Here is a 46,953-nt window from a genome sequence, read left to right on the forward strand (position 1 = left end):
GGGCTGGGCGGGGGCGTTGAGCGCCATGGATGGCGCGAAACGAGGCCCGCAGGATGCGGCTTCTGCCGTCCCCCGGCCAGTCCCACCGCCCGGCGCCAGCCTCCAGCAGGCAATCCAAGCCGCCAGCAAGCGCACACCCTTGCATGACCTGTGGGCCAGCCCCTGCCGGGAAGGGGCTGCTACCCTTGGCCGGTTTTCTCCTTCACGGTGCGTCCCGTCCATGTCCCGAGTGCTGCCGCTGTCCCTGTTGTTGTCCGCCCTGCTGGCCGCTCCGGCCGTTCAGGCCGCGCCGACCCCGATCACCATCGAACAGGCCATGGCCGACCCCGACTGGATCGGGCCGCCGGTGGAACGGGCCTGGTGGTCCTGGAACAGCCAGCAGGTCGAATACCAGCTCAAGCGCAAGGGCAGCCCGGTCCGCGATACCTTCCGCCAGCCGCTCAACGGCGGCGTCGCCGCCCAGGTGGCCGACGACCAGCGCGGCAGCCTGGACGTGGCCGATCCGGTCTATGACAGCAGCCGCAGCCGCATGGCCTTCGCCCGCAACGGCGATGTGTTCGTGCGCGACCTGCGCAGCGGCGCGCTGACCCAGCTTACCCGTGGCAATGAACGCTCGAGCGGCATCAATTTCGCCACCGACGGCGGGGTGATCTGGCGCAACGGACAGAACTGGTTCCACTGGACCGCAGCGAACGGCGTGGCCCAGGTGGCCAGCCTGAAGGCAGAGAAGAATCCGTCCGATGCGCCCAAGGCCGATACCCTGCGCGAGCAGCAGCTGCGCACGCTGGAAACCCTGCGCCGCGACCGCGAACAGCGCGAGGCACTGAAGCAACAGGACCAGCGCTGGCGCGAGACCGACCCGACCCGCGCGCCGGGTCCGGTGTTCCTCGGCGCCGATGTGGAGATCGTCGACAGCGTGCTGTCGCCGGATCGGGTGCACCTGGTGGTGGTGACCAAGCCGAAGGGCTTCGAAGAAGGCCGCACCAGCAAGATGCCGCTGTACGTGACCGAATCCGGTTACGAGGAAACCGAAGACACCCGCACCCGCGTCGGCCGCAATGACCCGGAACCGCACACCTTCTGGCTGGTCGATGCACGCACCGGCAAGGCCGACAAGATCTCGCTGGACACGCTGCCGGGCATCGGCACCGATCCGCTGGCCAGCCTGCGCAAGCAGGCCGGCAAGGACGCGCTGAAGGGCAACCGCCCGCTGGAACTGATGAGCGACTTCATGGGCGGCGGCATCCGCTGGAGCGCCGACGGCCAGCAGGCCGCGATCATGTTGCGCGCCAACGACAACAAGGACCGCTGGATCGTCAGCGTGGGCGCGGCCGATGGCCGCCTGCAGAGCCGCCACCGCCTCACCGATGCGGCCTGGATCAACTGGGGCTTCAACGATTACGGCTGGATGGCCGACGGCCGCACGCTGTGGCTGCTGTCCGAAGAATCCGGTTTCTCGCACCTGTACACGCAGGCCGGCACCGGCAAGCCGCAGGCGCTGACCAGCGGCAAATGGGAGACCTCCGCACCGGCACTGTCGGCCGATGGCAAGGGCTTCTACTTCCTGTGCAACCAGCAGGCCCCGCACGACTATGAAGTGTGCAGCGTCGACGTGGCCAGCCGCCAGGTGCGGGAGCTGACCACCCTGAACGGCGTGGAGGACTTCACCGTCTCCCCGGATGGCCAGCAGCTGCTGGTGCGCTACTCCGGTGCCTACCTGCCGACGCAGCTGGCCGTGGTGCCGACGGCAGGCGGGCAGGCGCGCGTGCTGACCGATACCCGCAGCGCCGAGTTCAAGGCGCGCGAGTGGATCCAGCCGAAGCTGGTGGCGGTGCCGTCCAAGCATGGTGCCGGCGTGGTCTGGGCCAAGTACTACGAACCGGATAACAAGGAACCCGGGAAGAAGTATCCGATCGTGATGTTCGTGCACGGCGCCGGCTACCTGCAGAACGTCCACCAGCGTTATCCGGCCTATTTCCGCGAACAGATGTTCCACAACCTGCTGGTGCAGCAGGGCTACATCGTGCTGGACATGGACTACCGCGGCAGCGAGGGCTACGGCCGCGACTGGCGTACCGCGATCTACCGCAACATGGGCCACCCGGAGCTGGAAGACTACAAGGACGGCCTGGACTGGCTGGCCGAAACCCAGCAGGGCGACCGCGACCGCGCCGGCATCTACGGCGGCTCCTACGGCGGCTTCATGACCTTCATGGCGCTGTTCCGTTCGCCGGGCACGTTCAAGGCCGGCGCCGCGCTGCGCCCGGTGGTGGACTGGCACAACTACAACCACGCCTACACCGCCAACATCCTCAACACCCCGGACATCGACCCGGAGGCCTACCGCGTTTCCTCGCCCATCGAGTACGCGCAGAACCTGCAGGACCACCTGATGATCGGCCACGGCATGATGGACGACAATGTGTTCTTCCAGGATTCGGTCAACCTGACCCAGCGCCTGATCGAACTGCACAAGGACAACTGGACCATCGCGCCGTACCCGCTGGAACGCCATGGCTACACCCGTGCCGATTCCTGGCTGGACCAGTACAAGCGCATCCTCAAGCTGTTCAACGAAAACGTGAAGTAAGCGACCCGGATCGTGCCGGTTCGCCCGGCACGATCCGGCTGGCGTTGCCTCCCCCTGCAAGGACACCGGATGTCACAGCTGCCTCCCGCCCTGGCCCCCACCGGCCAGGCAACGCCACCGCGCACCGACTTCGTGCGTCCGATCGCCTTGACCACCCTGCTGGTCTGCGCGGCGATGATCCTCTGGTTCCTGCTGCAGGCGCTGGTCGCCTGGCCGGTGGGGACCAGCCGGCCGTGGCAGATGCTCGTCGCCTTCGCAGGTGACAACGCATGGCCGGCCAGCCTGCGGTGGATGCTGGCCCACCCGGTGGCGACCAGCCTGCTGCTGGCTGCGGCCTGCGTGCCGTCGCTGGTGTCCAGCTGGGGCCTCTACAAGGGCACGCGCTGGGGCCTGCTGAGCTTCGTCTGGCTGCTGGTGATCACCGGCATCGCCAACATCGGCGTGGCCTGGTGGATGGACCGCGTGGCCGCGGCGCTGATCGGCAAGGTCGGCGAGGCCGACGTGGTGGAAGCGCTGGATACGCAACGCCTCCTGTTCACCGCCACCGTGCTCGGCAGCTGCGTGCTGTTCGCGGTACTGCAGGGCTGGCTGGCCTGGCGGCTGATGCGCCCGGACATCCGCTCGCGTTACTGATTCCCCCTCCCCCGTCCTTCTTTTTCCCCCGGAGTTCCCCATGTCAGTGATGACCCTGCCGCTGCGCGCGATCACGGCGCTTGTCCTGCTGTCCGCCGCCGCCGTGGCCAGCGCGCAGGACTGCGCCACCTACGACGAAGCCACCTGTGGCAACCAGCTGTACACCGCGGACGCGGCACGGCTGCAGCAGTGGTGCGAACAGGGCACCGGCGTGGCCTGCAGCGGGCTGCTGCGCGAGTGGGCCAGCGAGGCGCGCCAGGCCGACACGCGTCCACCCAACGACGACCCGGAACTGCAGGAGCCTGCGGTCTGCAAGGAAGCCGACCCCGCTTACGACGAGAAGGCCTGCGAAGCGGCCGCCAAGGCCGCGCTGTCCAAGGCGATGGGCATGGCCCTGATCGGCGTGCTCGACCAGCGCGAGATCGTGCTGCCCGCCGCCCGTCTGAAGACGCTGCAGGCGCTGTGCGTGGCCCATCCGGACGGCGATTTCTGCCGCGAAGTGGCCGAAGAACAATGGAAGGCCCGCGACTTCCCCCAGGCCATGGCGGCGCTGCAGCTCAGCTGCCGTCGCGGCGATGAGCGCGCCTGCGAACTGCATGCCCCCCTGCAGGCGCTCGGCGCCGCGCCGCTGCCGCAGCCTGCCACGGCGGTGCCCTGCGGGGAGTACCGCAGCGAGGGCGGCCTGCTGGACGCGCTGGCGTTCGGTGACGGCGGCCTGGTCGGGATGGGGATGGGCGCGCAGGCGCACGCGCGGCTGGAAGACGGGGCGATCCGGCTGCGCCACGACAAGGGCGGCGATTTCGTGTTCCAGTCCCTGCCCGGCGACCGGCTGGTCGGCATGGACGAGTGGACCCGGATGCGCGTGTTCCAGCGTGTCGGCGGTCCGGCGCAGTGTGCCGGGGCCGTGGTCTTCAACGTGGTGCCGCTGCCCGGGGACTGCCCGCAGGCCGGCACTGCGGACGGCGCCGCGGCCTGCTGCAAGGCAGGCCGCCTGCAGGGCTGCAACGCGCTGGGCCATCGTCAGGCGCTGTCCGGCGACTGGGTACAGGCTGCCGGCAGCTACCTGGCGGTATGCCGCGCCGGTGTGCGCGAGGGCTGCGAGAACCTGGCCAGTGCGCAGGAGAACAGCGCCGCCGTGGATGCCCGTGCGCAGCTGCAGCAGCTGTGCGAGGCCGACCGCAGCGGCCGGCACGTGGCCTGCGACGTGCTCGCCACGCGCAACTGGACCCTGCTGGAGCTGGGCCGGGCTTTCCAGGACGCAGCGGGCGGAACCACCGCACCGGAGGCGCCCGCCCGCACCCGCAACCACAAGCAGTAATGCCACCGGCTAAACTGGCGGCATGAATGAATTCGACCGCGTCCGCGCCTACCTCACCGACCTGCAGGACCGCATCTGCACCGCCATTGAAGGCGTTGACGGCCAGGCCCGCTTCCAGGAAGACCTGTGGCAGCGCGCCGAAGGTGGCGGCGGGCGCACCCGGATCCTGCGCGATGGTGCCGTGTTCGAGCAGGCCGGCATCGGTTTTTCAGACGTGGCCGGCAGCCGCCTGCCGCCCTCGGCGTCGGCCAACCGGCCGGAACTGGCCGGCGCCTCCTGGCGCGCGACCGGCGTGTCGCTGGTGTTCCACCCACTGAATCCGCTGGTACCCACCACCCACGCCAACGTGCGCTTCTTCCAGGCCGAGCGGGATGGGCAGGTGGTGGCCAGCTGGTTCGGGGGCGGCTTCGACCTGACCCCGTTCTATCCGTTCGATGAAGACGTACGGCACTGGCACCAGACCGCGCATGACCTGTGCGCGCCGTTCGGCGCCGAGCGCTATCCCGCCCACAAGCGCTGGTGCGACGAATACTTCTTCCTGCGCCACCGCAACGAGACGCGCGGCATCGGCGGGCTGTTCTTCGATGACCTGCACGGCGACTTCGAGCGCGACTTCGACTACCTGCGCGCGGTCGGCGACGGTTTCCTGGACGCCTACCTGCCGATCGTGGCGCGGCGCAAGGCAGCCCCGCACGGCGAGCGCGAGCGCGAATTCCAGCTGTACCGTCGTGGCCGCTACGTGGAGTTCAACCTGGTCTACGACCGCGGCACCCTGTTCGGCCTGCAGAGCGGCGGCCGCAGCGAAAGCATCCTGATGAGCCTGCCGCCGCGCGTGCGCTGGGAGTACGGTTTCCAGCCCGAGGCGGGCAGTGCCGAAGCACGGCTGGCCGATTATCTGGTACCCCGCGACTGGCTGTGACCGGGCGGCGGCCACCTTCCGGTGGTGGGCAGGCCGGATAATAAAAAAGCCCCGCTGACCAGGGGGAGGTCAACGGGGCCGGGGAACGGGTGCTTGGGGAGGAGCCCCCGTTCCGAGATCTTCTCCAGGGGATGGGAGAGATCCACAACAGGCGTTGCGCCTGTTGGAGCCTATGGAAGCACTTCGAACATTGATGAATCGTGAAGGTGGCCCATTTAGCCAACCACCCTCACCAGAATATTCATCATTTAGTCAGCTAAATCGCTCGGGTCAACCCGTTCAGCGTCATAGGGCGCTGGATGGGACTCAATGGGCCTCGTCCCAGTTGTGACCGTGACCGGTATCGACCACCAGCGGCACCTTCAACTGTGCCGCTTGCGACATGTGGAGAACCACCGCCGTACGCAGCTCGTCGATGAACCCGGCCTCGCACTCGAACACCAGTTCATCGTGCACCTGCAGGATCATCCTGGCCGGCGCAGCGGATGCCTGCAGCCAGCGATCCACGTCCACCATCGCCCGCTTGATGATGTCGGCCGCGGTGCCCTGCATCGGTGCATTGATGGCCGCCCGCTCGGCACCGGCACGCAGGCCCTGGTTGCGGGCGTTGATGTCGTTCAGGTACAGGCGTCGGCCGAACAGGGTTTCGACGTAGCCCTGCTCGCGCGCCTGCTGGCGCATGCGCTCCATGAAGTCGCGCACGCCCGGATAGCGGCTGAAATACAGCGCAACGTAATCCTGCGCCTGGCCGCGGTCGATGCCCAGGTTGCGTGCCAGCCCGAACGCGCTCATGCCGTACATCAGGCCGAAGTTGATTGCCTTGGCCGCACGGCGTTCGTTGCTGGTCACCTCGTCCAGGCTGCGCCCGAACACTTCGGCGGCGGTGGCGCGGTGCACGTCCGCGCCCTGTTCGAAGGCGCGTACCAGGCCCGGGTCTTCGGACAGGTGGGCCATGATCCGCAGTTCGATCTGCGAGTAATCGGCGGCCAGCAGCAGCTTGCCCTCCGGTGCCACGAAGGCACGGCGGATGCGGCGGCCATCGTCGGTGCGGATCGGGATGTTCTGCAGGTTCGGATCGGACGAGGACAGCCGCCCGGTGGCCGCACCGGACTGGTGGTAGCTGGTGTGCACCCGGCCGGTAGCGGCGTTGACCATCTCCGGCAGCTTGTCGGTGTAGGTGCTGCGCAGCTTGGCCAGGCCGCGGTAGTCCAGGATCACCCGCGGCAGCTCGTGCTGTTCGGCGATCGCTTCGAGCGCTTCTTCGTTGGTGCTCGGCTGGCCCTTCGGCGTCTTCACCAGGGCGGGCAGCTTGAGTTCGTCGAACAACACCGCCTGCAGCTGCTTGGGCGAGTCCAGGTTGAAGCTGCGCCCGGCCAGTTCGGTGGCCTTCTGCTGCGCAGCCAGCATGCGGGTGGACAGGTCCTGGCTCTGGCGGCGCAGTTCGGCCACGTCCACCTGCACGCCATTGGCTTCGATGCTGGCCAGCACCGGTACCAGCGGCATTTCGATTTCCCGGTACACCTGGTCCAGCGACGGCAGCGCCAGCAACTGCGGCGCCAGCGCGCGATGCAGCCGCAGGGTCACATCGGCATCCTCGGCAGCGTAGCGGCTGGCCTCGTCGATGCCCACCTGGGAGAAGGAGATCTGCTTGGCGCCCTTGCCGGCCACGTCCTCGAACTTGATCGTGGTGTAGCCGAGGTAGCGCTGCGCCAGCGAATCCATGTCATGCCGGGTTGCCGTGGAGTTCAGCACGAAGCTTTCCAGCATGGTGTCGTCGTGGTAGCCGCGCACCTCGATACCGTGCCGGCGCAGCACGTGCAGGTCGTACTTGCCGTGCTGGCCAAGCTTCTTCTTCGCCGGGTCTTCCAGCACCGGGCGCAGCGCATCCAGCACCTGCTGCATCGGCAGCTGGGCCGGCGCGCCGGGGTAATCATGGTTGAGTGGAATGTAGGCCGCCTTGCCCGGCTCCACCGCCAGGCTGATGCCCACCAGCCGCGCCCGCATGGCATCCAGCGCATCGGTTTCGGTATCGAAACTGACCAGGTCGGCCTGCTGCAGCCGCTCGATCCAAGCCTGCAGCTGGGCCGGCTCCAGCACGGTCTCGTATTCGCCCGGCAACGACAGGGACGGATCCAGGGTGGCCACCGGCGCCTCTTCGCCACCGCCACGGGCAAAGCCAGCCGCCGTCCCGCGCAGGCTCGGAACCGCCTCGCTGGCCAGGTTCGGGGCCAGCCCCGCGCTGCCTTCCAGTTCCTTCAGCGCCTGGGTGAAGCCGTACCGTGCATACAGTTCACGCAGTTCCTCGACGTTGCGCTCGCGCAGCGGCAGGTCCTGCGGCTCGGACTCCAGCGCCACGTCGGTACGGATGGTCACCAGCTCGCGGTTCAGCGGCAGCCGCCCCAGCGCCGCGCGCAGGTTCTCGCCGATCTTGCCCTTCATGGCCGGCGCGGCGGCGATCACGCCGTCCAGATGCTGGTACTCGCCCAGCCACTTGGCGGCGGTCTTGGGGCCGCATTTTTCGACGCCGGGCACGTTGTCCACGGCGTCGCCCATCAGGGCCAGCAGGTCCACGATCTGGTCGGCGCGCACCCCGAACTTCTCCATCACCGCAGCGTCTGAATCCATCCGGCTGCCGGTCATGGTGTTGACCAGTTCGATGCCCGGCCGCACCAGCTGGGCGAAGTCCTTGTCGCCGGTGGAGATGGTCACGCTGAGGTCCCGCGCCACGCCCTGCAGGGCCAGCGTACCGATCACATCGTCGGCTTCCACGCCGGAAACGCGCAGGATGCTGATGCCGAGCGCGTCGACGATGCGGCACATCGGTTCGACCTGGCTGCGCAGCTCGTCAGGCATCGGCGGGCGGTTGGCCTTGTACTGGTCGTACAGGTCGTCCCGGAACGTCCTGCCCGGTGCGTCGACCACGAATGCCACGTAGGCCGGGCGCTCTTTCAGCGTTGCGCGCAGCATGTTGACCACGCCGAACAATGCGCCGGTCGGTTCGCCCTGCGGATTGGACAGCGGCGGCAATGCGTGGAACGCGCGATACAGGTAACTGGACCCGTCGATAAGGACTAATCTGCTCATGCGACGATTCTACGCGCCCCGCGCCTGCACGTCGGTCACGCCGGCTGGGGCATAATCCCTTACACACCCGGCCAAGGACTCCTGCCCATGAAACCCATGATGCTCGCCGCGCCGTTGCTGCTGGCCCTGCTGCTGGCTGGCTGCGCGACCTCCGGTGGCGCCGGTGCACCGCCGGTCGACGTGGCCGGTGCCGACATCGCCAAGCGCACGCTGGACAATGGTGACGTGCTGGAGGAATACCGGGTCGCGGGCCAGTTGCGCATGGTCAAGGTGACCCCGCTGCGCGGCGCGCCCTATTTCATCTACGACCAGAACGGCGATGGCCGCATGGATAATTCTAGGGACGGCGTGTCGCCGGTGTACTGGAAGCTCTACAGCTGGTGATGCACGTTCTTTCGAAATGAGCAATGTAGAACGCCGCAACCTGCCGATCGACCAGGCCGCCCTTCGCCAGGGGCTGACTGCCGAGCAGCTGTCCGCCGTGCAGACCCTGGAGCATTTCGGCTGGCAGCTGCGCTTCGTGCGGCGGCCGCTGTTCCGCGAGCCGATCCCGGTGCTGTTCGACCGCAGTGGCGAGCGCTACGTGGTGCTGCAGGCCGATGGCAGCCTGGACGAGTCGCAGACCCTGAAACTGCGCGACTGAGCGTGGCGCGGCTGGCGTTGCGCAACAGCGTGACGACCAACGGTCGTCACCCACCACGACCAACGGTCGTCACCCAGCACGACCAGCGGTTGTCACCCTTCAGGGCGCCGGGCGTCACCCAGCAGGCAGGAGAACGGCGCCGGCCGCTTCCTGCGACCGACGCCGGGTCCCCTCCCCAGGGAACGCTGTGCCCGCTGGCGCCGAGGTCCGTCGGACGGCGTCAGCGGATGACCAGCACCGGGATGCTGCTGCGTGCCAGTACTTCGGCGGTCTGGCTGCCGAGCAGCACGCGGGTCACCCCGCGCCGGCCATGCGAGGTCATCACGATGAGGTCCGAGCTGCGCTCGCCGGCCACGTCGATCACCCCGTCGGCCGCATAGCGGTCCAGCACGTGCACGCCGTTGGCCCGCACGCCCTGCGCCTGTGCGGTGGCCAGCGCCGGCTGCAGGATCTTCTGCGCGGTCTCTTCGCGGTCGGCCTTGTATTCCGGGCTGTTCATGTAGCCGACGCTCCAGCCCATGGCGTCATACATGCCGACGGCCCAGGGTTCGGACACGGTGACGATGTCGACTTCCGCGTTCAGGTCCTTGGCCAGCTCCAGGCCCTTCGTCAGGCCTTTTTCCGCCAGTTCGGACCCGTCGGTGGCAATCAGGATGCGCTTGTACATGGCCGGGCTCCTTGGTGATCTGCCGTGTGGGGACATGAGCATTGCACACCCGGCGTGCAGGCCACGCCTTGAGCAGGATCAATGCAGTGCAGCATGGCCCGCCGCGCGGTGCGTGTCAGAATCCGCCGCATGCGTACCTTCCTCTGCTGCTGCATCGCCCTGTTCCTGCTGCCGTGGCCGGCCATTGCCGACGACGCGATCCTGGTCTTCACCCGGACCGCCAAATTCCGCCACGACGCCATCCCGGTGGCCGTGGACACCCTGAGGGCGCTGGCGGCAGAACAGGACCTGCGGGTGGTGCACAGCGAAGACGGGGCGGTGTTCACCGGCGAGGGATTGTCGGCGTATCGCGCCGTGGTGTTCGCCAATACCACCGGCGACGTGCTGGATGACGCGCAGCAGGCGGCATTCCAGGCCTACATCGAAGGCGGCGGCGGCTTCCTTGGCCTGCATTCGGCTGCCGATACCGAATACGATTGGCCGTTCTACGGCGAGCTGGTTGGCGCCTGGTTCCACAAGCATCCACCCGGGCTGCAATCTGCACGGGTGACGCTGCATGGCGGGGGCGATGACGGCGTGCAGTGGCCGATAACCGATGAAATCTACAACTACCGACGCAATCCGCGACCCTGGGTGCAGGTGCTGGCCACGGTGGATGAAGCAGGCTACGAAGGCGGCACGATGGGCGAGGACCATCCCATCACCTGGTGCCGGCCGATGGGCCGCGGGCGCAGTTGGTATACCGGTTTCGGCCACGATGCGGCGGTCTACGCCGATTCCCACGTGCGTGCGCTGCTGCGGCGTGGGTTGGCCTATGCCGCGGGCACGAGCCCGCACTGCTGACCGACGACCCGCGGATCATCGGGTCGTGCTGCCGGACGTCCCGCTGCGGGGGTCGACGTACTCCCGGGTGCGTTGCCGCCCGGGGCGGGAGCGAGGGGCTGTTTCTCCGCGTGGAGAGCCCTCCCTGAGCGCATCCAGACGTGCCTGAAGCGGTGCATTCAAGCGATCTTCCCTGAGCGCGGCGGCACGCTGCTCTATCTGCCGCTGTGTCTGCCGGGAGGACGAGGACGCCGCACCGGGCGGCGCCGGCGCGCGCAGAATGGCGAGGCGTGTCTCCACCTCATTTTTGAATTGGCGGCTGTGGACGATCGCATCACGCGTGGCACGCGCCGAAGCTTCCTTCGCGACCTTTTCACCTGCACGCCGCTCTGCCTCTCTACGCGCGGTGGCCTGGGCCTGCGCACTGGCCTGCTCGGAGGCGGCGAGAGCCGCAGCCCGGGTGGCTTTCCCAGCCGCGCTGGTGGATGCGCGCTGAGCGGATTCACCGGCCTTGCTGCGTGCCTGCTGTTCGGCTCTCACGCGTGCCTCTGCCTGTGCATCCGCTTGGGCCCTGGCCGCTGCACGGCCGGCCATGTCACCGGCCGTGGCAGTCGCGTGCTGCTGCGCGCGTTGGCCGATGCCCGCTGCCTCCAGGGCATCATCGCCGCTGCCGCCGGCATCGCGCACCATGTTGCTGATGTCGATTTCAATATCTGCAGCACACTCATTGAGCAGCTGACGCCTGTCCGCCAGCGATAGTCCAGGCTGGTCCAGCACCGCCTTCGTGTAGCGCAGCTCACCGGCCTGGATCCGCGCCTCGGCATCGGCCTTGCGCAGCTTCCTCATCCGAATCCGGTAGTCGTCCAGCGCGTCGTGCTGGAGCTCCTTGATCATCGTGGGCGGTGCAGGCGTATTGCGTGGAAGCCGGTGTTTTTCCAGGGCGTCCTTCCAGGCGCCTTCCACGCTGGCCTGGACAAGCGTCTTCAGCGCCTCGTCCTCGGCAGCGGTGGTCAGCTTCATGTGCAGTTTCTCACGCATGGCAGGCAGCTCCAGTTCGATCATGCGGCGGGCACCATACGCAGCTTGCACATGCTGCACCAGAGCGCGCAGCGGCAGCGCGGACAGCTGCTGCGCGTCCGCTGCGACCCTGATCGGTTCGTCACCGCGGCGCGGCTCGTAGGACGCCTTCTTGACCGCCCAGCTGCGCAACGACCTCAAGCGGATGTACTCCGCGTTGCCTGGCAACAGCTCGGCCTGTTGCAGGCGCTGGTCCCAGGCGGTCGATGCGCCTGATGCCGCCAACGCGGCGTAATAATTGGGATAGCCCTTCTCCTTCGCCGTCAGCAGGCCCGCGCGCAGCGTCGCCGGGGTGATCTCCGGCGATCTGGCCAGCAGGGTCTCCAGCAGCTCGATGAAGGCCATCCCGAGCGCGGGGTCACGATGGGCATGCGCGCCGACGTTGGGCGGATAGGCGGCTCCTTCGAACGGTTCCAACAGGCGGTGCGTGACCTGCGCGGCGGCGAGATGGCCGGATTCCACCAGGCGGTTCACCAGCAACAGCCAATCGCGGTTTGCCTCGAAGCTCGCGCGCCCCATGGCACCCGACCCTGGACCCAGGCCCAGGTCCTTCAACAGCTCCCCGAATACCGTTGGGGACAACAGTTCCTCGCCGATCGCGCGGACGTCCGCCTCCATGTTGGTGTCCAGGGCGGCGGCCAGCCGTCGATTGCAGTCATGCAGCTGCTGCAGTGTCCTGATCCGTGCCGCGGCGGCATTGGGAGCGTGCACCGTGGCGTCACCCATCACGGAGGCAATGTCGCCGTCCAGCAGCATCTGGTGCCTGGCCTGCAGGGCATCGATGTGTTCCTGCAGGGCCATGGGGTCGGCATCACCGCCGAGGGCAGCGCCGATGCCGTCCCGCATCTGCTGCCGGACCCGGGCGGCGCGCTCGGGATCGGCGCTGATCCAGTCACCGATCTGCGCCGGCGCGAACTGCGCCAGCAGGGCCTGCCGGCGCTGCACCAGGATGCCGGCCATCCGTGCGGCGTCTGGCCAGCGACCCTCCGGCGCGCCGGCGGGTAGCTGCCATCCTGCGCCGATCACCGCATGCACGGTCATTGCAGGAACCAGCGCGAGCCGATACCCCATTTCGGCCATCGCATCGGCAATGGCCGGGTCGGGCACGGCAGGCGCGCGCATGAGCTCGGCAACGCTCTCCGACTGGAAGCCGTAGGGCCAGCCCAGCGTGTCGTGCAGCCGGCCGGGATCTGCCCCCATCGCATCGAACTCCGCAGCGTTCTCAACGAAGGCATCCGGTATGGGGAACAGCGAGGCGGGCCGCTGCAGCATGGCGATATCGGCACTGGCCTGCTTGGGCAGCATCACCCGGCGCGCATCGAGCGTGGCGAATCCAAGCGGCCCGCACGAACCGAAATCGACGGTCATCGCCACCGGCTGTCCGTCGCGTTCGGCGTAGCCGAAATTCTCCATCCTGAAGTTGAGGTGGTCCCAGTTGCCGAGCCATCGCGAGGCGATGAAATGGCGGAGCTGGTCGCTGCGCACTGCGATGGGCAGCAGGCGGTTCATCGCCTCCAGCGCATCGAATCGTTGCCTGTCGGCCGCTGCGTGTTCGGCCTGCAGTCCAGCGTCCTGCACCTGCCAGAAATGCGCGACCCCGGCGCGCTGCAGCACCGCAGCGCAGGCGGAAACAGCCGCTGCATGGTCGCTGCGCAGCTGGGCGTAGCGCATCCTGGCGCCTTCGTCGCCTGCGGCGGCCAGGGCTTCGGCAGCCGGCGTGGCAAGGAAGCTGCCCAGGTCCTTGAAGCTGGGTTCGTAGCGCGAAGCAAAGCGCTGGCTGTCGCCCGGCAGCGAGGCGTCGGCTGCCACCACGCGCGCGTCCGGCGCGGCCAGGCCGGTAAGCTGGAACACACGGGACAGGCTTGCCTCCATCGCACTGAGACCGGTATCCCCGGTATCCTTCGCCCGCCAGTCTGCGCCATCGATGGTGACCAGCGCGGCGGGGCGGCTGCCGGCGCCGGTCCAGGGGCGGGCCGCTGCCGGGCTTTCCCCCTCTGGGGACGTATCGCGCTGGAACAGGTGGACGATCTGGTCGATGCCCTGCACCGCTTCTACGGAAAGCTGCCGTAGCAGCGCACCGCGCTGGACGTTGGACAACGCAGGGTCCTGCGCCAGCACGGCCTCTTCGTATTCGTGCTGGATGGTGGCCACCAACGCGTCGCCCTGCCGCCGCCGCAGGCCACCGATCTCCCGTGTGTAAGTCGCAAGGGCATCGCGCCGCTGGGATTCCGGAGAGTGCGCCCGCGAAGGCGTCGACTGGAAGAACGGGTTGTTGCGCAGTCCATCAGGACCGCCCTGCTGGAACTCCATCGCCACCATGCGTGCCACGTCTTCGGCTTCGGATGCGTTGATCAGGGCAGGCATGTTGGCGTCCACGCTTCGTCGCAGCAACGAGGACTCCAACGCAGCCAGGCGCACCGGATGCGTCGCCTCGCACGCCTGCTGGATCACACTGTCCAGCGCGCGCGGGGGCATGGGCGCCGGCCCCGCCGCGATCAGGTTGCTTCGCGCCCGTCCGCGCAGGGCGGCGAGCGCTGCGTTGCTGCTGTCGGTTTCATGCAGGGTGTCGAGCAGGGCGACGTAGGCCTGGCCAAGTGCCGGGTCGCGCAGATACCGGCTGCTGGAGGGGGCGTTGCGTCCATCCGATCCCGGTGCGAGAAAATAGTCGACCACTTCGGCGGCCGGAATCGCCTCGCTCCGTACCAGGCCGGTCACCGCCTCCAGCCAGTGGAGGTTTGCCTCGACGCCGGCCTGCTTCAGCTCAGGCGTGGCGGAAGACAGCTGCAGGTCGAGCACCAGCCGCCGCTGGACACCGCTTTGCAGCAGTGTTTTCGCAGCGTGCCGGCCCGCCCCCGCATCTCCGCTGTCCAACGCCCGCCGCACCCCGTCCATCGTGTGGAACAGGGTGCGCAACGTGGTCGTCTGCCGCATCGCGTCGGCTGATCCAGCGACAGGCGGGTAGTTCTCCGCCGACACCCGCCGCGGGCCCGATGGTGCGGATGGATGGCGCACGCGCAACGGGGCGGTGTTGCTGACCAGCAGGCTGCCGAGGGTGGACCCTGTGGCGCGTTCCTGCAGGGGGTCGGATCGATGCCGCCCGCGGATCACTGCGGGCGTTGTCTGCGACGAGGAGCCAGCAACGGGCATGCGCCTTCCTTCATTGAACAAGAAGGAAATACTGCTTCCAGCCATAGGCGCGGGCTTTCATAAATACGGCACTGGTCAGCATGACACCGTCATCCGCCAGCTGGACTGGGATGCGCTACGCCCACGCCGGCCACTCAGCGCAGGTGCGGACTGACCTTGCGCTTGAGCAGCTCGACCAGCACCGGGTCCATGTAGTCGTAGTCATCCGGGATATCCAGGCATACCACGCGCTTGCCGTTCAACCAGGGGGCGAAGCGTGCCGACAGCCGCGTGCGGTGCGCGCGCTCCATCACGAACACCAGATCGGCCCATTCCAGCAGCTCAGGCCCCAGCAGTTCGTCCGCATCGGCCAGCAACCCGGCCGACGCGGTTTCAACACCGGGCCAGTCGGCGAACACCTGCTCGGCCGTCGGGCTGCGCAGGTGGTTCTGGCTGCACACGAACAGCACGTGGCGGGTCATCGCGCGGTTGCCGATCCTACAGCGCGGTCAGGTTGGCGTACGCCATCACCAGCCACTTGCTGCCGGCATCGGCGAACTCCACCTGCACGCGTGCATGCGCGCCGCTGCCTTCGTAATCGGTGACCATGCCTTCGCCGAACTTGGGATGGGTGACCATCGTGCCCAGCTTCAGCGGCGGCGCCTCCAGCGCGGCGTGCCCGCCGCCACGGCTTGCGCCCAGCGATGCCGGCCGCGACACCTGCACCTTCGGCCGCACTTCATGCAGCAGCTCGCGCGGGATCTCGCGCAGGAAGCGGGACGGCACGCCGTAGTTGTCCTGGCCATGGATGCGCCGCGATTCGGCGTAGCACAGCACCAGCTTCTGCCGCGCGCGGGTGATGCCGACGTAGGCCAGCCGGCGCTCTTCCTCCAGCCGCCCGCTTTCTTCCAGCGAACGCGCGCTGGGGAACAGGCCGTCTTCCATGCCGGCCAGGAACACCAGCGGGAACTCCAGGCCCTTGGCCGAATGCAGGGTCATCAACTGCACGCCGTCTTCGTTGGCCTGGGCCTGCCCTTCGCCCGCTTCCAGCGCGGCATAGGCGAGGAAGGCCACCAGTTCGTCCATGTCCTCCACTTCTTCGACATCGTCGGTGCGGCGCACGAAGCGCGAGGCCACCGAGACCAGTTCGTCGAGGTTGTCGGTACGCGATTCGGAGTCCAGCGCGTTGCGGCTTTCCTTGCTCCAGTGCTCGCGCAGCAGCGAACGCGCCAGCACGTGGTCGATGCGCTCGGCCAGGGTCATGTGCAGGGTCTGCGCCTGCAGTTCGTTGACCAGCACCAGGAAGCCGGCCAGCGCATTGCGCGCGCGTGCCGCCAGCGCGTTGCCCTGGGTAACCAGCATGGTGGCTTCCCACAGCGAAATGCCCTGCGCGCGCGCCTCGCGGCGCACCTCGTCCAAGGTGCGGTCGCCGATGCCGCGGGTGGGGGTATTGACCGCACGCTCGAAGGCCGCATCGTCGTTGCGGTTGGACAGCAGCCGCAGGTAGGCCAGCGCATCCTTGATTTCGGCGCGTTCGAAGAAGCGCATGCCGCCGTACACGCGATACGGTACCTGCTCGCTCAGCAGCACTTCTTCCAGCGCGCGCGACTGCGCGTTGCTGCGGTAGAGCACCGCCACTTCGCCGTGGCTGCCGCCGTCGCGCACCCACTGGCGGGCACGTTCGACGATGTAACGCGCCTCGTCCATCTCGTTGTAGGCCGCGTACAGGTCGATCGGATCGCCGTCGCCGCTGTCGGTCCACAGCTCCTTGCCGATGCGGTCCGGATTGTGCGAAATGACCGCATTCGCCGCGCCGAGGATGTTGGCGGTGGAACGGTAGTTCTGTTCCAGGCGGATGGTCTGCGCGCCGGGGAAATCACGCAGGAAGCCCTGCACGTTCTCCACCTTCGCCCCGCGCCAGCCATAGATGGCCTGGTCATCGTCGCCGACCACGAACACATGCCCGGTGTCGCCGGCCAGCACGCGCACGAAGGCGTACTGGATGGAGTTGGTGTCCTGGAATTCGTCGACCAGGATCTCGCGGAAGCGCGCACGGTAGTGCGCCAGCAGGGCCGGGTTGTCGCGCAGCAGCTCATGCGCACGCAGCAGCAGTTCGGCGAAGTCGACCAGGCCGGCGCGGTCGCAGCGCGTCTGGTATTCGGTGTAGGCCTGGCGCATGGTGTCCAGCCAGGCGTCATTCGGCTCGGGCTGGATATGCTGCGGCCGGCGGCCCTCGTCTTTCTGTTCGTTGATCCACCAGGCGATCTGCTTGGGCGGATACTTGCCGTCGTCCAGTTCCAGGGCCTGCACCACGCGCTTGACCAGCCGCAGCTGGTCGTCCGAATCCATCACCTGGAACGAATCGGGCAGCCTGGCTTCGGCCCAGTGCAGCCGCAGCAGGCGGTTGGCCAGCCCGTGGAAGGTGCCGATCCACGCGCCACGGCTGCCATTGGGCAGCTGTGCGTCGATCCGGTGGCGCATCTCGCCGGCCGCCTTGTTGGTGAAGGTCACCGCGAAAATGCCATGGGTCGGCACGCCGAACACTTCGTGCAGCCAGGCGATGCGGTGGGTCAGTACGCGGGTCTTGCCGGAGCCCGCGCCGGCCAGCACCAGGTGGTGGCCAGGGGGGGCGGACACGGCATCGCGCTGGGCCGGGTTCAGGCCATCAAGCAGGTGGGAGACATCCATGCCCCCATTTTACGGCATCGCTGCTTCCAGCTCCCGCACCGCGTGGCGTGCCGCATCTTCTGCCTGCTGACGCAGTTCAGGCACGGCCAGGCTCTCCCACAGCGTGCCGATGCGCAGGCTGCCCAGCACGCCGATGGCGCCATGCGCGGTGCCGTCGGCATCGATCAGCCGGTCACCTGCGGCCTCGCTGTCCAGGCCGAGGCCATGCGGCCCCGGGCGCGCGATGCCTTCAGCCAGCAGCTGCCTCAGCAAGGGATTGCGCAGGCCCTCCGCACGCGTCTCCACGCCGGTGGCGTTGACCAGTGCGCCGAGGTCCCACTGCACCGCTGCGCCGTGCGACAAGGCGGTCAGGCGCAGGCCCGTGTCCGTGTCCGTGTCCGTTTCCACGACACCCTGCAGGCGCACACGATGCAACTGCAGGCGGCCATCGGCCAGCGCATCGCGCAGCTGTACATGGACCTCTTCAGCGATTCGGTGCCGGTGCACATCCCAGTGACGTACCACATGGCGCAGGAAGCGCCGCTGGTCAGCCTCATCAAGGGTCTGCCACAGTGCCTTGCCCAGCGGACGGATGCGCTCCATCACGCTCTGCCAGGGAATGCCGTGCGTAGCCGCCTCACGGGCATGCCGGCGCAGCGTGCGCAGCCGGGCGCGCAGGCCCATCGCCAGCAAGGGGTGCGGATCATACGTAGCCGGCGCCCCGTGGGCATGCGGCAACGGCATCAGCGCATGACGCGAAAACACATGCAGCACGCCGCGCTGGCCCGCCGCGAACAACGCCACCACGCTGTCCACCATGCTCAGCCCGGAGCCGATGATGCCGATCGCCTGGTCACCCGCCAGCAGCCGTACGCCGTCGTAGTCCCAGGCTTCGGCGATGCAGTCGTGTGGCAGCGCGTCGGCGCCGGCCAGCGGGATCGGGCGCACGCTGTTGCCGCAGGCCAGCACGACCTGGCGAGCATCGACGACGGTGCCGTCGGCCAGCTGCAGCCGTGCCACGTCGTCCTCCTGGCGCAGCGACAGCACCGCCTGCGCGACCACCTGCAGCTGCACCGGACTGTCCTCGCCCGCTTCGGCCAGGCGCTGGCGCAGGTACGCCGCGTAATGCCGACGCGGCACGAAGCGTCCGGCGAGCGTGGCGTCGTCATCCTGCGGGAAGGCGTCGACCTGGCGCAGGTAGCCGGTGAAATCGGCAGGCTGGTCCGGCAGCGCGCTCATCCGGCCGGCCGGCACGTTGAGCAGGTGCTGCGGTGCCGGCGTGGCATAGGCGATGCCCTCGGCCAGGGTCGAGGCCGGCTCGAACAGCTGGACCTGCAGCGGGGTCGTTGCGTGGCGCAGCAGGTGCAGGGCGGTCAGCGCACCGGCGGCGCCACCGCCGATGATGGCCAGGTCGATGCGGTGCGGAGTCGCTGTATCGTTCATGCGTTGATTGTAGGCGATGGATCGGCCAGCGCCTTTACATCAGCGCATCGGCCAGCCGCGCGATGCCTTCGCGGCTGCGCCGCCAGGTGGGCCGCCTGCGCCACTGCGAAAGCTCCAATGGCCGCGACTGGCGCAGGTAGTCTTCTTCGATATCCAGCAGCTGGCGGACGATTTTCCGGTCATAACAGAGCAGGCCGATTTCGGCATTCAGCGCGAATGACCGGATGTCCAGGTTGATCGATCCCAGCAGCGCGATGTCCTCGTCCACGCTGAGGTGCTTGGCGTGCAGGAAATGCGGCTCGTACAGCGCGATGCGCACGCCGCTGCGCAGCAGTTCATCGTAGTACGCCTCCTGCGCCCACGCGGTCAGCCGTGCATTGCTGGTGGCCGACACGATCAGCTGCACGTCCACCCCGGACAACGCGGCGATGCGCAGGGCGCTCAGCGTAGCCTCGTCGGGCACGAAGTACGGGGTGACCAGCACGATGCGCCGGCGTGCCAGGTGGATCAGCGCGTTGACCGCATCGCGCGCGTTGCTGAAGGGATAAGCCGGGCCGCTGGGCAGCAGCTGGGTGGGCACGTCTTCGCTGCACACCGGCACCTCGGCCATCACGTCCAGCCGCTGGCCGGTCTCCATGTACCAGTCACTGGCGAATACCGCTTCCAGGTGGGCGACCGCCGGGCCGCGCAGGCGCGCGACCAGCTCGCGGTTGGGACGGCCGCGCACGAACGTGGCATCGGCCAGGTTCTGCGAGCCGATGTAACCGACCTTGTTGTCGATGACCGCGATCTTGCGGTGGTTGCGCAGGTCCATGCGCCCGCTGCGGCGCCAGCGCAGGCCGCCGGGCAGCATCGCGCGCACGTCGACGTCGCGGGCCAGCAGGCGCTTGCGGTAAGCGCGCAGGCCGCGCTTGGCACCCACCGCATCGAGCAGCAGCCGGCAGTGCACGCCGCGCGCGGCGGCACGCTGCAGCGCCTCCACGATGGCATCGCCCACGGCATCGTCGAACATCAGGTAATACAACAGGTGGACGCGCTCTTCGGCCTGGTCGATGTCGGCGATCAGGTGGGCCAGCGAATCGTCGTAGCCGGTCAGCAGGTCCAGCGCGTTGCCATGCACCGGCATGAAGTCGCCCTGGCGTTCCACCAGCGGCACCATTTCAGCGACGGTGGTATCCGCATCCGGCTGCCAGCGCAGGGCCGCCTGCAGCGCCTGTTCTTCGCGGATCACCTGCGAGGCTTCGGCCTGGCGACGCAGGCGCTCGCCGGACAGCCACGGATGGCCGAACAGCAGGTACAGCGGCAGGCCCAGCAGGGGCACGAAGCCGACCAGCAACAGCCAGCTGCGGGCGGCGCCCGGGGTGGTGCGGGCGGGGATCCACAACAGGGCGGCCAGCCGGATCAGCCAGTCCAGCAACAGCAGCCATGAGCCCAGCGTCCATTCCAAGAGCATCGCGTTACCCGGCCGGAGGGAGCGTCATTCTTGCACGGTGCCTGTCACGGCCATAAAAAAACCCGCCTCGCGGCGGGTTTCTTCATTCGGGAAGCTCAAGCATCCTGGCGGATTACTTGATCTTGCCTTCCTTGTACGGGACATGCTTGCGCACGACCGGATCGTACTTCAGGAATTCCATCTTCCCGGGGGTGTTCTTCTTGTTCTTGTCCGTCGTGTAGAAGTGGCCGGTACCGGCCGTCGAAATCAGACGGATCTTGTCGCGCTTGCCTGCCATGATCGTTTACTCCTCAGACCTTTTCGCCGCGCGAACGCAGCTCAGCCAGAACGGAGTCGATGCCGTTCTTGTCGATGGTGCGCAGTGCATGCGCGGAAACACGAAGCTTGACCCAGCGGTTTTCGCTGGCGACCCAGAAGCGGCGCTCGTGCAGGTTGGGCAGGAAACGACGACGGGTCTTGTTGTTTGCGTGCGAGACGTTGTTACCCGTCTGCACTCGCTTGCCGGAAACTTGGCATACGCGGGACATTGCGCACCTCGATAAGTTTGTATTGAAAGTCCGGCCAGGGAAGGCCGAGCTTCTGCGGAAGGATCCGCACATGTTGTCAGCCCGTAGCCCGGGCGACGGCGGCCTCGATGGTTTCCCACCACACGTCAAGAGAATCAAAGGGTTACGCTGTCCTAGGCGCACCGGAGGACGTATTCCCGGCACCACCATCCGGGGTTGGCCGGACACAGCGAGCCGCGAATTATGCCGGGAACGGGGCAAACCTGCAAGCGGCTGGGCGCCTGGCGCCGGTTTACGGGGCCCTCGCCTGATCCCTGCTACACAGGCCGCATGAAATTGCTCGCGCTCACCTATGGCACCGAAGGCGACACCCGCCCCCTGACCCTGCTCTGCCGCGGGCTGATCGACGCCGGGCACGAGGTACTGCTGCTCGCCGACGGCGGCACGCTGGGCAGCGCGCGGGCGCTGGACGTGCCGCACGCCGCCCTGCAGGGCGACATCCACGAAGAAGTAGTGGCGCTGCTGTCACGCGGCAACAGCCCACGGGCCGCCAGCAGCGGACTGGCGCGGATGGCGCGGCGGCATGTGGCCGACTGGATGCGCCAGGCCGACCACGCCGCGGCAGGCTGCGATGCGGTGCTGGCCGGCGGGCTGGCCGCCTTCGTCGGCATGAGCGTGGCCGAACGCCACGGCATCCCGGTGATCGGCACCGGCATGATCCCGATCACCCCGACCCGCGCCTTCCCGTCGCCCTTCCTGCCGCCCGGCTGGACGCCGGCACCCCTGAACCGGCTCAGCCACCGGCTGGTCACCCGGCTGATCTGGCAGCAGTTCCGCGCGCCGATCAACCAGGCCCGCCGCGCCGTGCTGGGCCTGCCGCCGGCCAGCACGCCGTGGATCGATGCGCCGATGCTGTACGGCGTGTCGCCCAGCCTGGTGGCCGCGCCCGCGGACTGGCCTGCCGACCATGTGGTGTGCGGCCAGTGGCGCCTGCCCGACAGCACCGGCTGGTCCCCCCCGCCTGCGCTGCAGGCGTTCCTCGACGCCGGCCCACCGCCGGTCTACGTGGGCTTCGGCAGCATGACCGGGTTCGACCGCGACGCCGTACTGTCGGCCCTGCTGCGCATGCTCGAAGGGCGCCGTGTGCTGTTGTCGCCCGGGTGGTCCGGCACGCCGACCGTAGCCCTGCCGGGCACGGTGCACCTGGTGGGCGCGGTGCCGCATGAAGCGCTGTTCCCGCTCACCTCGCTGGTGATCCACCATGGCGGCAGCGGCACAACGCACTCGGCCTGCCGCGCCGGCGTACCGTCGATGGTGATGCCGTTCGCGGCCGATCAGTTCTTCTGGGCCGACCGCCTGCACCGGCTCGGCGTGGCGCCGGCGGCCCTCTCGCCCAAGCGGTTGGACCCCCGGCGATTGTCTGCGGCGCTCGCCTTTGCCGAACAACCGGAAGTACGCATGCGCGCTGCGGCGCTGGGGCGGCAGATGGCGACGGAAGACGGTGTGGCCACCGGCGTGGCGGCCGTGGGGCAGCTGCTCGGTCAGCCTGCAGCCAGCTGCAGCGCGCTGGCGCCGAGCGCGTCCGCACGCGCTCGATCGGACCGGTGAAGCGCGATGAAGTCCCGCGCGCACGCCGCGAATTCCGCTCGATCCGACTGCGCCTGCCCGATCGCCTGGTGCTGCAGTTGCCGCAGGTCTTCCGGCATACCGGGCACCTCCAGGGCGCGCAATGCGAGCCATAGCGCGCCCAGCAGCCGTGCCCGCCGGCTGGTCAGGTCCTGGTGGTTGAGCTGGAAGAATTCGATGGTCACCCGGGCACGCTCATGGTCGCCACCGCGGCGGCGGCGGGGTACGGCCAGTACGCCATCGAAGCGCAGGAGGCGGGCGGGATCGGTATCCAGCGTGCCGAGCGGATACACCAGCAGCGGGTCTTCCGCCCGTGCCGACCGGGGCGTGGACGCGCGCGTGCTGCGCCGGCCACGTACCGGGAAGAAGTCGGCCTTCAGCGTGGAATTGCAGCGCGTGCAGGCAATCACATAGTTCAGCGGATGATAGGCCAGCAGGTAGTAACCACGCGTGCTGGCCCGGCCGACCGCACACGGCGGCACGAAGCCGACGGCGCCCTTGCCGGTGGCGGGTGGCCACGCGCTGACCCTGGATTTCGGCCGGAAGTGCTCCACCTCGTGGACCTTGCTGGCCAGCGCGTGGCCAGCCAGGCGACTCTCGCAGTACGCGCATTTCTCGTGCTGGAGCTTGATGTAGACCTGCTTGATGTCGCCCCAGAATTCGCCGCCTTCCACATAGCGACCCTGGCGACGGTAGTCGGCGGTGCGTTGCCGCGCCCTGTCCAGCCACCGGTGGTCGTGTGCGGTGACCAGCGCATGCAGTTCCGCTTCGGCCACGTGGATGCGGATCATGCCAGGCCCTCCCCCGCGGCGAGCAGCTGCAGATAGGCCACCGCCGCAGCGGCGTCGCCGTGCTGGCTGGCCAGCCGCAGGTGCTCCAGCGAAGCGCCCACGGCCGCCGGCCGGGTGGTGGCCAGGCCGAAGTAAGGGCTGAGCAGCATCTCATCGGCACTGCGGCCGTGCACGCGTTCGGGCAGGCGGCGGCAACCGCTACCCTGCGCGTCCGAGTGATCGAGCACGACCAGGTTTTCCGGCTGCAGCGCACCCACCACCAGCGGGCTGTGGGTGGTCACGATGAACTGCAGTTTCGGCAGTACCTGCGACAGGGTGGTCAGCAGCGAGCGCTGCCATGCCGGGTGCAGGTGCAGGTCGATCTCGTCGACCAGCACCACGCCCTGGTTGTCAGCCAGCCGGCGCCCCGAAGGCCCCCCATGCACAGCTGATGGAGCAGGTCACCGATCCAGCCGATGTAGGCCTGGTAGCCGTCGGACAGTCCGGCGAACGGAAGCTGCACGCCGTCGATCTGGAACCGTGGAGGGTCCTGGGACCGGCCGGATTCCAGTCGGCAACCATCGGGCAGCAAGCGGTTCATCAGCGTGACCACCTGTCGATGACGGCCTGGATTCCCGGTGGCGAACGCAGGCAGCCACGCGGCAAGCGGCACCAGGCCCCGGTTGTCGAACAGGCTGGCGACACGCTCGCGTCGATGCCGGGCCAGTGGCAGCGGTGCCGCAACGGCAGCGGCCTGCGCGTGATCGACCCAGCGCGAGGCGCCATAGGCCACCAGGAAGAACGCGCTGGGCTCGCGTACCTGCTGGATCAGGCGTAGTTCGCGGCCCAGCGCGCTATCCTGCGGGCGCTGCCAATCGATCAGTTCCCTGTCGCCGACGCGCTCGATCCGTGCCTGCATCGGGAGCGTCCGCGGGGCGCTTCCGCGGCCCAGCAGGTCCTGCTCATGCAGGCATAGATCGACGTCGATGCACGCGGCATCTTCGGCAATGCAGGCACTGCCGGCCCCTGCGTCCGGCGGCCTGCGTACCCAGGCGCTACGCTCCAGCGTGGCATCGCGTTCCAGCACCGGTGCCAGCACGCCGAGCGCGATGGCCCGCAACACACTGGATTTCCCCGCGCCGTTGCCACCGAGCAGGACATGCACGTTATGCAACGACCCGGCAGCGTCGTCGGCATGGCGGAAGTCGATCCGTGCGTCTCGGAAAGCACGCAGGTTCTGGATGCGGATGGCTTCTACGTGCACGCTGGCAACCCTGTGTACGCCCGGCCGGGCGATCTGCGTGGCGCGCATGCATCGGCATGTGTGCCCTGCCTGCAGCCTAGGCGGCAGTGGCAGGCGCCAACCAGAGGCAACCCGGTCAGTTCACGGCCGCATCAGCGCCGTCACCCAGTCGATGAATACCCGCAGGCGCTGGCTCACATGCCGGTTGGGCGGAAACGACAGGTCGCCCGAGCCCGGGCTGGAAGCGCAGGTCCGCCGCGCCTTCCAGAATCCGGAGGCGGTGCTGGCGGCAGCCGGCTGCAGCTTCGACGACGTGGTGGACGTGACGGTCTTCATCGTCGACCCGGAGAATTCGAGATCAAGGTGATCGCCAAGCGGCCGACGTAAGCGGGGTGGGTGACGACCGTTGGTCGTCACGCTGTTCCGCTCCACAAGCCGTGACGACCAACGGTCGACCCCCACCAACGCAGGTCGTCAGTGTTCGCGGCGGTGCAGCCAGCGGTACAGCACCGGTAACAGCAGCAGTGTAAGCAGCGTGGAAGACACGATCCCGCCGATCACCACCGTCGCCAGCGGCCGTTGTACTTCCGAGCCGGCACCGACGTTGAAGGCCATCGGCACGAAGCCCAGCGAGGCCACCAGCGCGGTCATCAGCACCGGCCGCAGCCGGCCGAGCGCCCCTTCGCGCACCGCGTCCGACAGCGCCCGTCCCTGCCCGCGCAACTGTCTTATGAAGCTGATCATCACCAGGCCGTTGAGCACCGCAACGCCGGACAGCGCGATGAAACCCACCCCGGCGGAGATCGACAGCGGCATGCCGCGCAGGGCAAGCGCCAGCACGCCGCCGGTCAATGCCAGTGGCACCCCGCTGAACACCACCAGCGCATCGCGACCGGAACCAAAGGCCCAGAACAGCAGCGCGAAGATCAGCACCAGCGTGACCGGCACCACCACCGCCAGGCGCCGGCTGGCCGAGATCAGCTGTTCGAAACTGCCGCCGTAGTCGATCCAGTAACCATCGGGAACCACCACCTGCGCGCCCACCGCCGACTGCAGTTCGGCGACGAAACCGCCGAGATCGCGGTCACGCACGTTGGCGGTGACCACGATGCGACGCTTGCCATTGTCCCGGTTGACCTGGTTCGGCCCTTCGCTGGTTTCGATCCGCGCCAGTTCACGCAGCGGTACGCTGCGCGGTCCGCCACTGGCCGCGCTGTCGCCACGGCTCAGCTCGTCGGCGTTGCCGTTGGCCAGCGCAGGCTCCAGTGACACCGGCAGGTCCGCCAGCGCCGCCGGATCCCGACGCAGGGCTTCGGGCAGGCGCACCACGATGTCGAAGCGGCGATCGCCTTCGAACAGTTGTCCTGCCACGGTGCCGCCCACCGCGGTGGCCACGGTGGATTGCACCTGGCCCGGATTGAGCCCATACCCCGCCAACGCCTCGCGGTCCGGCCGCACCGTCAGCAGCGGCAGCCCGCTGGTTTCCTCCAGCCGCACGTCGGCGGCGCCGGCTACGCCGGAAACCACCTGCTCCACGCGCCGGCCCACCTGCACCAGCCTGTCCAGGTCATCGCCGTACACCACCACGGCCACGTCGGCGCGCACCCCGGAAATCAGCTCGTTCATGCGCATCTGGATCGGCTGGGTGAACTCGTAGTTGTTGCCCGGCAGCTGCTCCACCGCCGCTTCCAGCTCGGCCAGCAGCAGGCTGCGGGGCTTGCGCGGATCGGGCCAGTCGCGGCGGTCCTTCATCATCACGAAGGTGTCGGCCACCGACGGCGGCATCGGGTCCGATGCCACTTCCGGCGTGCCGATCTTGGAGAATACCTTGGCCACTTCTGGCACCTGCAGCAGGCGGGCTTCAATCTGCACCTGCATCCGCACCGACTGGCCCAGGCTGGTGCCTGGGATGCGCATGGCATGCATCGCCACGTCGCCTTCATCCAGGCTGGGAACGAACTCGCTGCCCAGCCGGGTGGCCAGCAGGCCACAGCCCAGTACCAACGCCAGCGCGGCGGTCACCGCCCAGTACCCACGCTGCAGCACGACGCCCAGCAGCGGCTGGTAGCGCCGGCGCAGCCAGGCCATGACGCGGTTTTCCTTTTCCTGTACGCGCCCACCCAGGAACAGCGCGATGGCGGCCGGCACGAAGGTCAGGCACAGCAGCATCGCGCCGGTCAGCGCCAGCACCACGGTGATCGCCATCGGGTGGAACATCTTTCCTTCCACCCCGGTCAGCGCGAAGATCGGCAGGTAGACCGCGGTGATGATGCCCAGGCCGAACAGGCTGGGACGGATCACTTCGGCGGTCGCGCTGGCGGTTTCGGCGAAGCGCTCGGCGGCGCTCATGTCGCGTCCCAGCGCATGCTGGCGCTCACCGAAGCGGCGCAGGCAGTTTTCGATGATGATCACCGCGCCATCGACGATCAGGCCGAAGTCCAGTGCACCCAGGCTCATAAGGTTGGCCGATACCCCCCCGCGTGCCATGCCGGTCAGGGTGAACAGCATGGCCAGTGGAATCACCGCCGCGGTGATCAGCGCCGCACGCACGTTGCCGAGCAGCAGGAACAGCACCACCACCACCAGCAGCGCGCCTTCCAGCAGGTTCCGGGCCACGGTGGTGATGGTGCGCTCAACCAGCGCGGTCCGGTCATAGCTGGCGGTGGCGGTGACTCCTTCCGGCAGGCTGCGCTGTGCCTGCGCCAGTTTCGCGGCAGCCGCCCGGGCCACGTCGCGGCTGTTCGCACCGACCAGCATCACCACCGTGCCCATCACCACTTCGTGGCCGTCCTGGGTGGCCGCGCCGCTGCGCAGCTCGGCGCCTTCGGCGACCTCGGCCACGTCGTGCACATGGATCGGCACGCCTTCGCGGCGGTCCAGCACGATGTTGCCGATCTCTTCCAGGTTGGCCACCTGGCCGGGTACGCGCACCAGGAACTGCTGCCCGTTGCGCTCGATATAGCCGGCGCCCACGTTCTGGTTGTTGGCTTCCACCGCAGCCACCACATCCTCGAGCGTGAAGCCCAGCGCGCGCAACCGTGCCGGGTCCGGGGTGATATGGACCTGGCGCTGGAAGCCGCCGATGGTGTTGACCTCGGTGACCCCGGGCACGGTGCGCAGCTGCGGTCGGATCACCCAGTCCTGCAGGGTGCGCAGGTCGGTGGCGGTGTAGGCCGTGCCGTCGGGCTTGCGTGCACCGGGCGCGGCGTCGACGGTGTACATGAAGATCTCGCCGAGGCCGGTGGTGATCGGCCCAAGCTGGGGATCCAGTCCGGCAGGCAGCTGCGAACGTACCTGCTGCAGGCGTTCGGCCACCTGCTGGCGGGCGAAGTACAGGTCGGTGCCGTCGTCGAACACCACGGTCACCTGCGACAGCCCATAGCGCGACAGCGAACGCACCTGCGCCAATGCCGGCAGCCCGGCCATCGCGGTTTCCACCGCGTAGGTGATCCGTTGTTCGCTCTCCAGCGGCGAATACCCCGGTGCCGCGGTATTGATCTGCACCTGTACGTTGGTGATGTCCGGCGTGGCATCGATGGGCAGCCGGCCGAAGCTCCAGGTGCCTACCAGCACCAGCACCGCGGTCAGCGCCATCATCAGCCATCGATGGGCGATGGCGCCGCCGATCATGCGTTCCAGCAGGCCCGGTCGGGCACGGTCGCCTCGCGGTTCAGTGCTCATGCGCGGCCCCCGCCTTGCCGATGTCGGCCTTCACCGTATAGCTCTGTTCCACCACGACCTGCTCACCGGCCTGCAGGCCGCCGGTGACCGCGACCTGGCGTGCATCGCGTGCACCCAGCTGGACCACCCGTGCGTGGTAGCTGTCGCCTTCGCGGACGAATACCACGTCCTTGCCGTCCAGCGTCTGCAGAGCCGTCAGCGGCACCGCGATGGCCGCCGGGGTGCTGGCCACCACGATGCGCGCGCGCACTGCGGCACCTGGCCGCCACAGGCCATCGGTGTTGTCGATGGTGGCCCGGGCAACGGTGCTCTGGCTGGCCGTCGCCGTGCCGGGCAGCACACGTTCCAGGGTCACCGTCTGCGCGACGCCGTCGGTCATGCGGGTGATGGTGACCGGCACGCCCGCGGTGATGTGCTGGGTGTCGGAACCGAAGATGTGCAGGTCCACCCACAGCTGTGACAGGTCACCGATGTCGAACAGCACCTGGCCTTCGGCCGCCACCGCGCCCAGTTGCACCTGCCGCGACAGCACCACGCCGGAGATCGGCGCGGCGATGTTGTAGGTGGTCAGGCTGAGGTTGCTCTCGATGCTGGCCAGCGGTTGGCCGGCACGCACGCGGTCACCGACATTGGCGCGCAGCGCGCGCACCGGCCCCGGGAAGCGCGCGGTGACCTGCGCGCTGCGGCCGTCGACCGGTGCCAGCAGACCCTGCACTTCGTGCTCATCGGCGATGGTGCCCGGACCCGCTGCTGCGCTGACGATGCCGGCGGCACGCGCCTGTGCATCGGCGATACGGGTGCTGTCAGCAGGCGCTTCGTCATCATCGTGCGCTTCGTCTTCGGCGTGGGCGTGCGTGTCTTCGGTGCCGTGCTGCTCTGCCTTGTCACCACAGCCTGCCAGCAGGGCGGACAGCAACAGGATCGCGAGCATGCGGCGCGGTGCCACGAGGGAGTGGGTCATGGTGACGTCCCTTGGATCGCGTTGGCGACCAGTGACTGCCCGGTCAGGCGTTGGATTTCGATCAGCGCGATCTGTGCGGACACCGCCGCATCCAGTTGGCGTCGCCGCGCTTCGATGCGCATCGCCTGCAGCTGCGCCCATTCCAGGTAACTGATGGCACCTGCACGCCATGCGGTTTCAGCGGCCTTTTCGGCGCGGCGCAGCTGCGGCAGCACGTCGCGGTCCATGCGGGTGACTTCCAGCCGGGCGGTGTCGTACCGCCCGTGTGCTTCGGCCAGGGTCGCGTGCAGCTGCAGCGCGCGCGCCTGCCGCTCCACCGCACTCATTTCCAGTTCGCTGCGTGCGGCACGCAGCTCCGGATCGGCACGCCGTGCGTTGCCCAGCGCCACGCTGAAGCCCCCCACCAACGACGAATCGCCGCTGGCGCGGTCATTGCGCACCCCGAACTGCCAGGACACATCGCCGCGCTGCTGGCTGCTGGCCAGCTGCAACTGCGCTGCGCGGACGCGCTGCTCGCCGGCGATCAGCGCCAGCTCCGGTGTCCGCTCGAGCAGGTCGGCCAGCTGGCTGAAGTCCTGCAGGGCCGGCAACTGCAGCGGGTCACCGGTGGCCACGTCGAAGTCCACCTGGCGTGCATTCCACAGGGCAGCCAGCGACAACCGTGCCGCCCTGCCCTCCTGCAGCGCACGGTCCCGGTCCAGCTCGGCCTGGGCCAGCGCCGCCTGCGCGGTCATCAACGTGGACGCTGGCGAGGCACCGGCGGTGAGCCGCTGCCGCGCTGCGTCCACTGCGCGACGGCGCTGCTCGATATCGTCCCGTGCGATGTACTGGCGGCCGGCGGCCACCGTGATGGCCAGATAGCGACGCGCCACCTCGGCCATCATGTCCAGCCGGATGATCTCGCGCTGCGGTGCCAGCGCATCGATGTTAGCGTGGGCTACCGCGCGTCGCGCGTCCAGCTTGCCGCCCCGTTCCAGCACGCCGGCCAGCGACACGGTGGTTTCGAGCGCCTGCATGCCACGGCTGTCGCCGCTGCCGAGCGCGTTTTCAACGTCCACGCCGAACAGCAGCGGCGGGGCCATGCCGGCGGCGTCGAAGCGGGCGCGTGCGGCCTGCTGCTGCAACGGGAACAGGCGCAGGTCGGGGTGGGTGCGCGCAACACGGTCAACGGCCGCATCCAGCGTCAACGGGACAGGGGGCAACGTCACCTGTGCGCCTGCACACGGTGCCATCGCCAGGGCCGCAAGCGCGGCCAGGCGTTTCCACATGGGGTTTCTCCAGCAATCTCAGGACAGGATCGGTTCGTCCGCTGGGTGCGGACCGCGGATCAGGCCTGGATCGGGGGCCGCAGCGGGCTGTCCTGCGGCGCAGGGCGCCATGTCGGGTCGTGCGGGGCGTGGCTCATGCCGGCGGGCGCTGTGATCAGCTCCCAGCCTGCGTAGGCAAAGGGCAGCACGCCACCCTGGCCATGACAGTGGCCGCAGTGCACGAGTGCATGCAGCAGGCGCGCGCCGGTATCGTCGTCATCGTGGCCGGTCTCGATTTCTGCATCGCCATGCGGCACCGCGGGGTGATCGGCATGCGACAGCTCGTGCAGGTCACCCAGCGCCGACGCCAACGCGCCACCCGCCGTGCCAAGCGCCACCACCACCAGCATCAGCAGGCGGAGCAGGAACAGCGGACGGCGGCGGGCGGTGCGGATCATCGATGGCAGGGTAGCGGCCACAGGGCGCGTTACACAATCGCAGCGCGCCATGCTGGCGCTAGAGAGGGTTGATGTCCAGATCGCGCAGGGACGCATCGGCGACGTCGTGCATTCCGGTTGGCAAGGCAGCTTTCAGCGCGTCCAGGGTGTCGAAGTGCCTGCCGCGTACGCCGTTCCAGCCGCTGTTCGCGGTATCGGCGACGTGCAGCCGCCATCCCCTGGCCGAATGCTCCAACGCGGTCCGCACCAGCTGCGGTGTCCGCTTCGAGTGATGCACCAGCATGAAGGCGCCCTGCTCCGCCTGCCGTATGGCATAGCGGCCGGGCTGCTCGAACTGCGTACACAAGACCCGATAGGCTTCGTGGATCCGCAGACGCTCCACATCGAAGTTGACGACCCAGTCCGGATTGTTGAGGTAACCGCGATACCGGTCGTAGTCACTGTCGATCACAGCACGCTCGTGGGCACTCAGCAGGTTGTCGATGCCAGGCGGGGCAAGGGCGCCGTAGCACGGCATCCCGGCCTTGAGCGTGACCTCGTCGTGGACGGGCGCGTTGCGCACCTCCACCGGCACGGCGCCTGCAGGCAGCGTCGACCCTTGGGCGGGTACCGACGCACTGCTGCGCGTCGTGACGGGAATCGTGGCCGGGCTGTGGTTTACGGGTTGGAGCATGCGGCAGGCCTGTCTGTTGGACCCGACAAGCCTGCCGCAACGCAGGATTCCCGCTACCAGCAATCAGTCTTTGCGCCGTTCGGCGATGAATGCCTGGATCTGTTGCTCCAGCACCGGCAGCGGCACCGAGCCCTGCTGCAGCACCGCGTCATGGAAGGCCTTGATGTCGAACTGGTCGCCGAGCTCCTTTTCCGCCTGCGCGCGCAGTCGCACGATGGCGATCTCGCCGAGCTTGTAGCTCAGCGCCTGGCCCGGCCAGGAGATGTAGCGATCCACTTCGGTGGTGACTTCGTGTTCGCTCAGCGCGGTGTGGTCGCGCAGGTAGGCCAGTGCCTGCTCGCGGCTCCAGCCCTTGCTGTGCACGCCGGTATCGATCACCAGCCGCGCCGCACGCCACATTTCGTAGGTCAGTCGACCGAAGTCTTCGTACGGGGTCTCGTAGATGCCCATCTCCACGCCGAGCTTTTCGCAGTACAGGCCCCAGCCTTCGCCGTAGGCAGAGATGTAGCTGTTGCGACGGAACTCCGGCAGTCCGCCCTGCTCGGCCGCCAGCGCGCCCTGCAGCGCATGCCCCGGATCGGACTCGTGCAGGGTCAGCGCGGGCAGGTTGTACAGCGGGCGCGCGGGCAGGTTGTAGGTGTTGAGCCAATAGGTGCCCATGCCGCCGCGGCCTGCGGTCCAGAACGGGGCGATGTCCGGCGGCACCGGCACGATGGTGAAGCGCGCGCGCGGCAACGTCATGTACCTGCCGATCACCCCGTCCACGCGCTTGGAGATCCACGCCGCGCGATGCAGCAGCTCATCGGGGGTCTTCGCGTAGAACTGCGGGTCGGTGCGCAGGAAGGTCAGGAACTCACCGAAGCTGCCCTTGAAGCCGACCTGCTTGATGATGGCGTGCATCTCGGCCTGGATGCGTGCCACCTCGGCCAGGCCGATGGCGTGGATCTCATCCGGCCCCAGGTCCAGGGTGGTGTATTCGTGGATCTGCTGCTTGTAGAACGCCTTCCCGTCCGGCATCGCCTCGGCGGCGAGGGTGGTGCGCGCCTTCGGCACGTACTCCTGCAGGAAGAAGCTGCGCAGCTGCTGGAAGGCCGGAATGACCTTGCCGCTGATCGCTTCCCGCGCCTGCGCCTGCAGCTGCGCCTGCTCGGCGGCCGGGATGCTGGACGGCAGCTTCTTGAACGGTGCGTACAGCGGCGACCGGGTCGGATCGGTGAGGTCGGCGACATTGGAGATCGCCACTTCGCGGCCATCCAGCACCGCCCGCGGCACGCTGAAGCCACGCGCCAGGCCGGCACGCATGTTGTCGGTCTGCTGGGTGAAGTAACGCGGCACGTCGTTGAGTCGCGCGATGTAGTTGCGATGGTCCTGCGCGGTCTTCATCTCGCGACGGGCCATGAAGGACAGGTTCGACCAGAACGAAGAGTCCGAATTGAACGGCATCTCATAGGTGCGCAGGCGCACGTCCTGGGCCAGGTTGAACACCTGGTCGCGATAGATCGCCAGGTTGACCTGGTTGACCGCCGACAAGGCCTTGGCATCCAGCCCATCCAGCTGCTTCAGCACGCCGTCCCAGACCGCAAGCCGTGCCTGTTGTGCGGCCGGGCCGACATCGGGCATGCGCGCAGCGCTTTCCGGCGCGTCACCGTCCTCGCTGGCCTCGCCTCCGCCGGCCTGCCGCCACGCCCATTCCTTCTCGTAGATCGCACGGAAGGCAGCGTCGGCAGCGCTCTCGTTGGCAACGTTGGCCGGCGCCGCCGTGGCGACCGGCGGGGCCGCATGGACAAGCGCGGGAGCAGACAAGGCGAACAGCAGGGCAACGGCGAGGCGGGTTTTCACGAGCGCAGGATTCCCGGGGGAGGCAGGCCTTCGATGATGGCACCGATGGTCGTCGGCGACATGGGTCGAACGTCCTGCCTGCTGCCTAATCCGCGGCCTTGTCGCGCTTCCAGCCGCGGTGGGCGATGTCCAGCTTCAGGCTGTACAGCGCGGTAAAGGCCGGGAACAGGTTCTGCAGCACGCCGACCGAATCCTGTTTCGCTGAAAACAGGAAGTAGCTCAGCGTCATCAGGCTGCCGACCACGCTCATGTACCAGAACAACCGCGGGATCACCGGCTTGCCGGCGCGTCGCGAAGCCACGAACTGCACCAGCCAGCGGCCACCGAACATCAGCGCGCCGGTGTAGCCGATCAGCTTCCAGCCAGTGACATGCAGCCCGGTCCAGTACAACCAGGTCAGCGGCTGGTCGAGCAGCGGCACGTCCATCAGCGCTCTTCCACGGCGGTGCGGCGGCTGCGCGTGATCAACCAGGCCACCCCGCGCAGGTCGCGCAGGCCGACCAGCCCTCGCTGCAGGTTGTTGTACTTGGACACGCCCGCCGTACGCGGACGGTGGTTGACCGGCACGCATTGCGTCGCCCAGCCGGCCCGTTGCATCAGCGCGGGCAGGTAACGGTGCATGTGGTCGAAATAGGGCAGGTCCAGGAACGCCTCGCGTTCGAACAGCTTGATGCCACAGCCGGTATCGGGGGTGGCGTCGTGCAGCACGCGTGCGCGGATCGCGTTGGCCCAACGGCTGGCCCAGCGCTTGCTGCCACTGTCCTTGCGGTTGACGCGCCAGCCAGCGAACAGCTTGACCTGGGCATCGGCCGCCATGCGGGCGTGGAGCAGTTTCGGAATATCGGCGGGATCATTCTGGCCGTCGCCGTCCAGCGTGGCGATCCACGCGCCGCGGGCATGCTTGACGCCGGTGCGCACCGCCGTGCTCTGGCCGCTCTGGCTGGCGTGGTGCAGCACCCGCAGCTCCGGCGTGGTGGCTTTCAGGGCCTGCAGCACGGCGAGCGTGTCGTCGCGGGAGTGGTCGTCGACGTAGACGATCTCAAACGCCGTGCGCCCGCGCAATGCCGCCGTGATTTCAGCGACCAGCGGAGCGACATTGTCACGCTCGTTGAACACCGGGACGACGACGGATAGCTCAGGATGACTCATCGGGAACTCGGCCAAGGGGGGAACAAACAGCGCGCATTCTCCGCAGCCGAGGTTATCCGAAGATGAACCTGGTTGCCCAGCAGCCCCGCTTCAGGCGCGTTCGCCGAAATAGTCCCGGCACCAGGCCACCACCGGTGGCAGGCCCTGTTCGATCGGCAGCGACGGCGAGTAGCCGAATGCGTCAAGGGCACGTCGGGTATCGGCCATCGTGCGTACCATGTCGCCCGCCTGCATCGGCTTGTAGACCTTGCACGCAGGGCGACCGGCGGCGTGCTCGATCACTTCGATGAAGCGCTCCAGTTCCACCGGGGTGTGGTTGCCCAGGTTGAACACACGGTGCGGTACCGGCTCGTTGCTGGAATGCGCGAGCGCGCCCAGTATGCCGGCCACGATGTCGGAAACATGTGTGAAATCCCGCTGCATCCGGCCCTCGTTGAACACCTCGATGGGGCGCCCGGCCAGCACCGCGCGCGCGAACAGCAGCGGCGCCATGTCCGGCCGCCCCCACGGGCCGTACACGGTGAAGAAGCGCAGCCCCGTGGCCCGCAGGCCATACAACTGCGCATAGCTGTAGGCCATCAGTTCGTTGGCGACCTTGGTGGCCGCGTACAACGAGCGCGGCTGGTCCACGCGCTGGTCTTCGGAAAACGGCGGGGTGGCCGAATCGCCGTATACCGAACTGCTGCTGGCGTAGACCAGGTGCCCCACGCCGTGACGGCGGCAGCCCTCCAGGATGTTGACGAAACCGCTGAGGTTGCTGTCGACGTAGGCCTGCGGATTTTGCAGCGAATAGCGTACGCCGGCCTGTGCCGCCAGATGGATGACGGCACGCGGCTGCAGCTGTTCGAACAGCGCCTCCAGTCCGTCGCGGTCGGTCAGGTCCAGGGCGTGCAGATCCAGCTGCGGGCATAACGCGGCCACGCGGTCACGCTTGAGCTGCGGATCGTAATAGCAGTTGAAGTTGTCCAGTCCGACCACCCGCTGGCCGGACTGCAGCAGGGCCTGCGCGGTATAGGCGCCGATGAATCCCGCAGCACCGGTGAGCAGGGTCGTCATGCCGTGGCTCAGCCGCGCTGGGCCCGCAGCCGTTCCAGCACGCCATCCAGCGTGTCCAGATCGGTGTAGTGGATGACCAGCTTGCCCTTGCCGCCGCGGCCGTGGTTGATCGCCACCTTGGCCCCCAGTGATTCGCTCAGCTCGGTTTCCAGCGAGGCGATATCCGCCTGCGGCGCGGTGCGCGGGGCGGGCTGCGGGCGGGTGCCCGGCACCTTGCCAGCGGCGAAGGCCTGCGCGCGGCGCTCCACTTCACGCACCGACCAGCCTTCGTCGGCCGCTTCCTGGGCCAGCTTGCTGGCCAGTTCCGGCGCCAGCGTCAGCAGCGCGCGGGCGTGCCCCATCTCCAGCCGGCGGGATTCCAGCAACACGCGGATCGCGATCGGCAGTTCCAGCAGGCGCAGCAGGTTGGACACCGATGCACGCGAGCGGCCGACGGCCTCGGCCGCTTCGGCGTGGGTCAGGGTGAACTCGCTGATCAGCCGATGCAGTGCCTCGGCTTCTTCCAGCGGGTTGAGGTCTTCGCGCTGGATGTTCTCGATCAGCGCCATCGCGATGACGGTGCGGTCTTCCAGTTCGCGCACCACCACCGGTATTTCGTCCAGCCCGGCCAGCTGCGATGCGCGCCAGCGGCGTTCACCGGCGACGATTTCGTACGTGCCGCCCGGCAGCTGCCGCGCCAGGATCGGCTGGATCACGCCCTGCGAACGGATGGAATCGGCCAGCTCGGCGAGCTTGGCCTGGTCCATCTCGCGCCGCGGCTGGTACTTGCCCGGCTGCAGCTGGCCGATCGGCAGCCTGCGAAGCACTTCACCGGGCAGCGGTTCGATCACCGCGGTGGCCTGCACCTGGCTCACCGATGCCTTCGGACCCAGCAGGGCGTCCAGGCCGCGGCCGAGGCCTCGCTTCTTCCCTGCGGCGGGCTTGGTGGTCATCAGGCAGTCTCCACGGCCTTGGCGGCCTTGTTGCGATCGTTGTTGCGACGGATGATCTCGCCGGCCAGGCCGAGGTAGGCCACGCCACCGCGCGAGCCACGGTCGTAGCCGACGATGCTCTGGCCATGGCTGGGCGCTTCGGCCAGGCGCACGTTGCGCGGCACGATGGTGCGGAACACCAGGTCGCCGAAGTGTTCGGTGAGCTCGCCGGACACCGCGTTGGCCAGGTTGTTGCGTACATCGAACATGGTGCGCAGCACGCCTTCGATTTCCAGCGCCGGATTGAGGTTGCCGCGCAGCGCTTCGATGGTTTCCACCAACGCGCTCAGTCCCTCCAGTGCGTAGTACTCGCACTGCATCGGCACCAGTACCGAATCGGCGGCGGCCAGCGCGTTCAGGGTCAGCAGCGAAAGCGCCGGCGGACAATCGATCAGGATGTAATCGTACTCATCGCGGATCGGCGCCAGGGCGCGCTTCAGGCGCTGCTCGCGTTCGCCCTGGCCCATCAGCTGGATCTCGGCAGCGGTCAGGTCGATGTTGCCGGGCAGCAGGTCATAGCCTTCGGCCGACTTCACCCGGACTTCCGCCGCGGTGCTTTCGCCCAGCAGCAGGTCATAGGTGGACGAGGCCAGGTCGCGCTTTTCCACGCCGCTGCCCATCGTCGCGTTGCCCTGCGAATCCAGGTCCACCAGCAGGACGCGCTTGGGGGCGTGGGCCAGGGCGGCGGACAGGTTGACGGCGGTCGTGGTCTTGCCGACGCCACCCTTCTGGTTGGCGATGGCGATGATGCGGGCCATGCGGGTGAGCCTCGTCGACGGTTGCTGGGGCTGGTCATTATGCGTACAACCGGCCCCGGGCGGAAATCGGGGTGCACCAGGACCCTGATGGACCAGGACCGGCACCGCCGTTCAAGGACCGGTAATGGTCACCAGGTGGCGCTCGCCGGACAGCCCGGGAACCCGCAGCGGCACCACTTCGCGCACGCGCCAGCCCGCCGGCAGTGCGGCGATTTCATCGTGCGGGTGGATGCCCTTCATGGCCAGCAGCACCCCGCCCGGTCGCAGCAGGTGGCCGCCGACGCGCACGATGCCTTCCAGCGTATCCATCGCACGCGCGGTGATCTGGTCGTACTGGCCGGGCTCGTCCAGTGCTTCGGCACGCGATTCGGCGACCCGTGCATTGCCCAGCTGCAGTTGGCGCACCGCTTCGCGCATGAAGCGCGCCTTCTTGCCGTTGCTTTCCACCAGGGTGACCTGCAGGCCAGGACAGGCGATGGCCAGCGGAATGCCGGGCAGCCCCGGACCGGTGCCGAGGTCGGCCAGCGTGCCATCGGCCACGTGCGGCTGCATCGCCAGCGAATCCAGCAGATGGCGGGTGACCATCTCCTGCGGATCGCGCACGGCGGTGAGGTTGTAGGTCTGGTTCCAGCGGTGCAGCAGGGCCAGGTAACGCAGCAGCGGCGGCGCCAGCGCGGCGGCCAGGCCCATGTCGGCCAGGCCACGCTGCAGCGTGTCGGCGACGGCGGGCGGAAGATTGTGTTCGCTCATGCCGGCATTATCGCCGGTTTCACCGGCCCACGAACGCGTCAGGCCGCGTGCCAGGCCAGCGCGGCGCGGAAATCGGCGCGCGCCTGCCACTCATGCAGGTGCCAGCGCGCGGCCGGGCCGAGCGCCGCATCGCACCAGTGCAGCTGCAGGCTGCCGTCGCGCGCGGGGGCGAACTGCAGGCGATGCAGGCCGAAGGAGATGCCCTGCCCGTCCGCCTTCAGCATGGCCTCCTTGGCACACCAGACACGGAAGAACCAATGTTCGCGATCCGCCTCGGACAGGCTTTCCAGCCATTCGATTTCCGCCGGATGGAAAAAGCGGCGAACGATTTCCAGCAGGCGCGGCCGTGGACGCAGCAGTTCCAGGTCCACCCCCAGCCGCACGCCTTCGCCCAGCGCCACCAGCAGCAGCTCGCCGCTGTGGCTCCAGCCGGTGCCGTAGCCGGACAACGCAGCAGACAGCTCCGGCCGGCCACGCGGATCACGGACCAGCGGCAGCGCCAGCGGATCGCCGCCCAACGCCTCGGCCAGCACCTGCCGGGCCTGCGGTTCGCCGCGGTGTCCCGGCACGTGGGGGCGGCGCCATACCGTCACCGGACCGAACTGCCACGGGCCTTCGGGAGAAGCCGGCAGGGTCACGTCGCGTGCCTGTCAGTACGGCTGCACAAGCGGTTCACGGCCGGGCGCGTCAACTGGAGGCCCTTGTGACGTGGAGGTGTGGCGATGGGCATCATCATCTGGTTGATCGTAGGCGGCATCGTGGGCTGGCTGGCCAGCATCATCATGAGGCGCGATGGCCAGCAGGGCATCATCCTCAATGTGGTGGTCGGCATCGTCGGCGCGCTCATTGCCGGTTTTCTGTTCGGTGGTGGAATCAACGACGCGATCACGCTGCGCACCTTCCTGTACTCGCTGATCGGCGCGGTGATCCTGCTGGCGATCGTCAACCTGTTCACCCGCAAGAGCATACGGTAACGCGGCGGTAGCGCCGTCGGCCGCTGGCCGGCAGACGCATCAGGACGGAGCCCGGTCATCGCCGGGCTCCGTTGTTTTCAGCCCAGCTCCACCCACGCCGGAGCGTGGTCGCTGGGGCGCTCCCAGGTCCGCGGTTCGCGATCAATGCCCGATGCCACCGCCGACGCCTTCAGGGCGTCCGATACGAGGGTGAGGTCGATGCGCAGTCCGAGGTTGCGGCGGAAACCGGCGGCGCGGTAATCCCACCAGCTGAACACCCCGCCCTCCTCGCTGTGCAGGCGGAAGGCGTCGTGCAGGCCGAGCTGCAACAGCTTGTTCAGTGCCCCGCGCTCGGCGGTGGAGGTCAGGATGTGGTTTTCGTTCCAGACCAGCGGGTCGTTGACGTCGCGCTCGTCGGGGGCGATGTTGAAATCCCCCATCACGATCAGCTTCGGGTAGCGCTGCAGTTCACTGGCGATCCAGGCGTGCACCGCCTCCAGCCAACGCAGTTTGTAGGCGTACTTGTCCGTGCCCACGTCCTGGCCGTTGACCACGTACAGGTTGATCACCCGCAGGTCGCCAAACGTACCGGCGATGACGCGCTTCTGCTCGTCCTCGAAGCCGGGGATGCCGATCTGTACGTCCTGCGCTGGCTCGCGCGACAGCAGCGCCACGCCGTTGTAGGTCTTCTGGCCAGCGAATACGCTGCGGTAACCGGCGGCGACCAGCGCCGAATCCGGGAACTTGTGGTCTTCCAGCTTGGTTTCCTGGATGCCGACGATATCCGGGCCGAAGTCCTTGAGCCACTGCTCCAGGTGCGGCAGGCGGACGTTGAGGGAATTGACGTTCCACGAGGCGATTTTCATGGCGGGGATTGTAGCCCGCCCAGGCTCGGGGCCCGGTAGCGCCGTGCCGTGGTGGGTGACGACCGTTGGTCGTCACGCTTCTGGATCCCGCCGAACATGGCTCGGCGCTACCGGCTCAGGCCGGCGGGACGTCCCAGCCGAACAGATCCAGCGCCTTCTGGAACGCGGCGTCGACCGGTGCGCGCACGTCCAGCGTGCCGCCATCCGGATGCGGGAAGCGCAGGCGCTCGGCATGCAGCAGCATGCGGTGCACGCCCTGCATGCGGAAGATGCGGTTGTGCCGCCCATCGCCATGGCTGGTGTCACCGATCATGTGGTGCGACAGGTGCTTGAGGTGGCGGCGGATCTGCCTGAAGCGCCCGGTCTGCGGCTGGCAGCGCAGCAGCGCATAGCGCGAGGTGCTGAACTCGCCACTCGGCACCGCCAGCTCGCCGGTCCGCAGGCTCTGGAAATCCGTCACCGCCGGCTTCTTCACCGGCTTGCCGGGACCGCCGTCGAGGTCATGGTCAACCTGCCAGCTTTCCTCTGCCGGCCAGCCGCGGCACACGGTCAGGTAATCCTTCTGCACCTCACCGCCCATCAGCGACTTGCCCAGCGCGCTGGCGGTTTCGCGGTCGAAGGCCAGCAGCAGGCAGCCGCTGGTGGCACGGTCCAGCCGGTGCACCAGGAAGATCTGCCGGCCCAGCTGCTCGCGCAGGCGGTCGGCCAGGAAATCATCTTCGCCGCGCGCCAGCTTGCTGTCGTGGACCATCAGCCCGGCCGGTTTGTCGACCACTGCCAGGCGCTCGTCCTGGTGCAGCAGCTGCAGCGGCTCCGCTGCTGAGACGGCGGGCACATCCTCCTGGATCGTCTCGTCGATCACCGACTCGCCCCCCATCATCGCCACCACGCCCGTGCCAACGCCAATGCACCCAGGGCGCCGGACACCCCGCTCCAGATCGGCAGGTCGCCGAAGTACAGGCCCGGCGGCTGCAGCACGTACAGCAGCGCGGCGATCGCCAGCAGGCCGACGCCGGTGATCGCGCCTACCGCGCGCTTCTGCAGCCGTTGCAGGCTGGCATCCAGTGCGGCCAGGTCGCGCGAGCGCATCGACAGCTCATGCCGCCCTTCCACCTGCTGGCTCAGCCAGGCGTGCACCAGTCGCGGCATGTCCGGCGCATGGGTCATGATTTCCGGCACCCGCTTGCCGATCTCGCGCAGCACCCGGCGCGGGCTGTAGCGCGCGCGCAGGATCTTCGCCAGCACCGGCTTGGCCACCGCCCAGATATCGATCTGCGGATCCAGCTGGCGGCCCACGCCTTCGATGTTGAGCAGGGTCTTCTGCAGCAGGATCAGCTGCGGCTGCAGGGTCAGCTGGTAGCGTTGCGCCACGCGGAACAGTTTCATCAGCACTTCCGCCAGCGAAATCTGCGACAGCGGACGGGTGAAGTAAGGCTCGCAGACCGACCGTACCGCCGATTCCAGCTCGTCGATGCGCACGTGGTCGGGCATCCACCGGGCCTGCACGTGCAGTTCGGCGATGCGCCGGTAATCGCGGTTGAAGATGGCCATGAAGTTCTCGGCGAGGTAGTACTGGTCCTCCTGCGAGAGCTGGCCCATGATGCCGAAATCCAGCGCGATGAAGCGCGGGTTGGCACGGCGCTGCGGATCGATATCGACCCAGATGTTGCCCGCGTGCGCATCGGCATGGAAGAAGTTGTCGCGGAACACCTGGGTGTAGAACACCCGCACGCCCTTGGCCGCCAGCGCGACGCGGTCGATGCCGGCGCGGTCCAGCGCTTCGATGTCGTCCGACGGGATGCCCCACACGCGTTCCAGGGTCAGCGCGCGTTCGGCCGTGTGGCTCCAGATCACCTCCGGCACGTACAGGTCGTCGGAGTTCTCCCAGAACCGGCGCAGCACGCTCGCATTGGCCCCTTCGCGCTGCAGGTCCAGTTCGGCCGACAGCGTGTTTTCGATCTCGGCGACCACTTCGCGTGGACGGATCTTGTCGGCGCGCGGATGGGTGCGCTCGACCAGCGTCGCCAGCGAATTGAGCAGGGCGATGTCGGCGACGATCTGCTTTTCGATGTCCGGGCGCAGCACCTTGACCACCACCTGGCGGCCATCGCCGAGCGTGGCCGCATGGACCTGCGCGATCGATGCCGAGGCCAGCGGCTCGGTATCGAAACTGGCGAACGCCGCGCTGACCGGCATGCCCAGCGCCTGTTCGACGATGCGCCGCGCGGTATCGCCATCGAACGGCTTGACCCGGTCCTGCAGCAGGGTCAGTTCAACGGCAACGTCCGGCGGCACCAGATCGCGGCGGGTGGACAGGATCTGCCCGAACTTGACGAAGATCGGGCCGAGGTCCTGCAGTGCCAGGCGCAGCCGCGCACCGCGGGTCTGCGCGGCGATATCGGCCGATGCACGCGGTACGAACGGCTTGGCCAGCCGCAGCCAGCGCTCGGCCGGGGTGCCCTGCAGCAGGTCGTCCAGACGGTAGCGCAGGATGATGCGGCCGATGCGGCTGGCCCGCAGCAGCGCCTTCATGCGGCACCCCGCAGGCGCTGCACGCGCGCGGCGATGCGCTCGACGTCGTCGCGCAGCACGTCCACGTCGTCATGGAAGGCGTCCAGTTCACCGCGCGGCACCACGTCACGCGATTCCTCGGTGACGAACTCGGCGGCGGTATGCGCGAGGTCGGACGCCCCGCGGCGCGCATGCGCCAGCGCGCTGCGCAGGGTATTGGCCACCTGCACGCCCAGCACTTCACCGAACACGCGCACGAACGGCAACTGCCAGTCCGGGTCGAAACCCTTCGCCAGTTGCTGCAGGCGGCGCGCCAGTTCGGCATCACCGGCGACCCGCACGCGCCCGGCCGGATTGGCCTGCGCGCTGCGGGATCTGGCCAGCAGCGGCAGCTGGGCCAGCACACCGGACAGACTGCTGCGCACGGCCAGGTCGGCTTCGCGGTGATCCACCGGACCCACTTCCAGCGCCTCGCCGTGCACGCTGATGCGCATCGCCAGGGCAGGCGCTTCCAGGGTCAGGTCGATATGGCGGCCATCCAGTGCGGTCAGTGCCTGGCGGGTATCAGGATCCAGCGCGAGCGCGCGGTTGAGCGCGGCTTGCAGGGCACGGCCGGCAACCGGCTTGAACGACTTGAGCAGGGAAAGAGGCATGGCGGGCATTCTACCTGCCTGATGCGGGACTGACGCCCGCTGTGGTGGGTGACGACCGTTGGTCGTCACGCCGTTCCCGCTGCGCTCGCCGAGCATGGCTCGGCGCTACCGCCCTTCCGGTAGTGACGGCCGCTGGCCGTCATCCCGCAGAAACAACAAAGCCGGGCAATGCCCGGCTCTGCCGTTCAAACGCGATGACCGGAGGTCACGTGCGCTTGCGGAACATCGAGATGACGGCCAGCACCAGGAAGACCACGAACAGGATCCAGGCGACGTTGCTGGCGGCACCGGCGATGCCGGAGAACCCGAGCACGGCGGCAATCAGGGCGATGACGAAAAAGATGACGGCGTAGTGCAGCATGGCGATCCTCGCGGTTAGCGTGCCGGGGTGGCGTTGGGGACCATACTCCCGTGCCGACGGTGTTCATCCGGTGATGGAAATCTCGCCGTTTGATGAAGCTTTCAGCCGCGTGAGTCCCTCGTCAATGCTCACCACCGGCGCATAGCCGAAGTCACGACGCGCCGGCTCCATGCTGTACCAGTGCGCGGTGCACAGTTGTTCGGCGAGGAAACGGGTAAGCGGCGGCTCACCCGGCAGGCGCAGCAGCGGCCACAGTTTTTCGGCCACCGCACCGATGCGGTAGGCGGTCCTGAAGCTCACCGATTTCGTCACCGGCGGCGCACCGACCGCGGCCAGCAGCCTGTTGATCAGCTCACGCATCGGCAACGGTTCGCCATTGGAAATGAAGTACGCCTTGCCCGCGCATGCCGAACCGGGCGCCAGCGCATCGAGTGCCAGGAAGTGCGCCAGTGCCGCGTTGTCGATGTAGGTGGTGTCGACCAGGTTGCTGCCATCGCCGACCAGGCGCAGGCGTCCAGCGCGCGATCGCTGCGCCAGCCGCGGCACCAGCTGCAGGTCGCCCGGTCCCCAGATCAACCGCGGGCGCAGCGCCACGGTGGCCAGCGCGGCATCGTTGGCCGCCAGCACGCGTTGTTCGGCAATCGCCTTGGTCGCGGCGTACGGTGCCTGGAAGTCTTCCCCATACGGCACTTCATGCGCACCCAGCCCTTCCACCGGATGCGTGGCGCGATGGGTCACGCTGGGGGTGGAGGTATACACCAGCTTCGACACCCCCTGCGCGCGGCAGGCGGCGACCACGTTGTCGGTGCCGACGACATTGGCCTGGTGGTAGCTGTCATAGCTGCCCCAGGCCCCGGCCTTGGCTGCGTTGTGCAGCACCGCGTCCATGCCCGCCACCGCGTGCCGCACCGCCTGCGCATCGGCGAGATCCCCCTGGATCTGGCCTACGCCCATCGCCTGCAGCGCCGGGTAATGACCGCGATTGAAGCTGAGTACCTGGTGCCCGCGTTCGGCAAGGCCAGCGCACAGCGCCTGTCCCAGGAACCCACCGCCGCCGGTGACGAGGATCTTCATGCCTGCTTTTCCCGTTCTTTCGTGGCCCAGATCGCCAGCTTCTCGCGGCCGATCTTGGCGTTGTGGCGGATGTCCACCGGGAATCCCGGATGCACGAGGAAATCCTGCAGGCGCGCATCGGGCAGGCGTACGGCGGCCTTGGTCCGCAACGCTTCATGCAGGGCGGCGGAATCGGAATGCCCGGGCAGCAGCTCCACGCACAGCACTGGCACCTGCGCACCCGGCGTTCCGACGCCGACCAGCGCGGTGCGCGCCACGCCGGCCACGGTGTTGAATACCGGCTCGACCTGTTCGGTGTACAGCGGCCCGTGCGCGGTTTCCACGCGCTGGGTCTTGCGCCCACAGAACCACAGCTGGCCCTGTGCATCGAAGTAGCCGACATCGCCCATGCGGTGCACCACGCGGGTGCCGCCGTCGGCCAGCGTCTCGTTGATCTTCGCCGCCGCGGTGGCCTGCGGGCGGTTGAAATAGCTGTCCGTCGCAGTGGGCCCGGCCACGGTGATCTCGCCCACTTCGCCTACCGGCAGCTCCTGCACCTGCGACCAGTCGGGCAACGGGGCATCGTCGATCGCGATGATCCGCACCTGGTTGGGCGCCACCACGCCGCCCACGCAGGTGCCGGCGCCGCCTTCGGTGGCAGCGCGGGTATTTTCCAGCGCGCGCCCTTCGATCACCGCGACCGGCAGGCATTCGGTGGCGCCATACGGGGTCCAGAACCGGGCATCGGGCGGCAACAGCCGGCGGATCCTGGCGACAACGTCCGGTGGCACCGGGGCGCCGGCGGACGTCACCCGCTTGACTCCCGGCAGCGGCTGCCCATGGTCGGCCAGCACCCGCATCAACGCCGGCGAGCCAAACAACTGGGTGACGCCGTGGCGCTTGATCGCATCGTGCAGGCGACGCGGATCGGCCTTGGCCGGGCGCGTCGGGTCCATGTCCGGAATCACCGACGTCAGGCCCAGTGCCGGATCGAACAGGGCGAATGGCGGGAAGGTCGGCAGGTCCACCCCGCCCGGTTCCATCCCGAACGCCGAACGCAGCAGCTCGACCTGGCCGACGAAATGGCGGTGACGGTAGACCACGCCCTTGGGCACGCCGGTGGAGCCGCTGGTGAACAGGATCGCGGCAGTGTCTTCGCCATCGGTATCGGCCAGCATCGGGGGCGTACCCGTGCCCGCGCGCTCCAGCGCGGCCAGCGTGGTACCGCCCCAGCCCAGCCGGCGGCCCACGGTCACCAGCAGCGTGGCCGACGGCGCCCAGCGCAGCGCCAGCCGGGCCACGTGGGCCAGCGGAATGCCGATGAAGGCCTGCGGCTGCGCCTCGTCCAGGCACTGCTTCAGCGCGCGCTTGTCGATGCCCGGATCCACCAGCACCGGCACCGCGCCCAGCTTGAACAGCGCGAACATCAGCAGGAAGAACTCCGGCGAAGGCCGCACCATCACCACCGCGCGCACCCCCCGGCCAATGCCGTGGGACGCCAGTCCGGCGGCCATCGCATCGCTGCGCGCATCCAGTTGACGGTAGTCCAGGGTCACGTCATAGGCGGCCATGCCATTGCCCGGACCGCGCCGTCCGGGGCAGCGGATGGCGATCTGGTCGGGTCGTTCGCGCGCCAGTTCGGGCAACCGCGCGGCGATATTGCTGTATCGGTTCATCCGTTCATTGTCGCCGGATACGGAATTTCTTGCGCGCCGGCCCGCATCATGGAAAATCCGCACTCCCTTTCATGTCGCTGATGGCCGCCCGAGGCGGCTTGCCCATGCAACACCCCTGCATGACCTGCGGCGCCTGCTGCACCCAGTACCGCGTGGCGTTCCACTGGATGGAATCGGATGAAGTCACCCCCGGCGGCGTGCCGCATGCACTGACCGAAGTGCTGGACCCGCATCGCCTGTGCATGCGCGGCACCCATTCGGCGCCAGTGCGCTGCGTGGCGCTGGATGCGCAGATCGGGGTGTATTCACGCTGCACCATCCATCCCAACCGGCCCAGCGTGTGCCGCGAGGTGGATGCTTCGTGGGAATACGGCAAGCCCAGCGCGCAATGCGAGAAGGCCCGCATCGCCTACGGGCTGGACCCGCTGACCCCGGCCGACTGGCGCTGGCGCGACGCCGCCGGCAACGATGACGACCACCCGGACGACAACGGATCGCCGCAGGCCCCGATCGCGGCCTGAGTAGCGGGTCCACGCCACCGCATTCGCGCTGTCGCTCCCACGCTTTGCTGCGCAAACCGTGGGCCCCTCCTCACCAACACCCACACCCCGCCGCTGCGCGGCCGCCCCTGACTCAGGGGCTCCCTTCACCCGACGGGCCACGGAGACCGTGGGTAGCGGCGCGGGGCGCGGGGACGGGCCGGGGGGGGGGCGGGGGCGTGTCCTTTGGCGCGGCGCCGGCGGCCGGGCG

At 68.3% G+C, this 46,953-nt stretch carries 42 protein-coding genes and 1 pseudogene; 11 read left to right on the plus strand and 32 right to left on the minus strand.

The window, feature by feature from the left end; all coding sequences use genetic code 11:
* Nucleotides 1-220: 220 nt before the first annotated feature.
* From ABE522_RS12015 to hemF, 4 genes are all read left to right on the plus strand, one after another.
* Complete coding sequence (locus ABE522_RS12015; protein ID WP_346591876.1) at nt 221-2,590, plus strand: S9 family peptidase; 2,370 nt, start codon at nt 221-223, stop codon at nt 2,588-2,590.
* A gap of 69 nt (nt 2,591-2,659) precedes the next feature.
* Nucleotides 2,660-3,223, plus strand: coding sequence for a hypothetical protein (locus ABE522_RS12020; RefSeq protein WP_346591877.1), 564 nt, complete (start codon nt 2,660-2,662; stop codon nt 3,221-3,223).
* 40 nt (nt 3,224-3,263) lie between these two features.
* A complete protein-coding gene (locus ABE522_RS12025; protein WP_346591878.1) occupies nt 3,264-4,541 on the plus strand; it encodes a hypothetical protein in 1,278 nt (425 codons plus the stop codon).
* A gap of 22 nt (nt 4,542-4,563) precedes the next feature.
* Nucleotides 4,564-5,460, plus strand: a complete 897-nt coding sequence (hemF, locus tag ABE522_RS12030) for an oxygen-dependent coproporphyrinogen oxidase (RefSeq protein ID WP_346591879.1) — start codon at nt 4,564-4,566, stop codon at nt 5,458-5,460.
* A 306-nt stretch (nt 5,461-5,766) separates the two neighbouring features.
* Here hemF and polA read toward each other — a convergent pair whose 3' ends face one another.
* A complete protein-coding gene (polA, locus tag ABE522_RS12035) occupies nt 5,767-8,544 on the minus strand; it encodes a DNA polymerase I (RefSeq protein WP_346591880.1) in 2,778 nt (925 codons plus the stop codon).
* A gap of 87 nt (nt 8,545-8,631) precedes the next feature.
* On the opposite strand from polA, the gene ABE522_RS12040 reads away from it, so the two are divergent.
* Nucleotides 8,632-8,928 carry a DUF2782 domain-containing protein gene (locus tag ABE522_RS12040; RefSeq protein ID WP_101099424.1) on the plus strand — a complete coding sequence of 99 codons (297 nt, stop codon included), beginning with the start codon at nt 8,632-8,634 and terminating at the stop codon, nt 8,926-8,928.
* 16 nt (nt 8,929-8,944) lie between these two features.
* On the plus strand, nt 8,945-9,187 hold the full coding sequence (locus ABE522_RS12045; RefSeq protein ID WP_346591881.1) for a hypothetical protein: 243 nt from the start codon (nt 8,945-8,947) through the stop codon (nt 9,185-9,187).
* Between the two features lie 220 nt (nt 9,188-9,407).
* Here ABE522_RS12045 and ABE522_RS12050 read toward each other — a convergent pair whose 3' ends face one another.
* Nucleotides 9,408-9,854 carry a universal stress protein gene (locus ABE522_RS12050; protein ID WP_346591882.1) on the minus strand — a complete coding sequence of 149 codons (447 nt, stop codon included), beginning with the start codon at nt 9,852-9,854 and terminating at the stop codon, nt 9,408-9,410.
* A 129-nt stretch (nt 9,855-9,983) separates the two neighbouring features.
* Here ABE522_RS12050 and ABE522_RS12055 point away from each other — a divergent pair, with 129 nt between their 5' ends.
* Nucleotides 9,984-10,697, plus strand: coding sequence for a ThuA domain-containing protein (locus ABE522_RS12055; RefSeq protein WP_346591883.1), 714 nt, complete (start codon nt 9,984-9,986; stop codon nt 10,695-10,697).
* 15 nt (nt 10,698-10,712) lie between these two features.
* Here ABE522_RS12055 and ABE522_RS12060 read toward each other — a convergent pair whose 3' ends face one another.
* The 7 genes from ABE522_RS12060 to rpmB all read right to left on the minus strand — a co-directional run bounded on the left by ABE522_RS12060 (nt 10,713) and on the right by rpmB (nt 20,969).
* Nucleotides 10,713-14,900, minus strand: a complete 4,188-nt coding sequence (locus tag ABE522_RS12060) for a hypothetical protein (protein ID WP_346591884.1) — start codon at nt 14,898-14,900, stop codon at nt 10,713-10,715.
* Nucleotides 14,901-15,034: 134 nt separating this feature from the next.
* Nucleotides 15,035-15,361 carry a low molecular weight protein tyrosine phosphatase family protein gene (locus ABE522_RS12065; protein ID WP_346591885.1) on the minus strand — a complete coding sequence of 109 codons (327 nt, stop codon included), beginning with the start codon at nt 15,359-15,361 and terminating at the stop codon, nt 15,035-15,037.
* 16 nt (nt 15,362-15,377) lie between these two features.
* Nucleotides 15,378-17,567 (minus strand): DNA helicase II, encoded by a 2,190-nt coding sequence (uvrD, locus tag ABE522_RS12070; RefSeq protein WP_346591886.1) that lies wholly within the window; start codon nt 17,565-17,567, stop codon nt 15,378-15,380.
* Nucleotides 17,568-17,576: 9 nt separating this feature from the next.
* Nucleotides 17,577-19,007 (minus strand): FAD/NAD(P)-binding protein, encoded by a 1,431-nt coding sequence (locus ABE522_RS12075; RefSeq protein WP_346591911.1) that lies wholly within the window; start codon nt 19,005-19,007, stop codon nt 17,577-17,579.
* A gap of 16 nt (nt 19,008-19,023) precedes the next feature.
* The gene (gene cls / locus ABE522_RS12080; protein WP_346591887.1) at nt 19,024-20,442 is read right to left on the minus strand and encodes a cardiolipin synthase; all 1,419 of its coding nucleotides are present in this window, start codon (nt 20,440-20,442) and stop codon (nt 19,024-19,026) included.
* A gap of 112 nt (nt 20,443-20,554) precedes the next feature.
* On the minus strand, nt 20,555-20,722 hold the full coding sequence (rpmG, locus tag ABE522_RS12085) for a 50S ribosomal protein L33 (RefSeq protein WP_182339464.1): 168 nt from the start codon (nt 20,720-20,722) through the stop codon (nt 20,555-20,557).
* Between the two features lie 10 nt (nt 20,723-20,732).
* Nucleotides 20,733-20,969: a 50S ribosomal protein L28 gene (gene rpmB, locus ABE522_RS12090; RefSeq protein ID WP_019185625.1), complete on the minus strand. Its 237-nt coding sequence runs from the start codon at nt 20,967-20,969 to the stop codon at nt 20,733-20,735.
* Between the two features lie 309 nt (nt 20,970-21,278).
* Between rpmB and ABE522_RS12095 the strand changes: the two genes are divergently transcribed.
* Nucleotides 21,279-22,556: a glycosyltransferase gene (locus ABE522_RS12095; RefSeq protein WP_346591888.1), complete on the plus strand. Its 1,278-nt coding sequence runs from the start codon at nt 21,279-21,281 to the stop codon at nt 22,554-22,556.
* Here the strand turns inward: ABE522_RS12095 and ABE522_RS12100 are convergent.
* The 3 genes from ABE522_RS12100 to ABE522_RS12110 are packed head-to-tail and all read right to left on the minus strand — an operon-like array spanning nt 22,490 to nt 24,656.
* Nucleotides 22,490-23,365, minus strand: coding sequence for a hypothetical protein (locus tag ABE522_RS12100; RefSeq protein WP_346591889.1), 876 nt, complete (start codon nt 23,363-23,365; stop codon nt 22,490-22,492). The two genes, ABE522_RS12095 and ABE522_RS12100, sit on opposite strands and share 67 nt — an antisense overlap.
* A complete protein-coding gene (locus tag ABE522_RS12105) occupies nt 23,362-23,742 on the minus strand; it encodes an AAA family ATPase (protein WP_346591890.1) in 381 nt (126 codons plus the stop codon). The genes ABE522_RS12100 and ABE522_RS12105 overlap by 4 nt, the downstream gene beginning before the upstream one ends.
* The gene (locus tag ABE522_RS12110; RefSeq protein WP_346591891.1) at nt 23,685-24,656 is read right to left on the minus strand and encodes an AAA family ATPase; all 972 of its coding nucleotides are present in this window, start codon (nt 24,654-24,656) and stop codon (nt 23,685-23,687) included. Before ABE522_RS12110 ends, ABE522_RS12105 begins: the two co-directional genes overlap by 58 nt.
* 148 nt (nt 24,657-24,804) lie before the next feature.
* Between ABE522_RS12110 and ABE522_RS12115 the strand changes: the two are divergent.
* Nucleotides 24,805-24,936: pseudogene (locus ABE522_RS12115) on the plus strand (Rid family hydrolase); the annotation flags it as partial.
* Nucleotides 24,937-25,061: 125 nt separating this feature from the next.
* Here the strand turns inward: ABE522_RS12115 and ABE522_RS12120 are convergent.
* From ABE522_RS12120 to ABE522_RS12180, 13 genes are all read right to left on the minus strand, one after another.
* A complete protein-coding gene (locus ABE522_RS12120) occupies nt 25,062-28,217 on the minus strand; it encodes an efflux RND transporter permease subunit (protein WP_406846348.1) in 3,156 nt (1,051 codons plus the stop codon).
* A 40-nt stretch (nt 28,218-28,257) separates the two neighbouring features.
* Nucleotides 28,258-29,229, minus strand: coding sequence for an efflux RND transporter periplasmic adaptor subunit (locus ABE522_RS12125; RefSeq protein WP_346591892.1), 972 nt, complete (start codon nt 29,227-29,229; stop codon nt 28,258-28,260).
* Nucleotides 29,226-30,497, minus strand: a complete 1,272-nt coding sequence (locus tag ABE522_RS12130) for a TolC family protein (protein WP_346591893.1) — start codon at nt 30,495-30,497, stop codon at nt 29,226-29,228. Before ABE522_RS12130 ends, ABE522_RS12125 begins: the two co-directional genes overlap by 4 nt.
* Nucleotides 30,498-30,556: 59 nt before the next feature.
* Nucleotides 30,557-30,934: a hypothetical protein gene (locus tag ABE522_RS12135; RefSeq protein ID WP_346591894.1), complete on the minus strand. Its 378-nt coding sequence runs from the start codon at nt 30,932-30,934 to the stop codon at nt 30,557-30,559.
* 58 nt (nt 30,935-30,992) lie between these two features.
* Complete coding sequence (locus ABE522_RS12140; protein WP_346591895.1) at nt 30,993-31,607, minus strand: hypothetical protein; 615 nt, start codon at nt 31,605-31,607, stop codon at nt 30,993-30,995.
* Nucleotides 31,608-31,670: 63 nt separating this feature from the next.
* A complete protein-coding gene (locus ABE522_RS12145) occupies nt 31,671-33,446 on the minus strand; it encodes a DUF885 domain-containing protein (protein ID WP_406846347.1) in 1,776 nt (591 codons plus the stop codon).
* Between the two features lie 85 nt (nt 33,447-33,531).
* The gene (locus ABE522_RS12150; RefSeq protein WP_346591896.1) at nt 33,532-33,873 is read right to left on the minus strand and encodes a lipid-A-disaccharide synthase N-terminal domain-containing protein; all 342 of its coding nucleotides are present in this window, start codon (nt 33,871-33,873) and stop codon (nt 33,532-33,534) included.
* Nucleotides 33,873-34,595 (minus strand): glycosyltransferase family 2 protein, encoded by a 723-nt coding sequence (locus tag ABE522_RS12155; protein ID WP_346591897.1) that lies wholly within the window; start codon nt 34,593-34,595, stop codon nt 33,873-33,875. The genes ABE522_RS12150 and ABE522_RS12155 overlap by 1 nt, the downstream gene beginning before the upstream one ends.
* A 90-nt stretch (nt 34,596-34,685) precedes the next feature.
* Entirely contained in the window at nt 34,686-35,651 is a 966-nt protein-coding gene (locus ABE522_RS12160) for an NAD-dependent epimerase/dehydratase family protein (RefSeq protein ID WP_346591898.1), read from the minus strand.
* Between the two features lie 8 nt (nt 35,652-35,659).
* Complete coding sequence (locus tag ABE522_RS12165; protein WP_406846349.1) at nt 35,660-36,586, minus strand: ParB/RepB/Spo0J family partition protein; 927 nt, start codon at nt 36,584-36,586, stop codon at nt 35,660-35,662.
* Nucleotides 36,583-37,380 (minus strand): ParA family protein, encoded by a 798-nt coding sequence (locus tag ABE522_RS12170; protein ID WP_346591900.1) that lies wholly within the window; start codon nt 37,378-37,380, stop codon nt 36,583-36,585. Before ABE522_RS12170 ends, ABE522_RS12165 begins: the two co-directional genes overlap by 4 nt.
* A gap of 111 nt (nt 37,381-37,491) precedes the next feature.
* Complete coding sequence (rsmG, locus tag ABE522_RS12175) at nt 37,492-38,130, minus strand: 16S rRNA (guanine(527)-N(7))-methyltransferase RsmG (protein WP_346591901.1); 639 nt, start codon at nt 38,128-38,130, stop codon at nt 37,492-37,494.
* Between the two features lie 38 nt (nt 38,131-38,168).
* Nucleotides 38,169-38,768, minus strand: coding sequence for a 4'-phosphopantetheinyl transferase family protein (locus tag ABE522_RS12180; protein WP_346591902.1), 600 nt, complete (start codon nt 38,766-38,768; stop codon nt 38,169-38,171).
* Between the two features lie 84 nt (nt 38,769-38,852).
* On the opposite strand from ABE522_RS12180, the gene ABE522_RS12185 reads away from it, so the two are divergent.
* Complete coding sequence (locus ABE522_RS12185; RefSeq protein WP_346591903.1) at nt 38,853-39,104, plus strand: GlsB/YeaQ/YmgE family stress response membrane protein; 252 nt, start codon at nt 38,853-38,855, stop codon at nt 39,102-39,104.
* Nucleotides 39,105-39,181: 77 nt separating this feature from the next.
* Here ABE522_RS12185 and xth read toward each other — a convergent pair whose 3' ends face one another.
* The 7 genes from xth to oleC all read right to left on the minus strand — a co-directional run bounded on the left by xth (nt 39,182) and on the right by oleC (nt 46,203).
* Entirely contained in the window at nt 39,182-39,949 is a 768-nt protein-coding gene (gene xth, locus ABE522_RS12190; protein ID WP_346591904.1) for an exodeoxyribonuclease III, read from the minus strand.
* 115 nt (nt 39,950-40,064) lie between these two features.
* The gene (locus ABE522_RS12195) at nt 40,065-40,829 is read right to left on the minus strand and encodes a pseudouridine synthase (protein ID WP_346591914.1); all 765 of its coding nucleotides are present in this window, start codon (nt 40,827-40,829) and stop codon (nt 40,065-40,067) included.
* Nucleotides 40,826-42,481, minus strand: coding sequence for a ubiquinone biosynthesis regulatory protein kinase UbiB (gene ubiB / locus ABE522_RS12200; protein WP_346591905.1), 1,656 nt, complete (start codon nt 42,479-42,481; stop codon nt 40,826-40,828). The genes ABE522_RS12195 and ubiB overlap by 4 nt, the downstream gene beginning before the upstream one ends.
* On the minus strand, nt 42,478-43,113 hold the full coding sequence (locus tag ABE522_RS12205) for a ubiquinone biosynthesis accessory factor UbiJ (protein WP_346591906.1): 636 nt from the start codon (nt 43,111-43,113) through the stop codon (nt 42,478-42,480). The genes ubiB and ABE522_RS12205 overlap by 4 nt, the downstream gene beginning before the upstream one ends.
* Before the next feature lie 205 nt (nt 43,114-43,318).
* On the minus strand, nt 43,319-43,474 hold the full coding sequence (locus ABE522_RS12210; RefSeq protein ID WP_346591907.1) for a DUF1328 domain-containing protein: 156 nt from the start codon (nt 43,472-43,474) through the stop codon (nt 43,319-43,321).
* 63 nt (nt 43,475-43,537) lie between these two features.
* Nucleotides 43,538-44,548, minus strand: coding sequence for a 2-alkyl-3-oxoalkanoate reductase (oleD, locus tag ABE522_RS12215; protein WP_346591908.1), 1,011 nt, complete (start codon nt 44,546-44,548; stop codon nt 43,538-43,540).
* A complete protein-coding gene (gene oleC, locus ABE522_RS12220; RefSeq protein ID WP_346591909.1) occupies nt 44,545-46,203 on the minus strand; it encodes an olefin beta-lactone synthetase in 1,659 nt (552 codons plus the stop codon). Before oleC ends, oleD begins: the two co-directional genes overlap by 4 nt.
* A 104-nt stretch (nt 46,204-46,307) precedes the next feature.
* On the opposite strand from oleC, the gene ABE522_RS12225 reads away from it, so the two are divergent.
* A complete protein-coding gene (locus ABE522_RS12225) occupies nt 46,308-46,724 on the plus strand; it encodes a YkgJ family cysteine cluster protein (RefSeq protein ID WP_346591910.1) in 417 nt (138 codons plus the stop codon).
* The last annotated feature ends 229 nt before the right edge of the window (nt 46,725-46,953 follow it).

Source organism: Stenotrophomonas lacuserhaii (assembly GCF_039674585.1).
Lineage (GTDB): Bacteria > Pseudomonadota > Gammaproteobacteria > Xanthomonadales > Xanthomonadaceae > Stenotrophomonas > Stenotrophomonas pennii_A.

Bases quoted from the DNA above. Each gene is read 5' to 3' on its own strand.
- ABE522_RS12150 (WP_346591896.1), bottom strand. From the start codon at position 33,873: ATGGACGTGCCGCTGCTCGACCAGCCGCTGACCTGGTTGTACTGGACC.
- ABE522_RS12065 (WP_346591885.1), bottom strand. From the start codon at position 15,361: ATGACCCGCCACGTGCTGTTCGTGTGCAGCCAGAACCACCTGCGCAGC.
- ABE522_RS12130 (WP_346591893.1), bottom strand. From the start codon at position 30,497: ATGTGGAAACGCCTGGCCGCGCTTGCGGCCCTGGCGATGGCACCGTGT.
- ubiB (WP_346591905.1), bottom strand. From the start codon at position 42,481: ATGAAGGCGCTGCTGCGGGCCAGCCGCATCGGCCGCATCATCCTGCGC.
- ABE522_RS12050 (WP_346591882.1), bottom strand. From the start codon at position 9,854: ATGTACAAGCGCATCCTGATTGCCACCGACGGGTCCGAACTGGCGGAA.
- ABE522_RS12195 (WP_346591914.1), bottom strand. From the start codon at position 40,829: ATGATGGGGGGCGAGTCGGTGATCGACGAGACGATCCAGGAGGATGTG.
- ABE522_RS12210 (WP_346591907.1), bottom strand. From the start codon at position 43,474: ATGCTGCACTACGCCGTCATCTTTTTCGTCATCGCCCTGATTGCCGCC.
- rpmB (WP_019185625.1), bottom strand. From the start codon at position 20,969: ATGTCCCGCGTATGCCAAGTTTCCGGCAAGCGAGTGCAGACGGGTAAC.
- ABE522_RS12095 (WP_346591888.1), top strand. From the start codon at position 21,279: ATGAAATTGCTCGCGCTCACCTATGGCACCGAAGGCGACACCCGCCCC.
- uvrD (WP_346591886.1), bottom strand. From the start codon at position 17,567: ATGGATGTCTCCCACCTGCTTGATGGCCTGAACCCGGCCCAGCGCGAT.
- hemF (WP_346591879.1), top strand. From the start codon at position 4,564: ATGAATGAATTCGACCGCGTCCGCGCCTACCTCACCGACCTGCAGGAC.
- ABE522_RS12120 (WP_406846348.1), bottom strand. From the start codon at position 28,217: ATGATCGGCGGCGCCATCGCCCATCGATGGCTGATGATGGCGCTGACC.
- ABE522_RS12060 (WP_346591884.1), bottom strand. From the start codon at position 14,900: ATGCCCGTTGCTGGCTCCTCGTCGCAGACAACGCCCGCAGTGATCCGC.
- ABE522_RS12025 (WP_346591878.1), top strand. From the start codon at position 3,264: ATGTCAGTGATGACCCTGCCGCTGCGCGCGATCACGGCGCTTGTCCTG.
- ABE522_RS12015 (WP_346591876.1), top strand. From the start codon at position 221: ATGTCCCGAGTGCTGCCGCTGTCCCTGTTGTTGTCCGCCCTGCTGGCC.
- cls (WP_346591887.1), bottom strand. From the start codon at position 20,442: ATGCTCTTGGAATGGACGCTGGGCTCATGGCTGCTGTTGCTGGACTGG.
- ABE522_RS12160 (WP_346591898.1), bottom strand. From the start codon at position 35,651: ATGACGACCCTGCTCACCGGTGCTGCGGGATTCATCGGCGCCTATACC.
- ABE522_RS12225 (WP_346591910.1), top strand. From the start codon at position 46,308: ATGCAACACCCCTGCATGACCTGCGGCGCCTGCTGCACCCAGTACCGC.
- ABE522_RS12055 (WP_346591883.1), top strand. From the start codon at position 9,984: ATGCGTACCTTCCTCTGCTGCTGCATCGCCCTGTTCCTGCTGCCGTGG.
- ABE522_RS12100 (WP_346591889.1), bottom strand. From the start codon at position 23,365: ATGATCCGCATCCACGTGGCCGAAGCGGAACTGCATGCGCTGGTCACC.
- oleD (WP_346591908.1), bottom strand. From the start codon at position 44,548: ATGAAGATCCTCGTCACCGGCGGCGGTGGGTTCCTGGGACAGGCGCTG.
- ABE522_RS12140 (WP_346591895.1), bottom strand. From the start codon at position 31,607: ATGCTCCAACCCGTAAACCACAGCCCGGCCACGATTCCCGTCACGACG.
- ABE522_RS12135 (WP_346591894.1), bottom strand. From the start codon at position 30,934: ATGATCCGCACCGCCCGCCGCCGTCCGCTGTTCCTGCTCCGCCTGCTG.
- ABE522_RS12125 (WP_346591892.1), bottom strand. From the start codon at position 29,229: ATGACCCACTCCCTCGTGGCACCGCGCCGCATGCTCGCGATCCTGTTG.
- ABE522_RS12185 (WP_346591903.1), top strand. From the start codon at position 38,853: ATGGGCATCATCATCTGGTTGATCGTAGGCGGCATCGTGGGCTGGCTG.
- ABE522_RS12170 (WP_346591900.1), bottom strand. From the start codon at position 37,380: ATGGCCCGCATCATCGCCATCGCCAACCAGAAGGGTGGCGTCGGCAAG.
- xth (WP_346591904.1), bottom strand. From the start codon at position 39,949: ATGAAAATCGCCTCGTGGAACGTCAATTCCCTCAACGTCCGCCTGCCG.
- ABE522_RS12040 (WP_101099424.1), top strand. From the start codon at position 8,632: ATGAAACCCATGATGCTCGCCGCGCCGTTGCTGCTGGCCCTGCTGCTG.
- polA (WP_346591880.1), bottom strand. From the start codon at position 8,544: ATGAGCAGATTAGTCCTTATCGACGGGTCCAGTTACCTGTATCGCGCG.
- rsmG (WP_346591901.1), bottom strand. From the start codon at position 38,130: ATGAGCGAACACAATCTTCCGCCCGCCGTCGCCGACACGCTGCAGCGT.
- ABE522_RS12110 (WP_346591891.1), bottom strand. From the start codon at position 24,656: ATGCGCGCCACGCAGATCGCCCGGCCGGGCGTACACAGGGTTGCCAGC.
- oleC (WP_346591909.1), bottom strand. From the start codon at position 46,203: ATGAACCGATACAGCAATATCGCCGCGCGGTTGCCCGAACTGGCGCGC.
- ABE522_RS12045 (WP_346591881.1), top strand. From the start codon at position 8,945: ATGAGCAATGTAGAACGCCGCAACCTGCCGATCGACCAGGCCGCCCTT.
- ABE522_RS12020 (WP_346591877.1), top strand. From the start codon at position 2,660: ATGTCACAGCTGCCTCCCGCCCTGGCCCCCACCGGCCAGGCAACGCCA.
- ABE522_RS12155 (WP_346591897.1), bottom strand. From the start codon at position 34,595: ATGAGTCATCCTGAGCTATCCGTCGTCGTCCCGGTGTTCAACGAGCGT.
- ABE522_RS12205 (WP_346591906.1), bottom strand. From the start codon at position 43,113: ATGCCTCTTTCCCTGCTCAAGTCGTTCAAGCCGGTTGCCGGCCGTGCC.